Annotated in this window: 52 protein-coding genes, 4 tRNA genes and 1 pseudogene (2 of these 57 running past the window's edge); 33 read left to right on the top strand and 24 right to left on the bottom strand. The window is 62.6% G+C overall.

Going from position 1 to position 56,052, the window contains the following annotated elements; all coding sequences use genetic code 11:
- Positions 1-2,294 carry the 5' portion of a ribonucleoside-diphosphate reductase subunit alpha gene (locus CKW22_RS23030; RefSeq protein ID WP_033699885.1) on the bottom strand. Its footprint begins 586 nt before the window's first position, so 2,294 of the gene's 2,880 nt are visible here — the first part of the coding sequence; the start codon lies at positions 2,292-2,294; its stop codon lies beyond the left edge, outside the window.
- A 624-nt stretch (positions 2,295-2,918) separates the two neighbouring features.
- Here CKW22_RS23030 and CKW22_RS23025 point away from each other — a divergent pair.
- Both CKW22_RS23025 and CKW22_RS23020 read left to right on the top strand, forming a co-directional pair.
- Positions 2,919-3,617 (top strand): response regulator transcription factor, encoded by a 699-nt coding sequence (locus CKW22_RS23025; protein WP_033699884.1) that lies wholly within the window; start codon positions 2,919-2,921, stop codon positions 3,615-3,617.
- Positions 3,614-5,221 carry an ATP-binding protein gene (locus CKW22_RS23020; protein WP_033699883.1) on the top strand — a complete coding sequence of 536 codons (1,608 nt, stop codon included), beginning with the start codon at positions 3,614-3,616 and terminating at the stop codon, positions 5,219-5,221. Before CKW22_RS23025 ends, CKW22_RS23020 begins: the two co-directional genes overlap by 4 nt.
- A gap of 3 nt (positions 5,222-5,224) precedes the next feature.
- On the opposite strand, the gene CKW22_RS23015 is transcribed toward CKW22_RS23020, so the two are convergent.
- On the bottom strand, positions 5,225-5,926 hold the full coding sequence (locus CKW22_RS23015; RefSeq protein ID WP_033699882.1) for a 4'-phosphopantetheinyl transferase: 702 nt from the start codon (positions 5,924-5,926) through the stop codon (positions 5,225-5,227).
- A 74-nt stretch (positions 5,927-6,000) separates the two neighbouring features.
- Positions 6,001-6,792, bottom strand: a complete 792-nt coding sequence (locus tag CKW22_RS23010; RefSeq protein WP_033699881.1) for a dienelactone hydrolase family protein — start codon at positions 6,790-6,792, stop codon at positions 6,001-6,003.
- A gap of 131 nt (positions 6,793-6,923) precedes the next feature.
- Between CKW22_RS23010 and CKW22_RS23005 the strand changes: the two genes are divergently transcribed.
- From CKW22_RS23005 to CKW22_RS22990, 4 genes are all read left to right on the top strand, one after another.
- On the top strand, positions 6,924-7,529 hold the full coding sequence (locus CKW22_RS23005; protein ID WP_033699880.1) for an outer membrane protein: 606 nt from the start codon (positions 6,924-6,926) through the stop codon (positions 7,527-7,529).
- 80 nt (positions 7,530-7,609) lie between these two features.
- Complete coding sequence (locus tag CKW22_RS23000; protein ID WP_033699878.1) at positions 7,610-8,287, top strand: response regulator; 678 nt, start codon at positions 7,610-7,612, stop codon at positions 8,285-8,287.
- Positions 8,284-9,630, top strand: coding sequence for an ATP-binding protein (locus CKW22_RS22995; RefSeq protein WP_033699876.1), 1,347 nt, complete (start codon positions 8,284-8,286; stop codon positions 9,628-9,630). Before CKW22_RS23000 ends, CKW22_RS22995 begins: the two co-directional genes overlap by 4 nt.
- A 324-nt stretch (positions 9,631-9,954) precedes the next feature.
- A complete protein-coding gene (locus CKW22_RS22990; protein WP_033699874.1) occupies positions 9,955-11,277 on the top strand; it encodes a dicarboxylate/amino acid:cation symporter in 1,323 nt (440 codons plus the stop codon).
- Positions 11,278-11,334: 57 nt separating this feature from the next.
- On the opposite strand, the gene tsaA is transcribed toward CKW22_RS22990, so the two are convergent.
- From tsaA to rimO, 5 genes are all read right to left on the bottom strand, one after another.
- Positions 11,335-12,030 (bottom strand): tRNA (N6-threonylcarbamoyladenosine(37)-N6)-methyltransferase TrmO, encoded by a 696-nt coding sequence (gene tsaA, locus CKW22_RS22985; protein ID WP_047583258.1) that lies wholly within the window; start codon positions 12,028-12,030, stop codon positions 11,335-11,337.
- A 6-nt stretch (positions 12,031-12,036) separates the two neighbouring features.
- Complete coding sequence (locus tag CKW22_RS22980; protein WP_033699871.1) at positions 12,037-12,498, bottom strand: DUF1456 family protein; 462 nt, start codon at positions 12,496-12,498, stop codon at positions 12,037-12,039.
- Between the two features lie 49 nt (positions 12,499-12,547).
- Positions 12,548-13,258 (bottom strand): rRNA pseudouridine synthase, encoded by a 711-nt coding sequence (locus tag CKW22_RS22975; protein ID WP_033699870.1) that lies wholly within the window; start codon positions 13,256-13,258, stop codon positions 12,548-12,550.
- A 112-nt stretch (positions 13,259-13,370) separates the two neighbouring features.
- The gene (locus CKW22_RS22970; RefSeq protein ID WP_033699869.1) at positions 13,371-13,829 is read right to left on the bottom strand and encodes a GNAT family N-acetyltransferase; all 459 of its coding nucleotides are present in this window, start codon (positions 13,827-13,829) and stop codon (positions 13,371-13,373) included.
- A gap of 110 nt (positions 13,830-13,939) precedes the next feature.
- Positions 13,940-15,271 carry a 30S ribosomal protein S12 methylthiotransferase RimO gene (rimO, locus tag CKW22_RS22965; RefSeq protein ID WP_095065187.1) on the bottom strand — a complete coding sequence of 444 codons (1,332 nt, stop codon included), beginning with the start codon at positions 15,269-15,271 and terminating at the stop codon, positions 13,940-13,942.
- A gap of 236 nt (positions 15,272-15,507) precedes the next feature.
- Between rimO and CKW22_RS22960 the strand changes: the two genes are divergently transcribed.
- Complete coding sequence (locus CKW22_RS22960) at positions 15,508-17,418, top strand: potassium transporter Kup (protein ID WP_033699865.1); 1,911 nt, start codon at positions 15,508-15,510, stop codon at positions 17,416-17,418.
- Between the two features lie 36 nt (positions 17,419-17,454).
- On the opposite strand, the gene CKW22_RS22955 is transcribed toward CKW22_RS22960, so the two are convergent.
- The 5 genes from CKW22_RS22955 to CKW22_RS22935 all read right to left on the bottom strand — a co-directional run bounded on the left by CKW22_RS22955 (position 17,455) and on the right by CKW22_RS22935 (position 22,151).
- A complete protein-coding gene (locus tag CKW22_RS22955) occupies positions 17,455-18,747 on the bottom strand; it encodes a virulence factor family protein (protein ID WP_033699864.1) in 1,293 nt (430 codons plus the stop codon).
- On the bottom strand, positions 18,747-21,389 hold the full coding sequence (gene mprF, locus CKW22_RS22950; RefSeq protein ID WP_033699863.1) for a bifunctional lysylphosphatidylglycerol flippase/synthetase MprF: 2,643 nt from the start codon (positions 21,387-21,389) through the stop codon (positions 18,747-18,749). The genes CKW22_RS22955 and mprF overlap by 1 nt, the downstream gene beginning before the upstream one ends.
- Positions 21,390-21,652: 263 nt before the next feature.
- A tRNA-Met gene (locus tag CKW22_RS22945) sits at positions 21,653-21,729 on the bottom strand.
- A gap of 134 nt (positions 21,730-21,863) precedes the next feature.
- Positions 21,864-21,940 (bottom strand) — tRNA-Met (locus tag CKW22_RS22940).
- Positions 21,941-22,074: 134 nt separating this feature from the next.
- Positions 22,075-22,151 (bottom strand) — tRNA-Met (locus CKW22_RS22935).
- A gap of 220 nt (positions 22,152-22,371) precedes the next feature.
- Here CKW22_RS22935 and dinB point away from each other — a divergent pair.
- On the top strand, positions 22,372-23,430 hold the full coding sequence (gene dinB, locus CKW22_RS22930) for a DNA polymerase IV (protein WP_162181149.1): 1,059 nt from the start codon (positions 22,372-22,374) through the stop codon (positions 23,428-23,430).
- 30 nt (positions 23,431-23,460) lie between these two features.
- Here the strand turns inward: dinB and CKW22_RS22925 are convergent, their stop codons facing one another.
- The 3 genes from CKW22_RS22925 to CKW22_RS22915 all read right to left on the bottom strand — a co-directional run bounded on the left by CKW22_RS22925 (position 23,461) and on the right by CKW22_RS22915 (position 27,594).
- Entirely contained in the window at positions 23,461-24,414 is a 954-nt protein-coding gene (locus CKW22_RS22925) for a lipoprotein (RefSeq protein WP_033699859.1), read from the bottom strand.
- Between the two features lie 20 nt (positions 24,415-24,434).
- Positions 24,435-26,150 (bottom strand): proline--tRNA ligase, encoded by a 1,716-nt coding sequence (locus tag CKW22_RS22920; protein ID WP_033699858.1) that lies wholly within the window; start codon positions 26,148-26,150, stop codon positions 24,435-24,437.
- Positions 26,151-26,310: 160 nt separating this feature from the next.
- The gene (locus CKW22_RS22915) at positions 26,311-27,594 is read right to left on the bottom strand and encodes an OprD family porin (protein WP_033699857.1); all 1,284 of its coding nucleotides are present in this window, start codon (positions 27,592-27,594) and stop codon (positions 26,311-26,313) included.
- Between the two features lie 764 nt (positions 27,595-28,358).
- Here CKW22_RS22915 and CKW22_RS22910 point away from each other — a divergent pair.
- Both CKW22_RS22910 and CKW22_RS22905 read left to right on the top strand, forming a co-directional pair.
- Complete coding sequence (locus tag CKW22_RS22910) at positions 28,359-28,778, top strand: HIT domain-containing protein (protein WP_033699855.1); 420 nt, start codon at positions 28,359-28,361, stop codon at positions 28,776-28,778.
- Position 28,779: 1 nt separating this feature from the next.
- Positions 28,780-28,986 (top strand): SlyX family protein, encoded by a 207-nt coding sequence (locus CKW22_RS22905; RefSeq protein WP_033699854.1) that lies wholly within the window; start codon positions 28,780-28,782, stop codon positions 28,984-28,986.
- A gap of 38 nt (positions 28,987-29,024) precedes the next feature.
- Here CKW22_RS22905 and CKW22_RS28040 read toward each other — a convergent pair whose 3' ends face one another.
- On the bottom strand, positions 29,025-29,618 hold the full coding sequence (locus tag CKW22_RS28040) for a cold-shock protein (protein WP_033699853.1): 594 nt from the start codon (positions 29,616-29,618) through the stop codon (positions 29,025-29,027).
- 278 nt (positions 29,619-29,896) lie between these two features.
- Between CKW22_RS28040 and CKW22_RS22895 the strand changes: the two genes are divergently transcribed.
- The 18 genes from CKW22_RS22895 to CKW22_RS22810 all read left to right on the top strand — a co-directional run bounded on the left by CKW22_RS22895 (position 29,897) and on the right by CKW22_RS22810 (position 43,571).
- Positions 29,897-30,370, top strand: coding sequence for a Dps family protein (locus CKW22_RS22895; protein WP_033699851.1), 474 nt, complete (start codon positions 29,897-29,899; stop codon positions 30,368-30,370).
- A gap of 178 nt (positions 30,371-30,548) precedes the next feature.
- Positions 30,549-30,878 (top strand): ribbon-helix-helix domain-containing protein, encoded by a 330-nt coding sequence (locus CKW22_RS22890; protein ID WP_033700215.1) that lies wholly within the window; start codon positions 30,549-30,551, stop codon positions 30,876-30,878.
- Positions 30,879-30,970: 92 nt separating this feature from the next.
- Positions 30,971-31,192 (top strand): FmdB family zinc ribbon protein, encoded by a 222-nt coding sequence (locus CKW22_RS22885; protein WP_033699849.1) that lies wholly within the window; start codon positions 30,971-30,973, stop codon positions 31,190-31,192.
- Positions 31,193-31,285: 93 nt separating this feature from the next.
- Positions 31,286-33,061 carry an aspartate--tRNA ligase gene (aspS, locus tag CKW22_RS22880; protein WP_033699848.1) on the top strand — a complete coding sequence of 592 codons (1,776 nt, stop codon included), beginning with the start codon at positions 31,286-31,288 and terminating at the stop codon, positions 33,059-33,061.
- A 113-nt stretch (positions 33,062-33,174) separates the two neighbouring features.
- A complete protein-coding gene (locus CKW22_RS22875; protein ID WP_033699847.1) occupies positions 33,175-33,921 on the top strand; it encodes a YebC/PmpR family DNA-binding transcriptional regulator in 747 nt (248 codons plus the stop codon).
- 187 nt (positions 33,922-34,108) lie between these two features.
- Positions 34,109-34,633, top strand: coding sequence for a crossover junction endodeoxyribonuclease RuvC (ruvC, locus tag CKW22_RS22870; RefSeq protein ID WP_033699846.1), 525 nt, complete (start codon positions 34,109-34,111; stop codon positions 34,631-34,633).
- A gap of 109 nt (positions 34,634-34,742) precedes the next feature.
- On the top strand, positions 34,743-35,360 hold the full coding sequence (ruvA, locus tag CKW22_RS22865; RefSeq protein ID WP_033699845.1) for a Holliday junction branch migration protein RuvA: 618 nt from the start codon (positions 34,743-34,745) through the stop codon (positions 35,358-35,360).
- The gene (gene ruvB, locus CKW22_RS22860; RefSeq protein WP_033699844.1) at positions 35,357-36,403 is read left to right on the top strand and encodes a Holliday junction branch migration DNA helicase RuvB; all 1,047 of its coding nucleotides are present in this window, start codon (positions 35,357-35,359) and stop codon (positions 36,401-36,403) included. The genes ruvA and ruvB overlap by 4 nt, the downstream gene beginning before the upstream one ends.
- Before the next feature lie 125 nt (positions 36,404-36,528).
- Positions 36,529-36,981: a tol-pal system-associated acyl-CoA thioesterase gene (gene ybgC, locus CKW22_RS22855; protein WP_033699843.1), complete on the top strand. Its 453-nt coding sequence runs from the start codon at positions 36,529-36,531 to the stop codon at positions 36,979-36,981.
- A 2-nt stretch (positions 36,982-36,983) separates the two neighbouring features.
- On the top strand, positions 36,984-37,679 hold the full coding sequence (gene tolQ / locus CKW22_RS22850) for a protein TolQ (protein ID WP_008090219.1): 696 nt from the start codon (positions 36,984-36,986) through the stop codon (positions 37,677-37,679).
- A 14-nt stretch (positions 37,680-37,693) separates the two neighbouring features.
- Positions 37,694-38,146, top strand: coding sequence for a protein TolR (gene tolR, locus CKW22_RS22845; protein WP_012273765.1), 453 nt, complete (start codon positions 37,694-37,696; stop codon positions 38,144-38,146).
- Positions 38,146-39,264: a cell envelope integrity protein TolA gene (gene tolA / locus CKW22_RS22840; protein ID WP_095065185.1), complete on the top strand. Its 1,119-nt coding sequence runs from the start codon at positions 38,146-38,148 to the stop codon at positions 39,262-39,264. The genes tolR and tolA overlap by 1 nt, the downstream gene beginning before the upstream one ends.
- 26 nt (positions 39,265-39,290) lie before the next feature.
- A complete protein-coding gene (tolB, locus tag CKW22_RS22835) occupies positions 39,291-40,562 on the top strand; it encodes a Tol-Pal system beta propeller repeat protein TolB (protein ID WP_033699839.1) in 1,272 nt (423 codons plus the stop codon).
- Positions 40,563-40,616: 54 nt separating this feature from the next.
- On the top strand, positions 40,617-41,114 hold the full coding sequence (gene pal / locus CKW22_RS22830; RefSeq protein WP_008090230.1) for a peptidoglycan-associated lipoprotein Pal: 498 nt from the start codon (positions 40,617-40,619) through the stop codon (positions 41,112-41,114).
- A gap of 6 nt (positions 41,115-41,120) precedes the next feature.
- Positions 41,121-41,936, top strand: a complete 816-nt coding sequence (gene ybgF / locus CKW22_RS22825) for a tol-pal system protein YbgF (RefSeq protein ID WP_033699838.1) — start codon at positions 41,121-41,123, stop codon at positions 41,934-41,936.
- A gap of 159 nt (positions 41,937-42,095) precedes the next feature.
- The gene (gene queE, locus CKW22_RS22820; protein WP_033700214.1) at positions 42,096-42,743 is read left to right on the top strand and encodes a 7-carboxy-7-deazaguanine synthase QueE; all 648 of its coding nucleotides are present in this window, start codon (positions 42,096-42,098) and stop codon (positions 42,741-42,743) included.
- 17 nt (positions 42,744-42,760) lie between these two features.
- Complete coding sequence (gene queC, locus CKW22_RS22815) at positions 42,761-43,435, top strand: 7-cyano-7-deazaguanine synthase QueC (protein WP_033699837.1); 675 nt, start codon at positions 42,761-42,763, stop codon at positions 43,433-43,435.
- A gap of 60 nt (positions 43,436-43,495) precedes the next feature.
- Positions 43,496-43,571, top strand: a tRNA-Lys gene (locus CKW22_RS22810).
- 117 nt (positions 43,572-43,688) lie between these two features.
- Here the strand turns inward: CKW22_RS22810 and CKW22_RS22805 are convergent.
- The 4 genes and pseudogenes from CKW22_RS22805 to CKW22_RS22795 form a co-directional block, all read right to left on the bottom strand.
- Positions 43,689-44,648, bottom strand: a complete 960-nt coding sequence (locus CKW22_RS22805) for a cation diffusion facilitator family transporter (RefSeq protein WP_095065183.1) — start codon at positions 44,646-44,648, stop codon at positions 43,689-43,691.
- 139 nt (positions 44,649-44,787) lie between these two features.
- Positions 44,788-45,543: a methyl-accepting chemotaxis protein gene (locus CKW22_RS28210; RefSeq protein WP_371856443.1), complete on the bottom strand. Its 756-nt coding sequence runs from the start codon at positions 45,541-45,543 to the stop codon at positions 44,788-44,790.
- A gap of 102 nt (positions 45,544-45,645) precedes the next feature.
- Positions 45,646-46,635, bottom strand: a pseudogene (locus CKW22_RS28205) (HAMP domain-containing protein); the annotation flags it as partial.
- Between the two features lie 285 nt (positions 46,636-46,920).
- Positions 46,921-48,273 (bottom strand): APC family permease, encoded by a 1,353-nt coding sequence (locus CKW22_RS22795; protein WP_033699834.1) that lies wholly within the window; start codon positions 48,271-48,273, stop codon positions 46,921-46,923.
- A gap of 472 nt (positions 48,274-48,745) precedes the next feature.
- On the opposite strand from CKW22_RS22795, the gene CKW22_RS22790 reads away from it, so the two are divergent.
- Together CKW22_RS22790 and nadA are read left to right on the top strand one after the other, a co-directional pair.
- Positions 48,746-50,254, top strand: a complete 1,509-nt coding sequence (locus CKW22_RS22790; protein WP_095065179.1) for a YdgA family protein — start codon at positions 48,746-48,748, stop codon at positions 50,252-50,254.
- A 230-nt stretch (positions 50,255-50,484) separates the two neighbouring features.
- On the top strand, positions 50,485-51,543 hold the full coding sequence (gene nadA, locus CKW22_RS22785; RefSeq protein ID WP_095065177.1) for a quinolinate synthase NadA: 1,059 nt from the start codon (positions 50,485-50,487) through the stop codon (positions 51,541-51,543).
- A 127-nt stretch (positions 51,544-51,670) separates the two neighbouring features.
- On the opposite strand, the gene CKW22_RS22780 is transcribed toward nadA, so the two are convergent.
- Positions 51,671-53,107, bottom strand: a complete 1,437-nt coding sequence (locus tag CKW22_RS22780) for a M48 family metalloprotease (protein WP_033699831.1) — start codon at positions 53,105-53,107, stop codon at positions 51,671-51,673.
- Positions 53,108-53,227: 120 nt separating this feature from the next.
- On the opposite strand from CKW22_RS22780, the gene CKW22_RS22775 reads away from it, so the two are divergent.
- Together CKW22_RS22775 and CKW22_RS22770 are read left to right on the top strand one after the other, a co-directional pair.
- Entirely contained in the window at positions 53,228-53,467 is a 240-nt protein-coding gene (locus tag CKW22_RS22775; protein WP_027594652.1) for a sulfurtransferase TusA family protein, read from the top strand.
- A 20-nt stretch (positions 53,468-53,487) separates the two neighbouring features.
- The gene (locus CKW22_RS22770; protein ID WP_033699830.1) at positions 53,488-54,558 is read left to right on the top strand and encodes an AI-2E family transporter; all 1,071 of its coding nucleotides are present in this window, start codon (positions 53,488-53,490) and stop codon (positions 54,556-54,558) included.
- A gap of 31 nt (positions 54,559-54,589) precedes the next feature.
- Here the strand turns inward: CKW22_RS22770 and CKW22_RS22765 are convergent, their stop codons facing one another.
- The gene (locus tag CKW22_RS22765; RefSeq protein WP_033699829.1) at positions 54,590-55,063 is read right to left on the bottom strand and encodes a peroxiredoxin; all 474 of its coding nucleotides are present in this window, start codon (positions 55,061-55,063) and stop codon (positions 54,590-54,592) included.
- A gap of 10 nt (positions 55,064-55,073) precedes the next feature.
- Complete coding sequence (locus CKW22_RS22760) at positions 55,074-55,634, bottom strand: glycine cleavage system protein R (RefSeq protein ID WP_033699827.1); 561 nt, start codon at positions 55,632-55,634, stop codon at positions 55,074-55,076.
- Between the two features lie 259 nt (positions 55,635-55,893).
- Here CKW22_RS22760 and dapA point away from each other — a divergent pair, with 259 nt between their 5' ends.
- A protein-coding gene (gene dapA, locus CKW22_RS22755) for a 4-hydroxy-tetrahydrodipicolinate synthase (RefSeq protein ID WP_033699825.1) crosses the window boundary here: on the top strand, positions 55,894-56,052 show its 5' portion. The gene runs 720 nt beyond the window's last position; only the first 159 of its 879 coding nucleotides appear in the window; it begins with the start codon at positions 55,894-55,896; the stop codon falls past the right edge of the window.

The following is a 56,052-nucleotide window of genomic DNA, read 5'->3' as shown; positions in this document are numbered from 1 at the left end:
TTCGAGTTACGAATACCTTTTTGTACGCGAGCACGCACCGGTGCCCAGTCCAGGGTCTCGTTCAGGTCGACATCGATGTACTTCTGGCCACGGGCTTCGATCAGGATCTGTTGCGAATCCAGCGGCAGGATGCCCTTGGACCACAGCGAACCTTGGAAGGTCTCGTAGGCGCCACGCTCGTCGGCCAGGTCGCAGGAAGCCTGGATCGCATAGTAGCTGACCGCTTCCATCGACTTGTCGGCGAACTCGACGGCAGCGTCGGAGCCGTAGGCGATGTGCTGCAGGTACAGTGCGTCCTGGAAGCCCATGATGCCCAGGCCGACCGGGCGGTGCTTGAGGTTCGAGTTACGCGCTTGCGGCACCGAGTAGTAGTTGATGTCGATCACGTTGTCGAGCATGCGCACGGCGGTGTTCACGGTGCGTTGCAGCTTGGCGGTGTCCAGCTTGCCATCGACAATGTGGTTCGGCAGGTTGATCGAGCCCAGGTTGCAGACCGCGATCTCGTCCTTGTTGGTGTTCAGGGTGATCTCGGTGCACAGGTTCGAGCTGTGGACCACGCCCACGTGCTGCTGCGGCGAACGCAGGTTGCACGGGTCCTTGAAGGTCAGCCATGGGTGGCCGGTCTCGAACAGCATCGACAGCATCTTGCGCCACAGGTCTTTGGCCTGGATGGTCTTGAACACCTTGATCTTGTTGTACTCGGTCAGGGCTTCGTAGTACTCGTAGCGCTCTTCGAAGGCCTTGCCGGTCAGGTCGTGCAGGTCTGGCACTTCCGACGGCGAGAACAGGGTCCACTTGCCGTCATCGAAGACGCGCTTCATGAACAGGTCAGGGATCCAGTTGGCGGTGTTCATGTCGTGGGTACGACGACGGTCATCACCGGTGTTCTTGCGCAGCTCGATGAATTCTTCGATGTCCAGGTGCCAGGTTTCCAGGTAGGCACAGACAGCGCCCTTGCGCTTGCCGCCCTGGTTGACCGCAACGGCGGTGTCGTTGACCACTTTCAGGAAGGGTACGACGCCCTGGGATTTACCGTTGGTGCCCTTGATGTAGGAGCCCAGTGCACGCACAGGGGTCCAGTCGTTGCCCAGGCCACCGGCGAATTTCGACAGCATGGCGTTGTCGTGGATCGCGTGGTAGATGCCCGACAGGTCGTCCGGCACGGTGGTCAGGTAGCAGCTGGACAGCTGCGGGCGCAGGGTACCGGCGTTGAACAGGGTCGGGGTCGAGGCCATGTAGTCGAAGGACGACAACAGGTTGTAGAACTCGATCGCACGGGCTTCTTTTTCTTTCTCTTCCAGCGCCAGGCCCATGGCCACGCGCATGAAGAACACCTGTGGCAGCTCGAAGCGCACGCCATCCTTGTGGATGAAGTAGCGGTCGTACAGGGTCTGCAGGCCCAGGTAGGTGAATTGCTGGTCGCGCTCGTGGTTGATCGCCTTGCCCAGTTTTTCCAGGTCAAAGTCGGCCAGGGCCGGGTTCAGCAGTTCGAACTCGATACCTTTGGCGATGTAGGCGGGCAGGGCCTTGGCGTACAGCTCGGCCATCTCGTGGTGGGTGGCGCTGTCGGCAACGCTGAGGAAGCCCAGGCCTTCGGCACGCAGGGTGTCCATCAGCAGGCGGGCGGTGACGAACGAGTAGTTCGGCTCACGCTCGACCAGGGTACGGGCGGTCATCACCAGGGCGGTGTTGACGTCCTTGATGGCCACGCCGTCGTACAGGTTCTTCAGGGTTTCGCGCTGGATCAGGTCGCCATCGACTTCGGCCAGGCCTTCGCAGGCTTCGCTGATGATGGTGTTCAGGCGCGCCATGTCGAGCGGCGCCATGCTGCCGTCGGCCAGGGTGATGCGGATGCTTGGGTGCGGCTCGACCACAGCGTCGGTGTTGGCGCGGGTGGCGCGCTCTTTCGCGCGCTGGTCGCGGTAGATCACGTAGTCGCGGGCGACTTTCTGCTCACCGGCACGCATCAGGGCCAGTTCGACCTGGTCCTGGATTTCTTCGATGTGGATGGTGCCACCCGATGGCATGCGACGCTTGAACGTGGCTGTGACCTGCTCGGTCAGGCGCGCGACGGTGTCGTGGATGCGCGACGAAGCGGCGGCGGTGCCGCCTTCAACTGCGAGGAACGCCTTGGTGATGGCCACGGTGATCTTGTCGTCGGTGTAGGGGACGACAGTGCCGTTACGCTTGATCACGCGCAGTTGGCCGGGCGCGGTGGCAGCCAGATCCTGGTTGGCATCGGCGGCCTGCGGCACCTGGGCCTGCGGGTTCTCGCGAGTTGTGTCGGTTTGCATGGGTGGGTGTCTCCACAGTTTCTATATTGTACAGGCGCCTTTTGAGCGCCCACCGTTCCGTCCACTTGCTCGATCACCTGGCGGGGGATGCGTCATGCGCGCGCATCCGCCCGCTCGGGTGTACCGACTTCGGGACAGACTCAGGAATAAGGGGCAATAGCTTGCCGCTCCCTGGCCGAAGTCAAAGGCTTTGGGCTGAGCCCAAAAGCTGTTGCAGTTCAGTACTCCGCTGGAGCGGTATGGCTGGTCAGATCACCTGAAGTTCAACCGTAAAATCGAATAATTTGCCGGGTTGACTTTTGTGTGTGATTTTGCACGAACCCCAACATCTAGTGGTTCGCTGCGATCGGGATACAAGATAATGCGGTATTGGGGTCTTTGCAAGGCGAGCGCCTGTGGATAAGTTGTGCGTACTTTGTGGGTATGGCCTGTAGGCCTTGTGCCAAGTGGTTTGCAGTATTTTTCTTTCGCTCGCTGCCCCAAGGCAGAATTTTGAGGGCGCGAACCCTACCACAAAAAACGGTTCAGTCCAGTGGCTTGTGCGGCACCGCTGGCCGGTTGGCAGTACCCGGGGCGGCACGTAGTATCGGCCACAGAACAACAACAATTGCAAAGGCACAGGCCATGGACCAACCCGCACCGCGCATCCTCATCGTTGAAGACGACCAGCGCCTGGCCGAGCTCACGGCCGAATACCTCCAGGCCAACGGCTTCGATGTGGCCGTCGAGGGCGATGGTGGCCGCGCCGTGCGGCGAATCGTCGACAGCCAGCCCGACCTGGTGGTGCTCGACCTCATGCTGCCCGGTGAAGACGGCCTGAGCATCTGCCGCCGGGTACGCAGCCAGTACGCGGGCGCGATCCTCATGCTCACCGCCCGCAGCGACGAGCTCGACCAGGTGCAGGGGCTGGACCTGGGCGCCGACGACTATGTCTGCAAACCTGTGCGCCCGCGCTTGCTGCTGGCCCGTATCCAGGCCCTGCTGCGGCGCAGCGAGGCGCCGGAAAGCAAGCGCCAGGCCCTGGCCTTTGGTGCGCTGCGCATCGACAACCGCCTGCGCGAAGCCCGGCTGGGCGAGCAGCTGATAGACCTGACCGGCGCCGAATTCGACCTGCTCTGGTTGCTGGCCAGCAACGCCGGCCGGGTGCTGTCGCGCGAGCAACTGTTCACCGCCCTGCGCGGTGTCGGCTACGACGGCCAGGACCGCTCCATCGATGTGCGCATCTCCAAGATCCGCCCCAAGATCGGTGACGACCCGATCCACCCACGCCTGATCAAGACCCTGCGCAGCAAGGGCTACCTGTTCGTCGGCGAGGCGCCATGAACAACTCGATCTTTCTGCGCATCTATGGCGGCATGCTCGCCGTGCTGGTGCTGGTGGCGCTGCTCGGCGTGCTCAGCCTGCACCTGGTCAACGAAGTGCGCGCCGCCCAGCACCGCGAGGGCCTGGCCCAGGGTACCTTCAGCCTGATGGCTGACAACCTGGCCGGGCAGAACGAAACCGAACGCAAGCGTTCGCTGCTGATGTGGGAGCGCCTGCTCGGGGTGCCGCTGGCGCTGCAGCCGATGTCGGCGCGTACCCTCGATGGCGGCCAGCGTGCCCGCCTGTACCGTGGCCTGGTGGTGGTCGAGAAGACCGGCCCGCACGCCGCCCAGGTGCTGCGCAAGGTCGGCCGCGAGGAGGTGCTGCTGGTGGCCCAGGTGAAGCAGGTCAGCGAGCAACTGGCGCGGGCCACCCTTTATCTGTTGGCCGACGAACTGGTGCGTTACCCGGTTACCGAGCAGCAGCAACGCCTGGCGCAACTCAAGCAGAGCAAGGGCTTTGGTTTTGACATTGCCTTGCAGCGCCTGGAGCGGGTTGGCCTGGATGACGACCAGCGGCGCCGGGTCGAGGAGGGCGACACGGTCATGGCCCTGGGCAAGGATGGCGATTCGATCCGGGTATTCGCCGGGCTGTCGGGCTCGCCCTGGGTGCTGGAAATCGGCCCGTTGCATCAGTTGAACCCCTATCCGCCGCAACTGCTGATCTTGATCGCCTTCCTTGGGCTGTGCCTGATCGGGCTGGTGGTGTACCTGCTGGTGCGTCAGCTGGAGCGGCGTGTGTCGGGGTTGGAGGTCGCCGCCACGCGTATTGCCCAGGGCAGCCTCGACACGCGGGTACCGGCTGGCGATGCCGATTCGGTCGGGCGCCTGGCTGCGGCATTCAACGGCATGGCCGAACATTTGCAGCGCTCGCTGACCATGCAGCGCGAGCTGGTGCGGGCGGTGTCCCACGAGCTGCGCACGCCGGTGGCGCGGCTGCGTTTTGGCCTGGAGATGATAGAGACCGCGAGCACTGAGCAGGCCCGTGCCAAACACTTGGCTGGCATGGATGGCGACATCCAGGACCTGGACAAACTGGTCGACGAAATGCTGACTTACGCACGGCTTGAGCAAGGCGCACCGGCCCTGAAGTTCCAGCGGGTCGACCTGGATGCGTTGCTGGACCGGGTGATCGAGGAGCTGGCGCCGCTGCGCGCTGAAATCAAGGTGGTGCGCGGCGCATGCCAAGGGGGTGAGAGCGAAGGCGCCTGGGTCGAAGCCGAGCCGCGCTACCTGCACCGGGCCCTGCAGAACCTGGTGAGCAACGCCATGCGCCATGCCGAGGCCGAGGTGCGCCTGAGCTACCAGTTGGGTCAGCAACGCTGCCGGGTCGACGTGGAAGACGACGGCCCGGGTATCCCGGAAGGGTTCTGGGACCGCATCTTCACGCCCTTCACCCGGCTCGACGACAGCCGCACCCGTGCGTCGGGCGGGCATGGCCTGGGCCTGTCGATCGTTCGGCGGATCATCTACTGGCACGCAGGCCGGGCCACGGTAGGGCGCAGCGAAACCCTCGGCGGTGCCTGCTTCAGCCTGAGCTGGCCGCGGGCACAGGCGCCGCTGTAGGGCTCAGACGCTGATCAGGCTGAGCAGGTGGCCGTCCTGAAGGCAGAACTGGCCTTGCAGCTCGGTGCCCTGCTGCCACTCGGCCGATAGGTCGGTGAGCAGGCGCAGGCGGGCCAGGCCCTCGGCCGACCATTCCAGCACCTCGGCGTGCTCGAAATAGAAACGCTGGCGGGTCAGCGGGTAGAGGGTCTTGAACAGGCTTTCCTTGAGCGAGAAGGTCAGGGTCACTGCCAGGCCGAGCTGGCGGCGGTCCAGGCGCTCTATTTCGGCGGGCGTGAGGATTTCGGCCAGCAGGCGCTCGGCGCGTTCGTCGTCCAGCAGCGCTTCCTGGTCCAGGCCCAGGCCGCGGCAACTGCCCTGGCCGGCGACCACGGCGGCGGCCCAGCCTTGGCCGTGGGTGATCGAGCCGTGAATGCCGGCGGGCCAGATGGGCGAGCGGTCTTCATGGCTGGCTGGCACGTAGTTGCGGCCGTCCAGGCGTTGCAGCGCGGCACGGGCGCAGACACGGCCGGCCAGGTACTCGGCCTGGCGCTTGGCCACCGAGCGTTGCAGGCTGGCGCTGGGGACGATGCCGGCACGCTGGAAGTCGTCGGCAGCCAGGCGGGCGGGGTCGAAGGCGCAACTGACCAGCACCGCACCTGGCAGCGGGCGGGGCAGGGGCCAGTGGTGCTGAAGCGGGGCGCAGCAGGTGGGGAGTGTGTTCATGGGGGGTATTGTGCCAGCCGTAGCGGCTGTAGGGGAGGTGGGCGCGTCGGGGGCGCTTGCGCCCCCAGCGATCATTACTGGAACGCCTTCTTGAAGAACGCCTGCATATCCTTCCACGAGCTTTCATCAGCCGCTTTGTTGTAACCAATGTCTGGCCCGCCATGCTCGCCATGGCTCAAGCGGTCGGCATCCGGGTTGGTAAACCCATGCTTGGCCTCAGGAATACTGACGAACTGGTAATTGACCTTGGCCGCGTCCATTTCCGCCTTGAACGCTGCAACCTGCTCCTCGGTCACCATGCTGTCTGCCGCGCCGTGCTCGACCAGTATGTCGGCCCTGACCACGCCGGGCTTGGCCGGGGTCTGTGTGGCCAATGCCCCATGGAAACTCACCACGCCGTCCAGCTTCTCACCCCGGCGCGCCGCATCGAGCACCACCTTGCCGCCAAAGCAGTAACCCACGGCGCCCAATTGGTGCTTGTTCACGTTGGGCTGCTTTTTCAGCAACTCAAGGCCTGCGTCGAAGCGCGCGGCCGCCGCTGCCGGGTCTTTCATTGCCTCGGCCATGAATGCCTGGGCATCCTGCGGATGCTCGGTGTGCTTGCCATCGCCGTACATGTCGATGGCCAGCGCTTTATAGCCCAGGGCCGCCAGGTCGCGGGCGCGGCGCTTGGCATAGTCGTTCAGGCCCCACCATTCATGCACCACGACGATGCCCGGGCGCTTGTCGTCCAGCGCATCGTCATAGGCGTAGTAGCCGACAAAGCGCTTGCCTTCGTCGTCCTGGTAGGGGATATCGCGGGTCACCACTTGCGCCTGGGCAAGGGCGGCGCTGCACATCAGGGTCAAGGCCAGCAGGGCACGCATGTTCACTACTCCTTGTTCATCGCAAACGGTTCGTTCAGCCGCGGTTCAGCCAGGGTTCAGTCACGGTTCAGGGTGCCCTCCTTACTCTAGCTTCCAGACCGAAACAGCGCATCCAACTGGAGTACGAAGCCATGAAATCCTTCAACACCCTGCTCGCTGCCATGGCCGTTTGCGCCGCTGGCATCACCACCGTCCAGGCCGCCGATGACAATTTCGCCAGCCTGACCTACGGCCAGACCAGCGACAAAGTCCGCAAGTCCGGCCTGCTGCAGCGCAACACCGACAACCTGAACGCCGACGGCATCATCGGCAAGGACGACACCTGGGGTGTGCGTCTGGGCAAAATCAATGACCAGGGTCGCTACTACATGACCTACGACAACGTCTCGGGCGACCACAGCGGCCTCAAGCTGCGCCAGGAAAACCTGCTGGGCAGCTATGACCTGTTCCTGCCGGTGGGCGACACCACCAAGCTGTTCGGCGGTGGCAGCCTGGGCATGACCAAGCTGACCCAGGATTCGCCAGGTGCCAGCCGTGATACCGACTACGGCTACGCGGTCGGCCTGCAGGCCGGTGTGATCCAGGAGATTACCGACAAGGCGTCGGTGGAACTGGGCTACCGTTACCTGCGCACCAATGCCGCGACCGAAGTCGGCCAAAGCGGTGGGCCCAAGGACGGCACCCTGCGCCTGACCAGCAGTGCACAGACGTATCTGTCGGCCAACTACAAGTTCTGAGGTAGTTGTTATCCTGTACTGCCCTGTGCGCGGGTAAACCCGCGTACAGGGCAGTACAGGCCATAAAAAAGGAGCTGCACATGAAACTGCTGGTGGTCGAGGACGAAGCCCTGCTTCGCCATCACCTCTACACGCGCCTGGGCGAAAGCGGCCATGTGGTCGAGGCGGTGGCCGATGCCGAAGAAGCGCTGTACCAGGCCGAGCAGTACCACTTTGACCTGGCCGTGATCGACCTGGGGCTGCCGGGCATGAGCGGCCTCGAACTCATTGGTCGCCTGCGCAGCCAGGACAAGACCTTCCCCATTCTCATCCTCACCGCCCGTGGCAACTGGCAGGACAAGGTCGAAGGCCTGGCCGCCGGTGCCGACGACTACCTGGTCAAGCCCTTTCAGTTCGAAGAGCTCGAAGCGCGCCTCAACGCCCTGCTGCGCCGCTCCAGCGGTTTCACCCAGTCGACCATCGCCGCCGGGCCACTGGTACTCGACCTCAACCGCAAGCAGGCGACGCTGGACGATCAGCCCCTGGCCCTGACCGCCTACGAATACCGCATCCTCGAATACCTCATGCGCCATCACCAGCAGGTGGTGGCCAAGGACCGCCTGATGGAGCAGCTGTACCCGGGCGATGAGGAGCGTGACCCCAATGTCATCGAAGTGCTGGTCGGGCGCCTGCGTCGCAAGCTCGAGGGCGAACGAGGCTTCAAGCCCATCGATACGGTACGTGGCCTGGGTTACCTGTTCACCGAGCGCTGCCGATGATCCGTTCCCTGCGGGTGCGCCTGATGCTGGCGGCCGCAGTGCTGGCGCTGCTGTTCATGCTGGCGCTGCTGCCTGCCTTGCAGAAGGCCTTCAGCCTTGCCCTGCAGGAATCCATCGAGCAACGCCTGGCCTCGGACGTGACCACGTTGATCTCCGCAGCACGCATCGAACACGGCCAGTTGCAGATGCCGACACTGTTGCCGGACGAGCGCTACAACCTGCCGTACACCGGCCTGCTTGGCTATATCTTCGACCGTGAAGGCCACCTGGTGTGGCAGTCGCGGGCCACCGCAGACCAGAACGTCAACTACCGGCCGCGCTACGACGGGCGTGGCAACGAGTTCGCCCGCATCCACCAAGGCGATGGCGAAGAGTTCTTCGTCTATGACGTCGAAATAAAACTGCTCGGCGGCCAGAGTGCGGCCTACAGCATCGTTGCGCTGCAACCGGTGCGCGAGTACCAGCACACCCTCGATGGCCTGCGTGAAAAGCTCTACCTGGGCTTTGGCGCAGCGCTGCTGGCGCTGCTGGTACTGCTGTGGGCCGGCCTGACCTGGGGCCTGCGTTCGCTGCGGCGGCTGAGCCGGGAGCTGGACGAGGTCGAGGCTGGCGCGCGGGACGGGTTGAGCCGCGAGCACCCGCGTGAACTGCTGCGCCTGACCGGTTCGTTGAACCGCCTGCTGCACAGCGAGCGTGAACAACGCCAGCGCTACCGAGATTCCCTGGATGACCTGGCGCATAGCCTCAAGACACCGCTGGCGGTGTTGCAGGGGGTGGGCGAGAGCCTGCGCCAGCGCAGTGGTGAGCGCGAGCAGGCGCGGGTGCTGCAAAGCCAGATCGAGCGCATGAGCCAGCAGATCGACTATCAACTGCAGCGCGCCAGTTTGCGCAAGAGCGGCCTGGTGCGCCACAGCGTGCACCTCAAGCCGTTGCTCGACAGCTTGTGCAGCACGCTGGACAAGGTCTATCGGGACAAGCGCGTCAGCGTGCTGCTGGAAATACCCGAGGCCGCGCAGGTGCCGATGGAGCAGGGCGCCTTATTGGAACTGCTCGGCAACCTGCTGGAGAACGCCTACCGGTTGAGCTTGGGCCAGGTGCGGGTGAGCCTGGAACAAGCGCCAGGCCAACTGACCCTGTGCATCGAGGACGATGGGCCCGGGGTGCCGGCCGATCAGCGCGAGCGCATTCTTGAGCGCGGCGAGCGGCTGGACAGCCAACACCCGGGGCAGGGCATCGGCCTGGCGGTGGTCAAGGATATCGTCGACAGCTATGACGCCAGCTTGAGCCTGGGGGATTCGCCACTGGGCGGCGCGGCGTTCCGGGTCACCTTCAGGCTGGATTGATGTGCGGCCAGGGGCAGCCCTTTTGCGGGGGAACCCATAGCGGGCGGATTCCCGCCATCATCCCCTGTACAAATTCCGCCACCGGGCGGATATCCGCCAGCCTTCCTCAGCATTTTCGCCCTGTCGTTGGGCAGTGACCCCTAGCAAACAGTGCCTTTGCACCCTTCATGGGCATTTTGGCATTGCCCTTGCTATTGATCCTGGCAGAGGCCTGCAAAGGCAACTCGAACACAACGACAAATCCCTCCAAGTGCAGGAGGGTTAGCGATTCAGGTGCCCTCACCCTGGGAAGGGTGAAAACCGGCACACTTGAGGAAATTAGCCATGACGACACGTCAGCCGCTGTACAAATCCCTGTATATCCAGGTGTTGGTCGCCATCACCATCGGCATCCTGCTCGGCCACTTCTATCCTGAAACCGGTGTCGCCCTCAAACCGCTGGGTGACGGGTTCGTCAAACTGATCAAGATGGTCATCGCCCCCATCATCTTCTGCACCGTGGTCAGTGGCATCGCTGGCATGCAGAGCATGAAGTCGGTAGGCAAGACCGGCGGCTACGCGCTCCTGTACTTTGAAATCGTCTCCACCATCGCCCTGATCATCGGCCTCGTCGTCGTCAACGTGGTCAAGCCGGGCGCTGGCATGCACATCGACGTCACCACCCTGAACGCCAGCAGCGTGGCCGCTTACGCCGCCGCCGGCGCGCAGCAGACCACCGTTGGCTTCCTGCTCAATATCATCCCCAACACCGTGGTCGGTGCCTTCGCCAACGGCGACATCCTGCAAGTGCTGATGTTCTCGGTGATCTTCGGCTTCGCCCTGCATCGCCTGGGCAGCTACGGCAAGCCGGTGCTGGACCTGATCGACCGCTTCGCCCATGTCATGTTCAACATCATCAACATGATCATGAAGCTGGCCCCGATCGGTGCCTTCGGTGCCATGGCCTTCACCATCGGCCAGTACGGCGTGGGTTCGCTGGTGCAGCTGGGCTACCTGATGGCCTGCTTCTACGTGACCTGCCTGCTGTTCGTCCTGGTGGTGCTCGGTGGTATCTGCCGCGCCCACGGCTTCAGCGTCATCAAGCTGATCCGCTACATCCGTGAAGAGCTGATGATCGTGCTGGGCACGTCCTCCTCCGAGTCCGCCTTGCCCCGCATGCTGGCCAAGATGGAGCGCCTGGGTGCCAAGAAATCCGTGGTTGGCCTGGTTATCCCGACCGGTTACTCGTTCAACCTCGACGGTACTTCGATCTACCTGACCATGGCCGCTGTGTTCATCGCCCAGGCGACTGACACCACCATGGACATCACCCACCAGATCACCCTGCTGCTGGTGCTGCTGGTGGCCTCCAAAGGCGCTGCTGGCGTAACCGGTTCGGGCTTCATCGTACTGGCCGCTACGTTGTCTGCTGTTGGCCACCTGCCGGTTGCCGGCCTGGCGCTGATCCTCGGCATCGACCGCTTCATGTCCGAAGCCCGCGCCCTGACCAACCTGGTTGGCAACGCTGTCGCTACCGTGGTCGTGGCCAAGTGGGTCAACGAAATGGACAACGACAAGCTGGCCTCGGAACTGGCTTCCGGTGGCGCCCCGCTGGAAGATACCCGCCCGACCGACGACCTCGGCGTGGCCGAAGGCCCGGCTCGCTGATCGCGCAACTGAAATGAAAAAGGCGACCTTCGGGTCGCCTTTTTCGTGGTGGGTCGATCAACAGTCCTGGACCACTTCCAGCACCCGGATCAGTGTGGGCTGCGGATAATGCCAGCGCACCTGCACATCCCAGAACTTCACCCCGTACACCCGCTCCGCAGGTGGCACCTGATACGCCGGCCGCGGGTCTTGCCCCAGGCACTGCTCGATCAGTTCCACCAGTGGCTCACCCAGGCGCAGTGCATGCGCGCGGGCCTGGGGCAGGGCATTGTCGTGCCACTGCACGGCGATTGCGTCAGGCGCTTCGCTGGCCATCAGGTTGCTGGCGCCGGCAACACTGTCGGCGTACGGTACGTAGGGCTTGATATCCAGCACTGGGGTGCCATCGAGCAAGTCGATCCCGGACAGCAGCAGGCGCCCAGGCTCAACGCCCTCCAGGCGTACCACCGACTGGCCGATACCGTTGGGCCTGTGGGTGGCGCGGGTGGCGAACACCCCCATGCTCTTGTTGCCGCCGAGGCGGGGTGGCCGCACTTTCAGGCGTGGTTTGTCTTCCAGGGCCTGGTGAAACAGAAACAGCAGCCACACATGGCTGACCTGTTCCAGCCCCGCCACTGCATCACCCTGGTCGAACGGCGGCAGCAACTCCAGCACACCACGCGCCGCCGGTGCCAACTGCGGCTGGCGCGGGATGGCGAACTTTTCCTTGAAGCACGAGCGGACGATGCCGACCGGTGAAACCGTATGCTGCATGGCCACTCAGCCGCGCACGCGCAGGGTCAGGCCCTTGAGGAAGTTGCGCAGCAACTGGTCGCCGCACGGGCGGTAGTTGTCATGGCCGACTTTGCGGAACAAGGCGCTGAGTTCGGGTTTGGAGACCGGGAACTTGACCGAATTGAGGATGACATGCAGGTCTTCTTCCTTGAGTTCGAACGCTACCCGCAGTTTTTTCAGGATGGTGTTGTTGGTCACCGGCAGCTCCACCGGCTGGGCCGGGCGGCTGTCGTCCTTGCCGCGACGGTGAATCACCAGGCCATCCAGAAAGTGCGCCATGACCGGGTCAGGGCAGCGCACGAAGCCGGGCTCTTCTTCTTTCTTGACGTAGCTGGCCAAGGCCTCGGCGCTGACCTCCAGGCCAGACAGCTTGATGATGCCCACCATCTTGGCATCATTGAACTTGAGCATGTAGCGCAGGCTGCGCAGTACATCGTTGTGGTTCATTTGACTCGAATCCTGTTCTGAGCCGTGCCATCTGGCGCGGCGGTATTGCTTAGAAACGTTCGCTGGCGGCCATGTAACGCCACTGTGCCAGTGGCAGCTTGCCCATGGACACACCGCCCAGCCGAATGCGGCGCATGCTGATGATCTGCAGGCGCAGGCTGGCGCACAGCTCGGAGATCTGCCCCGGTTGCGGGTTTTTCAAGGCCAGGCGCAGGTGGGTTTCGTTCTGCCAGCTGGCTTTGGCCTTGGGCAGTTCACGGTCGTTGCGCATGATGCCGCGGGCCAGGCGCTCCAGCGCCTGTGGCGTGGCTTCGCCGCTTACTTCGATGATGTATTCCTGCTCCAGGCGCCGCAGGTCTGCGTCGATCTTGCGGGCAACCCGCCAATCCTGGGTGAACACCTGCAGGCCGCTGGCGCCGCGCTCCAGCGGGGCAATGCAGGACAACTTGGTGAAATGCCCATGCAATGGCCGTACGCCTTCACGGTGCGCCTCGCTGAGGCTGTCCATGGTCATGCTGATACGCGCCGACTCGGTGTCCAGGCCAGCAGGCTGGTTGAGCAGCAGGGTGACGGGCTCAAGGCTGTCGGCACGCGCGCCAGGTAGCAGCGCGACCTGCTGGCCGTCGACCTTGAACTGCGGCTGCTCGACCACCACGCCATCGACCGTGACCCAGCCGCCTTCGATATACAGCTCGGCTTCGCGGCGGGAGCAGCCGAACTGCTCGATAAGGCGTTTGGACAGGCGGACGGGCTCAGACATGACGGTGATTCGCAAAGGCAGGGAAAGGCCGCCATTGTACCTGCCTGAGCGGTCGAGGGGCTGGGAATCTGTGTCATTTACGCCGTTTAGGCGAGACAACACGGCAGGCGGCTCAGGCCCCTGTGCGGATCAGTCGCAGGTGCAGCAAGGGGTAGGGCTGCCCCAGCCCATCGGTTTGCGAGCGGCCGACCACCTCGAAGCCTTCGTGCAGATAGAACCCCAGCGCCTGCGGGTTCTGCTCGTTGACATCCAGGCGTTCGGCATTGAGTTCGTCGATGGCGTAGCGCAGCAGCCGCTTGCCAATGCCCATGCCACGGCAGGCGGGCGCGACGAACAGCATGTCGACCTGCCTGTTGGACACGCCGGCAAAGCCCTGTATGCGTTGCTGGCTGTCCTTGCTGCAGATCAGCATCACTGCGTCCAGGTAATGGCGCAGTACATGCTCGCGAAGCAGGACGATATAGGCATCAGGCAGGAAGTCATGGGTCGCGCGCACCGAGTCCTCCCAGACCTGGGTCAGCTCGGGGTAGTCGCTAAGATGAGGGGTTTGTAGCGTCGATACCTGGCGCATCCGTGTATTCCTCAAGGGGATTGAGGAAAACATAGATGTAAAAACCAGAGGGGGCCTGGCGGATGTTGGGGCTGCAACGCAGCCCCGGGAATTTCAGACCTATACGCCGATCAGACAGGCTCAGCCCACATGTCGTATTCGTCGGCATCCACCACCCGGCAACGCACTTTGTCGCCTGGCTTGAAGCCGTGGTCGCCATCGATGAACACGCTGCCGTCGATTTCCGGCGCGTCGAAGAAGCTACGGCCCACCGAACCTTGCTCTTCGACTTCGTCGATCAGCACTTCGATCTCCTTGCCGATGCGCAGTTGCAGGCGGGCGCTGCTGATGGTCTGCTGATGGGCCATGAAGCGGTCCCAACGGTCCTGCTTGACCTCATCCGGTACTTCATCAAGGCCCAGGTCATTGGCCGGGGCACCTTCGACAGGCGAGTACTGGAAGCAGCCGACGCGGTCGAGCTGGGCTTCGGTCAGCCAGTCGAGCAGGTACTGGAAGTCTTCTTCGGTTTCGCCGGGGAAGCCGACGATGAAGGTCGAGCGGATCACCAGCTCAGGGCACTGTTCGCGCCAGTTCTTGATGCGCGCCAGGGTACGGTCTTCGAAGGCCGGGCGCTTCATCGCCTTGAGCACCTTGGGGCTGGCGTGCTGGAACGGGATGTCCAGGTACGGCAGGATCTTGCCGGCGGCCATCAGCGGGATCACGTCGTCGACGTTCGGGTACGGGTATACATAGTGCAGGCGCACCCAGGCGCCCAGGCTGCTCAGCGCTTCGCACAGCTCGAGCATGCGGGTCTTGACCGGGCGGCCGTTCCAGAAGTCGGTCTTGTACTTGACGTCGACCCCGTAGGCGCTGGTGTCCTGGGAAATCACCAGGATCTCCTTGACGCCGGCCTTGACCAGGCGCTCGGCCTCGCTCAGCACTTCGCCAACCGGGCGGCTGACCAGCTTGCCGCGCATCGACGGGATGATGCAGAAGCTGCAGCTGTGGTTGCAGCCTTCGGAAATCTTCAGGTAGGCATAGTGGCGCGGGGTCAGCTTGACGCCCTGCGGCGGCACCAGGTCGATCAGCGGGTTGTGGTCCTGGCGCGGTGGCACTACCTGGTGCACGGCGTTGACCACTTGCTCGTACTGCTGGGGGCCGGTCACCGACAACACGCTTGGGTGCACATCGCGGATGCTGCCTTCCTCGACACCCATGCAGCCGGTGACGATGACTTTGCCGTTTTCCTTGATGGCTTCACCGATCACTTCAAGCGACTCGGCCTTGGCGCTGTCGATGAAGCCGCAGGTGTTGACCACCACCACGTCGGCGTCCTCGTAGGTAGGCACGACTTCATAACCTTCCATGCGCAGCTGAGTCAGAATGCGCTCGGAATCGACCAGGGCTTTTGGGCAACCCAGGCTTACGAAACCTACCTTGGGAGTGGCGGGAGTGGTGGACATGACTAACCTCGGTATTGAATGCAGGTCGCCCGGCCGGAAACGGGGGCGATCTTGACGGGCGCTTATTGGCGCCTCTGATCAAAAAGTGCGCAATTCTAGCGAGCGCAAGGTCACTTGACTAGCAGAAATGCGACGAACGCTGCGCTATGCTTCGCGCCGTTGCGTCCGGGCATCTGCCATGCCCTGGCGTGGGGGTGAATTCTATCGGCCGAGAGGGCCGTCTGCGGGAGTGGTCGATGGTTCAGGCAAGCAGTCATGCCGAAGGCGGGCACGCGGGGAAGCAGGGCGCGACACGGTCGCTGGGCCTGCTCGTGGCGGCAGTCGGGGTGGTCTATGGCGATATCGGCACCAGCCCGTTGTATACGCTCAAAGAAGTCTTTACCGGTGGCTATGGCGTGCCGGTCAACCATGATGGCGTGCTGGGGATCCTGTCGCTGATCCTCTGGTCGCTGCTGTGGGTGGTCTCGTTCAAATACGTGATGTTCATCCTGCGCGCCGACAACCAGGGCGAGGGCGGCACCATGGCGCTAACCGCGCTGGCGCGGCGGGCGACTGCGGCCCACCCGCGGCTGCGTAGCTTGATGGTCATCTGCGGGTTGATCGGCGCTTCGCTGTTCTATGGCGACAGCATGATCACCCCGGCCGTGTCGGTGCTGTCGGCTGTCGAGGGCATGGGCCTGGCCTTCGACGGCATCGATCACTGGGTGGTACCTATTTCGCTGGTGGTGCTGGTGGCGCTGTTTCTGGTGCAGAAGCATGGCACCGAGAAGATCGGCAAGCTGTTTGGCCCGATCATGGTGGCCTGGTTCGTGGTGCTAGGGGCATTGGGGGTGCATGGCATCTCGCAGAGCCCGGAAGTGCTCAGGGCGTTCAACCCAGGCTGGGCGGTGAACTTCTTCATCGTCCACCCCGGCATGGGCGTGGCCATTCTCGGCGCCGTGGTGCTGGCGCTGACCGGTGCCGAGGCGCTGTACGCCGACATGGGCCACTTCGGCCGTAAACCCATCGCTCGCGCGTGGTTTGCCTTGGTGTTGCCGGCGCTGGTGCTCAACTATTTCGGCCAGGGCGCAATACTGCTGCAGAACCCGGAGGCGGCGCGCAACCCCTTCTACCTGCTGGCACCGTCCTGGGCGCTGTTGCCGCTGGTGGGGCTGGCGACCATGGCCACGGTGATCGCTTCGCAAGCCGTGATTTCCGGGGCGTTCTCCCTGACCCGCCAGGCCATCCAGCTGGGCTACATTCCGCGCATGCACATCCAGCACACGTCCAGCGATGAGCAGGGGCAGATCTACATCGGTGCGGTGAACTGGACGCTGATGGTTGGTGTGGTGTTGCTGGTCATCGGTTTCGAATCTTCCGGTGCCCTGGCGGCGGCCTACGGTGTGGCGGTCACCGGCACCATGTTGATGACCACGATTCTGGTGTCGGTGGTGATGTTGCTGCTATGGAAGTGGCCGCCGGTGCTGGCAGTGCCGATTCTGCTGGGCTTTCTCTTCGTCGACGGGCTGTTCTTCGCCGCCAACGTGCCCAAGATCGTGCAGGGCGGGGCGTTCCCGGTACTGGCAGGTGGTGTGCTGTATCTGCTGATGAGTACCTGGAAGCGCGGCAAGCAGATCCTCGTCGAGCGCATCGATGAAGGGGCGCTGCCGCTGCCGGTGTTCATCAGCAGCATCCGCATACAGCCGCCGCACCGGGTTGAAGGTACTGCTGTGTTCCTGACTGCACGGCCGGACGCCGTGCCCCATGCGCTGCTGCACAACATGTTGCACAACCAGGTGCTGCACAGCCAGGTGGTGCTGCTGACGGTGGTGAGCGAGGACCGGCCACGGGTGCCGGAGCAGGAGCGTTTCGAGGTGGAAGCCTATGGCGACGGGTTCTTCCGTGTGCTGTTGCATTTTGGCTTCATGGACGAGCCGGACGTGCCGGCGGCCCTGAAGTTGTGCCATCTGGAGGATCTGGACTTCAGCCCGATGCGCACCACCTACTTCCTCAGCCGCGAAACGGTGATTGCTTCGCGGCTGGAGGGTATGTCGCGCTGGCGTGGCAACCTGTTTGCGTTCTTGCTCAAGAATGCCAACGGTAACCTGCGGTTCTTCAATCTGCCGTTGAACCGGGTGATCGAGTTGGGCACCCAGGTCGAGATCTGAATGGGTGCCTGATCTGCGTAGTGGGTTGGGCGTGGCTCAATTCTGCTCGGCCACGCTCGACTTGCCCTGGCGCGTCTCGATCTCACCGATCAGGCGCTTGGCCAGGGCCGGGTAGTTCTCGTCGAAGTGGTGCCCGCCCGGCAGCTTCAGGCGCTCGCCCACCGCCGTCTTTTCGGTGCAACCGCTCTCGTCGGTCTCTTCCACGCCATACACACACACCACTTTGGACGCCGGCAGCCGGGCCATTTCCGGCCCGGTTGGCGCCTCCTGGCCTTCCTTGCCCAGCCAGCCTTCCACCTCGATCTCGAAGCTGCCGCTACGGGCGAAGGCCAGTAGCATCACCGCGTCGATACGCTGCTGGTCCTCGGCCGGCAAGCGGTTGTAAATCGCTGGCAGCACGTCGGCGCCAAACGAGTAGCCGGTCAATACAAAGCGCTTGGTGCCCCATTTCTGGCGATAGTGCTGCATCAGTTCCGACAGGTCTGCGGCGCTCTGCTCGGGGGTCTTGTGTTGCCAGTAATAACGCAGCGTGTCGATGCCGACCACCGGGTAGCCCAGCTTGGCCATTTCTCCGGCCACGTCGCGGTCCAGGTCGCGCCAGCCGCCATCCCCGGAGAGGAACAGGGTGACGGTGTCGGTGGTTTGCCCTGCCGGCACCTCGACTACTGGAATGGCCAGGGCGTTGCCGTCGTGGCCGACCAGGGCTTGGGTCAGCTGTGACTTGAGCACCTGCGGCAAATGGATGTCGTAATCGCTGATGCTGGTTTCGGCGTTGGCCTGGTCGCGTACGAAGGCTGCGCTGGCGTCATCCGGGTTGTCGTTCCAGGCGACGTTCCAGTGGCCATGGGCCGCCGCTTTGGGTAGCGCGGCCTGGCAGCCGGGTTGCTCCAGGCTGAAGTCCACGGAAATGGCCCGCGCCTTGTCGTCGGTCTGTGCCGCCAGCCAGCGCCAGGCCTGCGCCGCGCCTGGGCCGATACCGGCTACCAGGGTCGGTTTTTCGGACAGCTGGGTCGCTGCCAGGTCCAGCGCTTGTTGCTGCTGGGTGCAGTCGTTGGGTGGCAGGATAACCTGCACCAGTTGCGCTTCCCCAGCCTGGCTCAGGTCCAGCAACTGCTTGTCGGTCAGAGCCTGGTCCTGAGGGACGCCGATGGCGACCCGGGCCTTGGCGTGCACGCCCGGGGTCACGCGGGTGATGCTGAGGTTGTTGAGTGACAGCTGTTCGAGGTGCGCCTCAGGCGCAGGGCGCGTCCATAGCCAGAAGGCCACGGCACCGCCCAGGGCGGCCAGCAGCAGGGGAATCGCCAGGTACAGCCAATAGCGTCGGATCATCAGCGTTTCACCAATCCAGTCAGGCCGCCAGCGATGAGGGCGGCAGTGTCGGCCAGTGCCACCAGCGGGTCGAGCCCCGCAGGCACGGCCATGTAACGGGGTTCCCAGTCCGGTTGGAATTTGTCCTTGAAGCGTCGAAGCCCCTGGAAGTTGTAGAGCTGTTCGCCACGGCGGAACACCATTGAACCCAGGCGCTGGGTCAAGGGCGCGCCGCGCCGTGGCTGCAGCCCGGACAGCGGGACCATGCCCAGGCTGAAGCGGGCATAGTCGTGGCTTTTGTAGTGCAGGATGAGCCCTATCATCATGAACTCCATGGTCAGCTTCGGAGCTTCAGGGTGGGCCCGCATCAGGTCGAGGCTGGCCAGCTCGCGACCGTGGGTTTCCAACAGGTTGGCAAAGGCCACCGGCCGGCCCTGGAAGCGAATCAGGGCGATGCGAAAGTGCTGCAGGTACTCGGGGCTGAAGCGCCCGAGCGAGAAGCCTTTCTCGCGCACGTTCTTGCCACCCAGCCAGGCATCGGAGATTTCCTTGAGCGCTATCAGTGGCGCGTGACCGGGTTCGTGGATTTCCAGGCTGAGGCCGTCACGGCCACCGCGGTTCCAGGTGTAGCGCAGGTCTTTCATCTCCTTGCCCTTGGCTTCGAGGTCGAAGCGGCGCAGGTCGACCCGGGCCTCCTCGCCAAGTTTGAGCGCGGTCAGGCCAATGTCCATGTAGAACGGCAGGTTTTCCGCGCGGACCTGATAAAACACCGGCCTGGCGTGGTGCAGGTCGCACAGGTCGCGGAACTGCCAGATCATCTCAGCGCGCTCCTGGGCCGGGCCGATCGGGTCATACAAGGCCACCAGGCTGCGACCGCGACGGGCGTACATAAGGAAGGCGTTGTCGCGCGGGTGGAACAGCAAAGCCTTGTCGCCGGTCAGGGCCAGGCCGCCATCGGGCTGGTCGGATGCCAGCAGGATGCGGTTGGCGCGTTGCAGTTCTGCGTCGTCAGGCAGGTGGATGACCGGCGGTGCGGTGCGCAGCAGCCAGGTCAGGGCGACAGCCACCAGCAGCACGGCGCTGCCCATGGCGGCGCGCAGGCCCCGCGGTGCATCGGCGTCCAGGGTGAACTGCCACCACAGCTGGTGGCTGTAGGGCACATCCTGGTAGGCGAACAGCAGCAGCCATACCGAGGCCCCGACCACGCACGCGCTGGCCACCAGAAACACCGGAGAGAAGGGCAGTTCCAGCAGGCGGCTGGGGCGGTAGAACGAACGGCGGAACAGGGCCAGCAGCGCGGCGGTGAACGTCAACAGGCAGGCTTCTTCCCAGTCGAAGCCCTTGAGCAATGACAACAATGCGCCGACCAGCAGCAAGGTGGTGGTCAGCAGCCAGGCTGCGGACAGGCGCCGGCGCAAGCCTTGGGCCAGCAGCAGGCACAGCACGCCGATCAGGCTGGCGCCGAAGTGCGAAGCATCGATCAGGCGGTGGGGGACCAGAAAGCCCATGTGTTCCAGGCGCGTGTCGATCTCGGGCGTGGCCCCCGAGAACAGCAGCACCACCCCGGACAGAAACACCAGAATTGACAGCACCGGCGCCGCCAGCCCGGAGGCCACCTTGATGGCCTGTTGCGCGAACAGCAGGCGCCGGGCTTCGTTGGCCAGCAGCAGCACACACGCCAGCAGCAGCGGCAACACCACATAGATCAGGCGATAGAGCAGCAGGGCCGCAGCCAGTGGGGCGGCGCCCAACTGGTCGGCAAAGGCTGCCAGCAAGATCGCCTCGAACACCCCGACGCCCCCTGGCACATGGCTGAGCACGCCTGCGGCCAGGGCCAGCAGGTACACCAGGATGAAAGCGCCAAATGGCGGGGCTTCTGGCAGCAGGAGATACAGTACGGTGGCGGCGGCGGCCACATCCAGGGCGGTGATCAGCAATTGCAGCGAGGCGAGGCGAGCGCTCGGCAGGCGCAGGGTGCGACGGCCCAGCTGTACCAGTAGGTTGTCGGCCAAGGGCTGTTCGGCCAGGCGCTTGCGGTAAAGCCCGAGCACCAGCACGGCAGCCAGCACCAGCACGGCTGCGGCGATGCCGGCCAGCAGCCCCGGCGAAAGGCCCAGTGCGGACGAGGCTGCTGGCAGGTCGCTCAAGGTCGCCAGAGCAGCCAGCGGTGGCAGCGCACACCCCAGGGACAGGCTGGCAAACACGGTCATCCGCGCGACTTCGCCAGCCCCCAGGCCTTGGCGGGCATACAGGCGGTAGCGCACCGAACCACCAGACAGCAACGACAGGCCGATGGCGTTACCAATGGCGAAGGCGCTGAAGCCGCCCAGTATCAAACTGCCTGCTGGCAGTTTTACCCCGGCATAGCGGCTGGCCGACCACTCGTACCCAAGCAGAATCACAAACCCGACAGCCGTGGCCAGCAAGGCCCCCAGCAGCGACTGCGTCGGCACGCTGAGCATGGCATCGTGCAAGGCGTAGATGTCCAGCTCGCTCAGCAGGTGGCGGCAGGCAACCAGCGCCATGGCGAACAGTATCAGCGTCACCGCCAGGCCGATGGGTTGACGATAGCGGCTCATTCGCTCGATCAGGGGCAGGCGCTGCGCGGCCGTGGGTAGCACCGAAGCAAGGGGCACCGGAGGTTCGGGGTTATGGGAGGTCATGAATCAATACCCCGAGCAGGCAGCGCGAGGTGAGGGCGAGGTGCGGCCAAGTGAAAGTCCCTTAGGAAAACGTATCCAATGTTACTCCGGGCACAGGCGCTTTCAGCTGCCTGGCAGGGTTAAAGATAGTTCATCCAAAGGGCGACATCTCAAGCCTGGGGGGTAGGCTGATGGCAAGGCATTTCCAGGCGACGAAATGCAGGGGGCGTAAAACAACAAACCCCGCGCTGCTGTTACACAGGCGGGGTTTGTTCTGACGAATATGGTTGCGGGAGCCGGATTTGAACCGACGACCTTCGGGTTATGAGCCCGACGAGCTACCAGACTGCTCCATCCCGCGTCAGAGGTGCGCATTCTACAGCTTGTTGAAGCTGTGTAAAGCGTTAATTGTTGATTTATCGATCTTTTTTCTTCGGCATCATTTTCGATGCAAAGAAAAAGGCCACTGCGCTAACAGTGGCCTTTTCTTAAAGCTGGTTGCGGGAGCCGGATTTGAACCGACGACCTTCGGGTTATGAGCCCGACGAGCTACCAGACTGCTCCATCCCGCGTCTGTGGGGCGCATTCTACAGTTTATCTAATCAGTGTCAAGCGCTACTAATTGATTTCTCGCCAGTTTTTGCCAATGGCTTTTCTACGGGCAAAGAAAAAGGCCACTGCGTTAACAGTGGCCTTTTCTCGAATCTGGTTGCGGGAGCCGGATTTGAACCGACGACCTTCGGGTTATGAGCCCGACGAGCTACCAGGCTGCTCCATCCCGCGCCTGTGAGATCGAATTCTACGGATTTACGCAACTATGTCAAGCGTTTTTCCTAAAAAACCTTTTTCGTTCAAACCCTTAGCACTCGCTCAAAGCACGCGGCTCAGGCGCGGCGGGGGTTTCAGGCCGATTGTCGAGGCAAGCGGCGTGCAATCTGTTGCAGCGTAGGAGGCATGCGATATTATCTGTATGAATCTACAGTACTGACGGTCATCCATGTCCTTGCGCAAGATCATCCATGTCGACTGCGATTGTTTCTACGCCGCAATCGAAATGCGTGATGACCCGCGCCTGGCCGGTCGGCCCATGGCCGTAGGCGGGTCGGCCGACCACCGCGGGGTGATCGCCACCTGTAATTATGAAGCGCGGGCCTATGGTGTGCGCTCGGCCATGTCATCGCGCCATGCGCTCAAGCTTTGCCCTGACTTGTTGATCGTCAAGCCTCGCTTTGAAGCCTATCGCGAGGCATCCCGTGAGATTCACGCCATTTTCCGTGACTACACCGAGCTGATCGAGCCACTGTCGCTGGATGAAGCCTACCTGGATGTGAGCGATAGCCAGTGGCATGCCGGCAGCGCCACGCGTATCGCCGAAGATATCCGCCGGCGCGTTGCCCGTACCTTGCATATCACCGTGTCGGCGGGTGTTGCACCCAACAAGTTCCTGGCCAAGATCGCCAGTGACTGGCGCAAGCCCAACGGGCTGTTCGTCATAACCCCGGGTGAAGTCGAAGCCTTTGTCGCGGCCTTGCCGGTGGCCAGGTTGCACGGCGTTGGCAAGGTCACGGCGGACAAACTGGCGCGGCTGGGTATCGATACCTGCCTGGACCTGCGTGACTGGTCGCGCTTGGCGCTGGTGCGCGAGTTCGGCAGCTTTGGTGAGCGGTTGTGGGGGCTAGCGCGGGGTATTGATGACCGCGCCGTGCACAACGACAGCCGCAGGCAGTCGGTCAGTGTGGAAAACACCTACGACACCGACCTGCCAGACCTGGCCAGTTGCCTGGAGCGTCTTCCTGCGTTGCTCGACAGCCTTAATGAACGCATTGCCCGCATGGACAGCAGTTACCGGCCAGACAAGCCTTTCGTCAAGGTCAAGTTCCATGACTTCAGCCAGACAACGATGGAACAGGCAGGGGCTGGCAGGGACCTGGAAAGTTATCGGCAGTTACTGCGGCAGGCGTTTGCCCGGGGTGGCAAGCCGGTGCGCTTGCTGGGGGTAGGGGTGAGGTTGAAGGACTTGCGCGGGGCGCATGAACAGTTGGAATTGTTCCCGCCTAAATGAAAGGGGCCGCAAAGCGGCCCCTGAATCAGTTCACTGCACGCCAGGGTCGGCGACCAATCGCCCGGTTGCCTTGGTCAGCGACTGCAGAAATTCCTGCTGCAGTTCCGGATCGTTGCGCGTCAGCTCGATCAGGCTCTGCTCCATTTCGCTGGCTTCCTCTTCCAGGCCCAGTTCGGACAGGCGTTTGACCCGGTGTACCCACTGGCCGACATCATCGTCTTCCAGGTCGTCGAAGATCAGTTCGTGGGCTTCGAGCAGCTTGTTGCGCAGGGTGGCGCTGACCAGCAGGCTGGCGTCACCGCGCACCGCGTTGTCCTCATCCACCACCTGCAAGTGCAGGGTACCAATGTGGTTGAGGTTCTGCTCGGAGAACGGGCTGTCGAGCAGGTTCAGGCGCAGTACGCCGTTTCTGTCGGTGGTCAGCTCGTGGGTCATCTTGCCGGCCTTGACCTCGACCAGGCGCTCGCTCCAGGGCAGGCTGGTGGATTCTTCGCGCTGGTCCTTCTGCACTTCGCTGATCCCGGCAAGGTTCTGCTGGGCGCGACCGTTGGACTGCACGTTCATGAACGGGTTGAGCCCCGCCACGCCATAGCTGAGCCAGTCGTGGGTCACGCTTTCGGGCAGGTTGCCCAAGGCGAACACATTGACCACGTTGGCGCCCACGCCGGCCACCACAGCCACCGCGCCCAGCGGGATCTCGTAGACCTCCCGCCAGGGCTGGTAGGGCGTGTAGCGGTCGTAGCGACGGGTGACTTCGAATTCGGTGACTTCGAAGCGCTTCTGCTCATGCACGCGCACACGTCGTTGCGGCAGCTCCATCACCTTCGGCTCGCCGACATCGATCTGCAGACTGTGTTCGAGCAACTTGCGCTCGACGCGCTCCTCATGCTCGCTGCGCTGGGACATCTGGTTGGCGCAGCCGCTGATGAGCAGGGCGCCGCTAAGTGCGGCGCCCCCCAGGGTAAAGGTACTTCGCTTGGACATGATCACTCGTGCATTGATTATCAGCGGCGAACGCGGGCCTGCAGGAACGACAGCACTTCATTGAGTGGCAGCGCTTGAGCATCCTGTTCGGTGCGGTGCTTGTATTCCAGGTTGCCTTCGGCCAGCCCGCGGTCGCTGACGACGATGCGGTGCGGGATGCCGATCAGCTCCATGTCGGCAAACTTGATGCCTGGGCTGGTCTTCTTGTCGCGGTCGTCCAGCAACACTTCAAAACCGGCGGCGGTCAGCTCGGCATACAGCTTGTCGGTAGCCTCGCGAACCACGTCGGTTTCGTAGCGCAGCGGCACCAGGGCGATCTGGAAGGGCGCCAGGGCATCGTTCCAGATGATGCCTTTGTCGTCGTAGCTCTGCTCGATCGCGGCGGCGACCACGCGGGAAACGCCGATGCCGTAGCAACCCATCGACAGCACCACCGGCTTGCCGTTCTCGCCCAGTACCTGGCACTTGAGCGCCTCGCTGTACTTGGTGCCGAGCTGGAAGATGTGCCCGACTTCGATGCCGCGCTTGATCACCAGGGTGCCCTGGCCGTCCGGGCTCGGGTCGCCTTCGACGACATTGCGCAGGTCGGCGACTTGCGGTACCGGCAGGTCGCGTTCCCAGTTGACGCCGAAGTAGTGCTTGTCGTCGATGTTGGCGCCAATGCCGAAGTCGCTCATCAGGGCAACCGAACGGTCGATGATGCATTCCAGCGGCAGGTTCAGCGGGCCGAGCGAACCTGCGCCGGCGCCAATGGCGTCGTGCAGTTCGGCTTCGGTGGCCATGACCAGCGGGTCGGCAACCTGTTCCAGTTTGGTGGCCTTGATTTCGTTGAGCTCGTGGTCACCACGGACGATCAGGGCGATCAGCTTGCCTTCTTCGGCGCCGCGCACGATCAAGGTCTTGACGGTTTTCTCGATCGGCAGGCCGAACTGCTCGACCAGTTGCGCGATGGTCTTGGCGTCCGGGGTGTCGACCAGGCGCAGCTCCTCGGCAGGGGCAGGGCGCACGGTTTCACGCGGGATGGCCTCGGCCTTCTCGATGTTGGCGGCGTAGTCGGAGCTGTCGCTGAAGATCACATCGTCTTCGCCGGACTCGGCTAACACGTGGAATTCGTGCGAATAGCTGCCACCGATGGAGCCGGTATCGGCCTGCACCGGGCGGAAGTCCAGGCCCAGGCGGGTAAAGATGTTGGTGTACGCCTGGTGCATGCGGTCGTAGGTTTCCTGAAGGGAAGCCTGGTCGGCATGGAAGGAGTAGGCGTCCTTCATGATGAACTCGCGGCCGCGCATCAGGCCGAAGCGCGGGCGGATCTCGTCACGGAATTTGGTCTGGATCTGGTACATGTTGAGCGGCAGCTGTTTATAGCTGGACAGCTCGTTACGGGCCAGGTCGGTGATGACTTCTTCGTGGGTCGGGCCAACGCAGAAATCACGGTTGTGGCGGTCTTTGAGGCGCAGCAGCTCGGGGCCATACTGCTCCCAGCGGCCGGATTCCTGCCACAGTTCGGCGGGCTGGATGCTTGGCATCAGCACTTCCAGGGCGCCGGCGGCGTTCATTTCTTCGCGGACCACGGCTTCGACCTTGCGCATTACTCGCAAGCCCATCGGCAGCCAGGTGTACAGGCCCGAGGCCAGTTTGCGGATCATGCCGGCGCGCAGCATGAGCTGGTGGCTGATGACCACTGCGTCGGCAGGGGTTTCTTTCTGGGTGGCGAGCAAATATTGACTGGTGCGCATGGTGGGCCGTGTCGATTGCCTAAGACGTTGAAATGACCCCGCATTGTACGGGGGCGAAACGAAGGCGTACAGGATGCCCCAGGGCGTGGCAAATGTCAGCCAAGAAAAAGCCCGGCAATCGTGCCGGGCTTTTTCAGGTGCGGGGCACTATAAGCGAGGCTTACAGGATGCTCAGCGGGTACTCGACGATCAGACGCAGTTCGTCGATCGAGCTCGAACCGTAGTACACACCGTCGCTGGAACGGTAAGTGGCCTGACGGACACGGAAGCTCAGGTCCTTCGCTGGGCCGCTCTGCATCACGTACTTGACGTCGATGTCGCGTTCCCATTCCTTGCCGTTGTCGGTGGTGCGGGTGGTTGCACCGCTACCGCGAGCATAACGGGTCATGAAGGTCAGGCCTGGTACGCCGAACTCGGCGAAGTTCAGGTCGTAGCGTGCCTGCCAGGACTTCTCGTCTTCGGCGTTGAAGTCGGAACGGGCGATGGAGTTGGCCAGGAACACTGTACCGCCGCCGTCTACGCCGTAGGCGTAGTCGCCGTCACCGCTGACCTTCTGGTAGGCCAGGGTAAAGGTGTGGGCGCCGATGTTGTAGGCGCCGGACAGGCTGGCTGCGATGTTGTCGAGTTCGTTGCTGCCGTCGGACTTGGTGACGAACGCGCCAGTGCGGTTGTCGCCGATGGACTTGGTGTCATAGATGTTGAAGTCGAACACCAGGCCTTGCTTGTCGCTGATCGGCAGCGCCCAGTTCACGTTGCCGTACCACTTGCGGAAGTGATCTTCGACGCGCGAGTAGTAGATGCTGGTGCTGAGGCTGTCGGTAAAGGCGTAGGTGCCACCGAAGATGTTGGCTTCGCTCAGATTCAGGCTGTCGTGGTAGGTCTGAGCCTGGGCATTCATCGCGGTGAAGTGACCGGCGTTCAGGGTCAGGCCGCTGATCTCGTTGCTGGTGATCAGGCCGCCTTCGGCAACTTCCGGCAGCAGTCGGCTGTCGTCGGTGGCGAATACAGGCATGGCGGTGAACTGGTCGCCGAACTTCAGCACGGTATTGGAGATGCGCATTTTTACAGCGCCACCGCCTTCGGAGTAATCATCTTGCGAGCGACCGTCGGAGCCTTGTGGGAACAGGCCGGTGCCGGCACGGCCACGGCCGCTGTCCAGCTTCAGACCGAGCATGCCGATGGCGTCGACGCCGAAGCCTACGGTGCCCTGGGTGAAGCCCGATTCGTAAGTGCCGAGGAAGCCAAGGCCGGTTTCTTCCACGCGGCTCTGGGTGCCGGCTGGGTTGTTGCGGAAGTCACGGCTGAAGTACAGCATGCGAGTTTTGACGTTCAGCTGGCTGTCTTCGATGAAACCCTTGGACTCGTCTTGTGCAGAGGCGAAGGCCAATTGCGAGGTCCCTGCCGAAACGGCCAGGGCGATCATGCTCCACTTCATCACGCGCATCGTGATTTGCTCCTTTGGTTTTTAGGAAGAGTACCGCTGCGCCCAAGTCTTTTAGTTATATGGGGCAGCTCTTTCTTGTTATGTCGGCGGAAATGTATAGCACGCTGACTGTTGTTGGCGATATGGGCATATAGAACCTTTCGGGAACTTTATGGTCATGTCGCTTGTAGGTAATTCCATGTCGCAAATCACGTCCCGGATTCCCGGGCCGTACAACGCCAGCGCCGTTCCTGTCACCGTAACGAATCTGTAACTACAGATTCCGGCTAGGGAAACTCCCTGGTGTATCCAAAGCGGCTGTTGTTATTTGTCGCGTACATCCCTTGATGCAGATGTCGTGCCGACTTGGTGTGGAGGGAATGCAACAAGCGTGCACAAAATTAACCCCGGTTCATGAAATTTTCACAAATGGGGGTGCCGAAGGTCGGAAAGTACCGGAAACACGGGCTGAAGCTTGTCTGATGGTGTGCCAGATAAGTTAGGCGTTTCAAACCCAAAAGCTGTCATAAAAGTCAATGTGTTACCGGCCACTGTTAATGCAGTGTCATTCGAGTGGGTAAAAGCGTAGTGGTGTGCTCGTTTGCGGCCTCATTTTGGTGCGAAAAGTAGCGCTGTGTTACCGCCGTTGTGCAGGCGGCGGGCATGGATGAACTTAAAGTGTGCAGCGCAGGGCAGCGCTTGCATGCCGGCGCCTGCGAAGCAAGGTATCCTTGCCTGATGCCCCGTGTAGGGCGGGCCCGTTTTTGTTTGTTGGAGGTTTTGCAGTGTTTGAGATGGATACGCGTTTGCAGCAGGATTGCCTGGTGCTTGGAGACTTCCCGTTGTGCCGTCTGCTGCTCAGCAAAGATGCCAATTACCCCTGGTTCATCCTGGTGCCCAGGCGCGCCGGCGTGAGCGAAGTGTTCGACTTGAGTCAGGAAGACCAGGCCCAGCTGTTCAAGGAAACCACGGACCTGGCGCAGGCGCTCAAGGGTGAGTTCAAGGCTGACAAGATGAACGTTGCCACACTGGGCAATGTGGTCAGCCAGTTGCACATGCATGTCATCGTTCGCCGCCATGGCGATGTGGCCTGGCCTGCGCCGGTGTGGGGCAGGGTGCCTGCGGGCGAGTATGCGCCTGGGCAGGTCGACGCCATTCGTCAACGCCTTCGCACGCTGCTCGACAACGATTACCAGGAGGCCTGATATGACACCTGAATCGCGAATTATCGAGCTTGAAACCCGCCAGGCGTTCCAGGACGACACGCTCCAGGCGTTGAATGATGTGGTGGTCGAGCAGGGGCGTGTGATCGACCGCTTGCAACTGCAGATGGCCGAACTGCTCAAGCGTTACGAAGAAATGGTAGGGCAGTACGGCAGCGAGGGAGAAGAGGCGCCGCCCCCTCATTATTGAGTTCAGGCAGCCCTGGCATTGCACCAGGGCTGGCAAGGTCAGCGCCGGGTTACTGCCACCACATCTTCGGCCTGCAGGCCTTTGTCACGGTGCATGACCGAAAACTCGACGCGCTGGCCTTCCACCAGAATACGGTGGCCTTCGCCGCGAATAGCGCGAAAGTGCACGAAGATGTCATCGCCCGAATCGCGGGAAATAAAGCCAAAGCCTTTGGAGGTATTGAACCACTTCACGGTGCCCGTATCGCGGTTGCCGGCCTCCAGTGGGGCGCTCTGGCTGTTGCGGGCCTTGCGGGGGGCACGGGCGAAACCTGCGGCCAGGTGCAGGGCCACGGCCAGCACCGCGCAGACCAGTGCAGCCAGGTTGCCCATCTCGGGGCGAGCCAGCAGGGTCAGTGTCTGCAGTACCACGGCGACCACCAGCAAGGCGCAAGCCAGGTGTTGCAGCTGTTGCCGTGCACCTCGGTAGTACAGCGGCACGACCGGGGCCAATACCAGGTTAAGCAGGCCGAGCAGTGCCAGGTAGACCGCATCGGGTTGCTGCAGGAAGGGTGTTGCATCGGTTTTCAGGCTGGGCATGAGCGATAGCAGCAAAGCCGCTACGCCCGTCACCAGGTGGACGATCTTGAACATGGGGTTGGCTCACAGTTGACAAGCTGATCACAGGAAGAGCTGGCGACACGGTGCGCATGAGGTGTAAAGCGCGAACACGTGATGGGCCAGCCTATGCACCCGGCAATGACAATCCGCACGGGTGGCACCCTGCCTATTTAACAGCAAAGGCGCAGGCTACTCAAACCGCAGGTCTGCGCAGCCGATGTGTTGCGCCATGTCACAGGCGGCTTTTGCCAAGTGTTGATACAGTGTCAAGGGCCCGCTTGATCATCAAGCCTTATGGAAAGGGGAACTTCATGGCAATCGATATCGGTATCAGTGAAGAGGATCGCAAGTCCATCGTCGACGGGCTGTCGCGCCTGTTGTCGGATACCTATGTGCTGTATCTGAAAACCCATAACTTTCATTGGAACGTCACCGGCCCTTCGTTTCGCACCCTGCACCTGATGTTCGAAGAGCAATACAACGAGCTGGCCCTGGCGGTCGACTCGATCGCCGAGCGGATTCGTGCCCTGGGCTTCCCGGCACCGGGGTCCTATGCATTTTATGCGCGGCATTCTTCGATCAAGGAGGAGGAGGGCGTGCCGGTGGCGGATGAGATGATCCGTCAGTTGGTGCAAGGCCAGGAAGCGGTCGTGCGCACGGCGCGCAGCATCTTCCCGGTGGTGGATAAGGTCAGCGATGAGCCGACCGCCGACTTGCTGACCCAGCGCATGCAGGTACACGAAAAGACTGCCTGGATGCTGCGCGTGTTGCTTGACGGTAAATAGCCGCCGTAGCGTCAGAAATGCCTGAAAAGCCCGGTTGCCGTCACGGCAACCGGGCTTTCTGCATTTCTGCGGGAAGGTTTTGCCGCTGCTGCGGATGCGCAGGCTGGCGCTTCATGGCTGCCGTAGCCCTGGGTGCAGGGCAATGACAGGCGATGGATGGAGTGGCCCGATGGCGAGTATGTGGCAGGTGGACAAGCGGGGCGCTGGTCAGGGGGGGTGGCCAGGCAAGCAATGCGTCGACCCCTTCAAGGCCGATTTCGACATGCTGCAGATCAGGCCGGTGTCACGCTCGGTCCGGCTCAATGGGTTTTCAACCTGCCTGCGGCTGGAAGCAGTCTACTGGGGCATTCTGGAGCGTATCGCCGAGGCCAACCGCTGTTCGGTCAGTGCGGTGCTGTCGTATGTGGACCGCGAGGTACATCTGCGCCAGGGTGGGGTACGCAACTTCAGCGGCCTGATCCGCGTGATCTGCGTCGCCTGGCTGCTCGACCCGCCGAGTGCACGCTGATCGCCAGGCGGGCTGCGCAGTGCTTGCTAACCATATATAATCCCGCTTTTTGCTGCCCCGGCAGCCAGCGTTATGGTTGACGAGAGACACCCATGCCCCTTTATGACTATCAATGTGCGTCCTGCGAGCACCGCATGGAAGCGCTGCAGAAGATCAGCGCCGCGCCGCTGACCGATTGCCCGGCCTGTCAGGCGCCGGCACTGAAGAAGCTGCTGTCTGTCCCAGGCTTTCGCCTGAGCGGCACCGGTTGGTACGAAACCGACTTCAAGACCGGGGCAAAAAAGAATCTGGCAGGCGGCGACAAGGCCGACTGAGTTGAATGCTGTGACCGGGTCTTGCAGTATTAGCCCTCTGGGCGGCCAAGGCCTCCACCGAATACACGAATCACGAGAAGCGAAACCACCATCATGATGCGCAGCCATTATTGCGGCCAACTGAACGAGAGCCTGGACGGCCAGGAAGTCACCCTTTGCGGCTGGGTCCATCGTCGCCGCGACCACGGCGGGGTGATCTTCCTCGACATCCGTGACCGCGAGGGCATGGCCCAGGTCGTATTCGACCCTGATCGCGCCGAAACCTTCGCTGCCGCCGACCGTGTGCGCAGCGAGTACGTCGTGCAGATCACCGGCAAGGTACGCCGCCGTCCGGAAGGCGCGGTCAACCCGAACATGGCCTCCGGTGGCATCGAAGTGCTGGGCTACGAACTGCAGGTGCTCAACGAGGCCGAAACGCCGCCGTTCCCGCTCAACGAATACTCCGACGTCGGCGAGGAAACCCGCCTGCGCTACCGCTTCATCGACCTGCGTCGTCCGGAAATGGCCGACAAGCTGCGTCTGCGTTCGCGCATCACCAGCAGCATCCGTCGCTTCCTCGACGAGAACGGCTTCCTTGACGTCGAGACGCCGATCCTCACCCGCGCCACCCCAGAAGGCGCGCGTGACTACCTGGTGCCGAGCCGCACCCACGCTGGCAGCTTCTTTGCCCTGCCGCAGTCGCCCCAGCTGTTCAAACAGTTGCTGATGGTTGCCGGTTTCGACCGTTACTACCAGATCGCCAAATGCTTCCGTGACGAAGACCTGCGTGCTGACCGCCAGCCGGAATTCACCCAGATCGACATCGAGACCAGCTTCCTCGATGAAGCCGAGATCATGGGCCTCACCGAGAGCATGATCCGCAAGCTGTTCAAGGAAGTCCTGGACCTGGAGTTCGGTGAATTCCCGCACATGACCTTCGAAGAAGCCATGCGCCGTTACGGTTCCGACAAGCCAGACCTGCGTAACCCGCTGGAACTGGTCGACGTTGCCGATCAGCTCAAGGACGTCGAGTTCAAGGTCTTCGCAGGCCCGGCCAACGATCCTAAGTGCCGCGTTACCGCCCTGCGTCTGCCAGGCGGCGCCAGCATGCCGCGCAGCAAGATCGACGAGTACACCAAGTTCGTCGGCATCTACGGTGCCAAGGGCCTGGCGTACATCAAGGTCAACGAGCGCGCCAAAGGCGTCGAAGGCCTGCAGTCGCCGATCGTCAAGAACATCCCTGAGGCCAACCTCAACGTGATCCTTGATCGCGTGGGCGCAGTCGACGGCGACATCGTGTTCTTCGGCGCCGACAAGGCCAAGATCGTCAGCGAAGCCCTGGGCGCGCTGCGGATCAAGGTGGGTAACGACTTCAACCTGCACACCTGCGAATGGGCGCCGATGTGGGTTGTCGACTTCCCGATGTTCGAAGAGAACGACGACGGCAGCTTCACTGCGCTGCACCACCCGTTCACTGCACCGAAGTGCTCCCCGCAAGAGCTGGAGGCCAACCCGGCCACCGCGCTGTCGCGTGCTTACGACATGGTGCTGAACGGCACCGAACTGGGTGGCGGCTCGATCCGTATCCACCGCAAAGAGATGCAACAGGCGGTGTTCCGTCTGCTGGGTATCGAAGCGGCAGAACAGGAAGAGAAGTTCGGCTTCCTGCTCGACGCCCTGAAGTTCGGCGCCCCGCCTCACGGTGGCCTGGCCTTCGGCCTGGATCGCCTGGTCATGCTGATGACCGGCGCCCAGTCGATCCGTGAAGTGATCGCCTTCCCGAAAACCCAGAGCGCTGCCTGCGTCATGACCCAGGCCCCAGGCATGGTCGACGCCAAGGCCTTGCGCGAGCTGCACATCCGCCTGCGCGAACAGACCAAGGTCGAGTAAGCGGGCCCCAGGCGCATCCACATGGATGCGCCTTTGCGTTACGGCGCAGGTTTTTTGTCGTTGCGCCCCGTCAGGGGCGCAATTGTTTGTGTTTCAAAGAATTTGGAGTCGTTATGGCTGGTCATTCCAAGTGGGCGAACATCAAGCACCGCAAAGAGCGCCAGGATGCCAAGAGAGGCAAGGTCTTTACCAAGTGGATCCGCGAGCTGACTGTTGCAGCCAAGCAGGGCGGCGGTGACCCGGCGTCCAACCCGCGCCTGCGTCTGGCGCTGGACAAGGCCCTTGGCGCCAACATGAGCCGCGATATCATCGACCGCGCTGTTGCCCGTGGTGCTGGCACCAACGAAAGCGACAACGTCGAAGAGCTCAGCTACGAGGGTTACGGCCCAGGTGGCGTGGCGATCATGGTCGAGGCCATGACCGACAACCGCAACCGTACTGCCGCGGCCGTGCGTCATGCCTTCACCAAGTGTGGTGGCAACCTCGGTACCGATGGCTCGGTGGCCTACCTGTTCGAGCGCAAGGGCCAGATCAGCTTCGCGCCGGGCGTGGATGAAGACGCCTTGATGGAAGCCGCGATGGAGGCCGATGCCGACGACGTGGTGAGCAATGACGATGGCTCGTTCGACGTCTTCACTTCCTTCAACAGCTTCTACGCTGTGCGTAATGCCCTGGAAGAGGCCGGCTTCAATGCCAATGACGCCGAAATCGTCATGCAGCCGACCACCAGCGCCGATCTCGACCTGGAAGGCGCAGAAAAGGTGCTCAAGCTGATCGACATGCTCGAGGACCTGGACGACGTGCAGAACGTCTATTCCAATGCGCAGATTTCTGACGAGATCATGGAAAAACTCGGCTAAGGTGTGCTGGCGGATCAAGCCCGGCATGTGAGTTTTTCAGCGTCTGTACCGGCCCTTTCGCGGGGCGAGCCCGCTCCCACAGGTCCCTGCCATCCTTAAGGCCAGCGGGGTACCTGTGGGGGCGGGCTTGCCCCGCGAAAGGGCCGGTGCAGTTTGCAAAAATGCATCCCTAAATACGACAGGCGTTATGACTCTGATTCTTGGTATCGACCCCGGCTCGCGGATCACCGGTTACGGCGTGGTTCGCCAAACGGCCCGTGGTTGCGAGTATGTGGCGTCGGGTTGTATCCGCACGGGCAGTGGCGAGTTGCATGAACGTCTGCAGATCGTCTTTCGCGGTGTCGGCGAGGTCATCAGGCTGCACGAACCGGTAACCATGGGCATCGAACGTGTGTTCATGGCCCGCAACCCCGACTCGGCGCTCAAGCTCGGCCAGGCCCGCGGTGCGGCGATCGTGGCGGCGGCCGAGGCGGGGCTGGAAATCGCCGAATACAGCGCCACCCAGGTCAAGCAGGCCGTCGCGGGCACGGGCGGTGCCAACAAGGAGCAAGTGATGATGATGGTCATGCACCTGCTCAAGCTGACGCAAAAGCCGCAGATCGACGCCTCCGACGCCCTCGCCATCGCCCTGTGCCATGCCCATACCCGCTCCAGCCTGGTGCCACATGGCTTGGCCACGGCACGCCGACGCGGTGGGCGCTTGCGTCTGTAAGCGCTTCATGCGCTGATACACATTTTGTTCGGGTGGCAAGCTCACCCGGCGCATTTGCTGATAGGGTTGAGCGGTCTTTGACCGGCTCCCCGAGAGGAAGGATCGGAACGTGATTGGACGTTTGCGCGGCACCCTGGCGGAAAAACAACCGCCGCACCTGATTATCGACGTCAATGGCGTGGGCTACGAGCTGGAAGTGCCCATGACCACCCTGTATCGCCTGCCCAAGGTTGGCGAAACGGTGACCGTGCACACCCACCTGGTGGTACGTGAAGACGCCCACTTGCTCTATGGCTTCCACGAAAAGCGCGAGCGCGAACTGTTCCGCGAACTCATTCGCCTCAATGGCGTCGGGCCGAAGCTGGCGCTGGCATTGATGTCGGGCCTGGAAGCCGACGAGTTGGTGCGCTGCGTGCAGGCCCAGGACACCTCGGCCCTGGTGCGCGTGCCGGGTGTTGGCAAGAAGACCGCCGAACGCCTGCTGGTCGAACTCAAGGACCGCTTCAAGGCCTGGGAGACCTCGCCGGCCATGTTCACCCTGGTGTCCGACGGGCCGGTACCGGCCAGCGGCGACTCCTCGGCCGAGGCCGATGCGGTCAGTGCATTGGTTTCCCTGGGCTACAAACCCCAGGAAGCCAGCAAGGCAGTGTCCGCCATCAAGGACAAGGCCGGCCTGAGCAGTGAAGAGCTGATCCGCCGCAGCCTCAAAGGGATGATTACCAAGTGATCGAAGCCGACCGTCTGATCGCCGCCAGTGGGCGTGACCGCGAAGAGGTCCAGGACCGCGCGATCCGCCCCTTGCGCCTGGATGACTACATCGGGCAGCCCGTGGTGCGCGAGCAGATGGCGCTGTTCATCCAGGCCGCGCGTGGCCGCAGCGAGTCGCTTGACCATACCTTGATCTTCGGCCCGCCAGGGCTGGGCAAGACCACCCTGGCCAACATCATCGCCCAGGAAATGGGCGTGTCGGTCAAGAGTACCTCGGGGCCAATTCTCGAGCGCCCGGGCGACCTGGCGGCGATGCTGACCAACCTTGAGCCCCATGACGTGCTGTTCATCGACGAAATTCACCGGCTTTCACCGGTCGTCGAAGAGGTGCTCTACCCGGCAATGGAAGACTTCCAGCTCGACATCATGATCGGCGAGGGGCCCGCCGCACGTTCGATCAAGCTCGACCTGCCGCCCTTCACCCTGGTGGGGGCCACCACCCGTGCCGGCATGCTGACCAACCCCTTGCGGGACCGTTTCGGCATTGTTCAGCGCCTGGAGTTCTACAGCGACAAGGACCTGGCGACCATTGTCAGCCGTTCCGCCGGTATCCTGGGCCTGGTCATCGAAGACCAGGGCGCCTTCGAGATCGCCCGGCGTGCCCGTGGCACGCCACGTATCGCCAACCGCTTGCTGCGCCGTGTGCGCGACTACGCCGAGGTGCGCGGCAAGGGCCAGATCACCAAGGCCGTGGCAGACCTTGCGCTGAACCTGCTTGACGTCGACGAGCGTGGTTTCGACCACTCCGACCGCCGCCTGCTGTTGACCATGATCGAGAAATTCGACGGTGGCCCGGTGGGGGTAGACAACCTTGCGGCAGCCATCAGCGAAGAGCGTCACACCATCGAGGACGTGCTCGAGCCCTACCTGATCCAGCAGGGTTACATCATGCGCACGCCGCGCGGCCGTGTGGTCACCCGGCATGCCTACCTGCACTTTGGCCTGAATGTTCCCGGGCGCCTGGGGGAGGGTAGTGATTTTTCCGAGCCAGGCGATGAATGACAGATCAAAACCGGCTTTTTGTGGTCCTACCGCTGGCATGCCACAGGCGCGCTGGCAATAAGACATTAATGAAGAAAAAACAGTTGCCGCAGCGGATTGGCAAGCTGAGGAGTAAGCACTAGAGTATGCGCGCGCAAAATCAGCTCGAACCGTTCGCCCACCGTTGTCGCGTCTATTACGAAGACACCGATGCGGGCGGCGTGGTGTATTACGTCAACTACCTGAAATTCATGGAGCGCGCGCGTACCGAGCGGTTGCGGCACCTGGGCTTTTCCCAGTCGCAGCTGGCCGGTGAAAACCTGTTGTTCGTGGTCCATTCCAGCGAGGCGCGCTATCACGCGCCGGCGCGGCTGGACGATGAGCTACGGGTCACCGCGCAAGTACTTGAACTCAATCGTGCCAGCCTGCGCTTCGTGCAGCAGGTCTGGCGGGAAAAGGATGAAACGCTGCTCTGCGAGGGGCAGTTCCTGGTGGCCGCCGTGCGCGCCGACACTTTCAAACCCCGAGCCATACCCCCCAAGCTGCGCGACGCCTTTATGGCGGACGGCTCGGGTACTCAATCGAATGCAGGAGAATAAGCGTGGAAGCTAACGTCGTCGACCATACCTCCATGTGGAGTCTGGTCAGCAATGCCAGCGTGGTGGTACAGCTGGTAATGCTGATCCTGGTGGCCGCCTCGGTCACCTCATGGATCATGATCTTTCAGCGCAGCACCATGCTGCGCGCCGGTCGTCGTGCGCTGGATGCCTTCGAGGAGCGCTTCTGGTCGGGTATCGACCTGTCCAAGCTGTACCGTCAGGCAGGCAGTAACCCGGACCCTGATTCGGGCGTGGAGCAAGTCTTCCGCGCAGGTTTCAAGGAGTTTTCGCGCCTGCGCCAGCAGCCTGGCGTAGACCCGGACGCGGTCATGGAAGGCGTTGGCCGGGCCATGCGCGTGGCCATCTCGCGTGAGGAAGAAAAGCTCGAGCAGAGCCTGCCGTTCCTCGCCACTGTTGGTTCGACCAGCCCGTACATCGGCTTGTTCGGTACCGTGTGGGGCATCATGAACTCCTTCCGCGGCCTGGCCAGCGCCCAGCAGGCCACTTTGGCCACGGTTGCCCCAGGTATCGCCGAAGCCCTGATCGCCACCGCAATCGGCCTGTTCGCGGCAATCCCTGCGGTTATCGCCTACAACCGTTTCGCCGCACGCAGCGAAGTGCTGATCGGCCGTTACTACACCTTCGCCGACGAGTTCCAGGCGATCCTGCACCGCAAAGTGCACACCAGCGAAGAGTAATCAGGTAGAAGCCCATGGCCCGAGTTCGCCACAAACGCAAGCCGGTCGCCGAGATGAACGTGGTGCCCTACATCGACGTGATGCTGGTGCTGCTGGTCATCTTCATGGTGACGGCCCCCATGCTCAACCAGGGCGTGAAGGTCGACCTGCCCAAGGTTTCCAGTGAAGCCTTGCCGCAAGACAACAACGTCCAGATTCTCACCATCTCCATCAAGGCCGACAAGACCTACTACTGGAACCTCGGCAGCGAAGTCGATACCGATAAACAGATGGACAAGGCCATGACCTTGCCCGACATGACCAACGCAGTGACCAAGATCATTGCTGCCGGTCGTGACCAGGGCAAGCAGACCCAGGTCTTCATTCGTGGCGACAAGGCTGTCGACTACGGCGCGGTCATGGGTGCCATGGGCGGGTTGCAGAAGGCCGGTGTCGGTAACGTTGGCCTGATTACCGAGGCGCCCTGATGCAACAGCGAGAGCCATCCGCCTCGGAAAGCTACTTCTGGCCCAGTGTCTGGGCCATCGGCCTGCATGTGCTGGTGTTCGCTATGCTGTTCGTCAGTTTTGCCATGACGCCTGAACTGCCGCTTTCCAAGCCGATCGTCCAGGCTACTCTGTATCAGCTCAAGTCCAAGAGCCAGGCGACTACCCAGACCAATCAGAAGATTGCCGGGGAAGCGAAGAAAACCGCCTCGCGCCAGACCGAAGTCGAGCAGCTGGAGCAGAAGAAGGTCGAGCAAGAGGCCGTGAAGGCCGCGGAACAAAAGAAAGCCGACGCCGCTCAAAAGGCCGAGGAGGCTCGCGAGGCCGCCGAAGCCAAGAAGGCCGAGGACGCCGCCAAGGCCGCCGAGGCGAAAGAGGCCACCGAGGCCAAGAAAGCCGCCGAAGCCAAGAAGGCCGATGAGGCGAAGAAAGCCGCCGAGAAACAGCAGGCCGACATCGCCAAGAAGAAGGCTGAGGAAGAGGCCAAGAAGAAAGCCGCCGAGGACGCCAAGAAAGAGGCCGCCGAGGAAGCGAAAAAACAAGCCACCGAGGATGCCAAGAAAAAGGCAGCCGAAGAGGCCAAGAAGAAAGCAGCCGAGGACGCCAAGAAGAAAGCGGCGGCCGAGGACGCGAAGAAGAAGGCAGCTGAAGAGGCCAAGAAAAAGGCCGCGGCAGACGCCCAGAAGAAAAAGGCACAGGAAGCGGCCCGCAAGTCGGCAGAAGACAAGAAAGCCCAGGCCCTGGCCGAGCTGTTGTCCGATACCACCGAGCGGCAGCAGGCGCTGGCTGACGAGCAAGGTGACCAGGTGGCCGGCGATTTCGACGACCTGATCCGCATGCGCGCAGCCGAGGGCTGGGCACGTCCGCCTTCCGCGCGCAAGGGCATGACGGTAGTCCTGCAGATCAACATGCTGCCAGATGGCACCATCACCAACGTCAGCGTGTTGCGCTCCAGTGGCGACGGCCCGTTTGACAGTTCGGCGGTGGCAGCGATGAAGAACATCGGTCGTCTGACCGAAATGCAGGGTATGAAGCCGAGCGATTTCAACAGGTATCGTTCGTTCAAGATGACATTTACTCCTGAGGATCTAGCGTTGTGATTAAACTCCTTCGAGGACTGCTGGTCATGCTGTGCTGCGTGGCAGGCATGGCCGTAGCAGAGGAAAAGAACATCCTGGTCACCAGCGGCAGCGACCGGGCCACGCCCATCGCGGTAGTGCCGTTCGGTCTGCAGGGCGGCAGCGTGCTGCCCGAAGACATGGCTGACATCATTGGCAACGACCTGCGCAACTCCGGCTACTACTCGCCGATCCCGCGGCAGAACATGATCAGCCAGCCTTCCCAGGCCAGCGAAGTCATCTTCCGCGACTGGAAGGCGTTGGGTGCGCAGTACGTGATGGTCGGCAGCATCGTGCCGTCCGGCGGCCGCCTGCAGGTGCAGTACGCCCTGTTCAACGTCGCCACCGAGCAGCAAGTGCTGACCGGCAGCGTGGCGGGCAGCGTCGACCAACTGCGTGACATGTCGCACTACATCGCCGACCAGTCGTTCGAAAAGCTCACCGGCATCAAGGGTGCGTTCTCTACCCGCATGCTGTACGTGACGGCCGAGCGTTTCTCCACCAACAACACCCGTTACACCCTGCAGCGCTCGGACTACGACGGTGCCCGGGCAGTGACCCTGCTGCAATCGCGTGAGCCGATCCTGTCGCCACGCTTTGCACCGGATGGCAAGCGTATTGCCTATGTGTCGTTCGAGCAGAAGCGCCCGCGCATCTTCGTGCAGCACATCGACACCGGCCGCCGTGAGCAGGTCACCAACTTCGAAGGCCTCAACGGTGCACCGGCCTGGTCGCCTGACGGTTCGCGCCTGGCGTTCGTGCTGTCGAAAGATGGCAACCCGGACATCTACGTGATGAACGTGGCTTCGCGTCAGATCAGCCGTGTCACTGCCGGCCCCGGTATCAATACCGAGCCGTTCTGGGGCAAGGATGGCAACACCCTGTACTTCACCTCCGACCGTGGCGGCAAGCCGCAGATCTACAAACAGTCGGTCAGTGGTGGTAGCGCCGAGCGCGTAACTTTCGTTGGTAACTACAACGCCAACCCGAAACTTTCGGCGGACGAAAAGACGCTGGTGATGATCCACCGTCAGCAGGGCTTCACCAACTTCAAAGTGGCGGCACAGGACTTGCAGCGCGGAAGTGTAAAGATTCTCTCAGAAACAAGTCTTGATGAGTCTCCCACTGTTGCGCCAAACGGCACCATGCTAATCTACGCCACCCGCCAGCAGGGCCGGGGAGTCTTGATGCTCGTGTCGCTTAATGGCCGCGTGAGGCTCCCACTTCCTACCGCTCAAGGCGAAGTCAGAGAACCGTCCTGGTCCCCTTACCTGAACTGATTGCGGCGTAATACGTTTTGCTTAACACACTGGGGTTTCATTAGGAGTTTCACGATGGAAATGCTGAAGTTTGGTAAATTCGCTGCGCTGGCTCTGGCCATGGCTGTAGCTGTAGGTTGCTCCTCGAAAGGCGGTGACAACGCTGGTGAAGGCGCTGTTGACCCGAACGCTGGCTACGGTGCCAACACTGGCGCTGTCGACGGCTCCCTGAGCGAAGAAGCCGCCCTGCGCGCAATCACCACCTTCTACTTCGAATACGACAGCTCGGACCTGAAGCCAGAAGCCATGCGCGCTCTGGACGTTCACGCCAAGGACCTGAAGTCCAACGGCAACCGCGTTGTTCTGGAAGGCAACACCGACGAGCGCGGCACCCGCGAGTACAACATGGCTCTGGGTGAGCGTCGTGCCAAGGCCGTTCAGCGTTACCTGGTTCTGCAGGGCGTTTCCCCTGCTCAGCTGGAACTGGTCTCCTACGGTGAAGAGCGTCCTGTTGCTACCGGCAACGACGAGCAATCCTGGGCTCAGAACCGTCGCGTAGAACTGCGTAAGTAAGTTCCCATGCGAATGTGCCGCCGTGTAGTAACCGTCCTCGCACTCAGCCTGCCGCTCGCGGCCTGGGCTGAGGTCCCTGTAGTAGATGACAACGCAGGCAGTTATCCGCCTGCGGGTTATGGCACGAGCGGCGCCTATGCCGGGGCAGGGGCTTCAACCCCTGCCTCGGCACAGGGCCAGCTGTTCATGCAGCTGCAACAGATGCAGGACCAGCTTTCCCGCCAGCAAGGCATCATCGAAGAGCTGCAAAACGATGTGTCGCGCATGAAGCAGGAAAACCTGGAGCGATACCAGGACCTGGACCGTCGCATCAACAGTGGTGCCGCGCCTGCCGCGACCCCTGACAATTCCTCTACCGGGGGCGCATCCAATGCCGCCGCCGGTGCAGCAGCAGGTGCCGCTGGCGCCGCTGCGCAACAACCGGCCGCCAGTGGCGAGCCCGGTGATCCGGCGAAAGAGAAGCTCTATTACGATGCTGCTTTCGACCTGATCAAGCAGAAGGACTTCGACAAGGCCAGCCAGGCGTTCAACGCCTTCCTGCGCAAGTACCCCAACAGCCAGTACGCCGGCAATGCCCAGTATTGGCTGGGTGAGGTGAACCTGGCCAAGGGTGACCTGCCAGGCGCCAGCCAGGCGTTCGCGCAGGTGAGCCAGAAGTACCCCAAGCACAGCAAGGTGCCTGATTCGCTGTACAAGCTGGCCGACGTCGAGCGCCGCATGGGCCACACCGACAAGGTCAAAGGCATTCTGCAACAGGTCATTACCCAGTACCCTGGCACATCCGCCGCGCAACTGGCGCAGCGTGACCTGCAAAAGCTCTAAGCAGCACCCTTCGCAAGAAACCCGCGCCAGTCGCGGGTTTTTTCGTTAGAATCACTGCCCTTTTTCTTAAACACGCTGCAGCGGATAACGCCATGTCGAGTCCGCGACAGTGCCTGACGGAGGCGGACAGCCTGTTTAGCTGTCACGCCCGTGGCGATCATGCAAGACACACTACGCATCACCGAAGTTTTTTACTCTTTGCAGGGTGAAACACGAACGGCTGGGCTGCCCACGGTTTTCGTGCGCCTGACCGGTTGCCCCCTGCGCTGTCAGTACTGCGACAGTGCCTACGCGTTCAGCGGCGGCACCCTGCGCACACTCGATTCGATCATGGAACAGGTGGCCGGTTTCAAGCCGCGTTACGTCTGCGTAACGGGCGGCGAGCCGTTGGCCCAGCCCAATGCCTTGCCGTTGCTTCAGCAACTGTGCGATGCCGGCTACGAGGTTTCGCTGGAGACCAGCGGCGCGCTGGATATTTCGGGTACCGACACCCGCGTCAGCCGTGTGGTCGACCTGAAGACGCCAGGCTCCGAGGAGTCGCACCGTAATCGCTATGAGAACATCGAGCACTTGACCCGCAACGACCAGGTCAAGTTCGTGATCTGCTCGCGCGAGGACTATGACTGGGCGGTGTCCAAGCTGATCCAGTACAACCTTGCCGAGCGTGCCGGCGAGGTATTGTTCTCGCCTAGCCATCACCAGGTGCGCGCGAGTGACCTGGCCGACTGGATCATTGCCGACAACCTGCCCGTACGCTTCCAGCTGCAGCTGCACAAGCTGCTGTGGAACGACGAACCCGGACGTTGATTGAGGAGTAGCAGTACATGACTGAAAAACGCGCGGTAATCCTGCTGTCTGGCGGCCTCGACTCGGCCACCGTTGTTGCCATGGCCAAGGCCGAGGGCTACAGCTGTTACACCATGAGTTTCGACTACGGCCAGCGTCATCGTGCAGAACTCGATGCCGCTGCCCGCGTGGCTCGCGACCTCGGGGTGGTCGAGCACAAGGTCATCGGCCTGAGCCTGGACGGTATCGGTGGCTCGGCCCTGACCGACAGCAGCATCGATGTACCGGAAACCCCCGGTGAGGGGATTCCAGTCACCTACGTGCCAGCGCGCAACACTGTGTTTCTGTCCCTGGCCCTGGGTTGGGCGGAAGTGCTCGAAGCGCGTGACATCTTCATTGGCGTCAATGCCGTGGACTACTCCGGTTACCCGGACTGCCGCCCCGAATTCGTTGAAGCCTTCGAGCGCATGGCCAACCTGGCGACCAAGGCGGGCGTCGAAGGGCAGGGCTTCCGTATCCAGGCGCCGTTGCAGAACCTGAGCAAGGCACAGATCGTTCAGGAGGGCATCGCCCGCGGTGTGGACTACAGCTTGACGGTGTCCTGCTACCAGGCCGATGAGCAGGGCCGTGCCTGCGGCAAGTGCGACAGCTGCCGCCTGCGTGCCGATGGCTTCAAAGCTGCCGGTGTGAGCGACCCGACGCGTTATTTTTGATTTTTTTGCCGTAGGGTGTTGATTTCCCGTTAGAAATCAGTATTATACGCGCCATCCAACGGGTCGTTAGCTCAGTTGGTAGAGCAGTTGGCTTTTAACCAATTGGTCGTAGGTTCGAATCCTACACGACCCACCATACGCAGTAAGTCAAAGCCCGCTACCGGCAACGGTCGCGGGCTTTGACGTTTCTGGCTCGTGTTGCTTGCCTTGGCCCATCGCCGGCGAGCCGGCGATGGGCTGCAAAGCGGCCCCGTTACTCGGCCCACTCCGGGTCGCCGGTAAACACCACGGTCAGCCAGCGGTCCGGCCCTTCGCCGCCCACGGCATCACCGATCTCGTTGCGCAGTGCATCCCACTCATCGATGGTTTTCGCGCCCATGCCGGTCGGCACGATGAAGTACAGCTCGATCTCCCGCGAGCGCCCCACCTTGGCCACATAAGCGCGGTAAGACTGCAGGCCGTGGCGCGCGACGAATGCCTTGGCTACCTCGTCGACATGCAGTTTGAGGTCGCCCGGTGTCACCAGGAAAATCTCCGAAAATGCCTGGCGTACCACCGACAACGGCAACGGAATGATCACCAGGCAGACCAGTGCCAGTACCGCCGGGTCGATGTACGGTGACATCCACTCCCACTGCGTGCCTTGCACGGCATAACCAAAGCAGAAGGCGATCAGCAACGCGGCGGTAATGCTGGCCGACATCACCCAGCCCTTGACGTCCATGCGCACGAAGTCCGAACCCAGCTTGCGGTTGGCCCGGGCTTCGATCACCGCGATGGTCACGCAGGCAATCACGGTGAGTACCGCGTAGACCATGGCAATGCCGAATTCCAGGTGGCGCCCGCCTTGCAGCACGCTGCTGACGGCGTTGATCAGCGCATAGATGGCCACGCCGCTGAGCAGGATGCCATTGAGCGCCAGCACCATCGGCTCCAGGTGCCAGAAGCCCATGGTGAAGCGCTCGCGCAGTTTGCGTGACATGTGCGCGGTGGTGGTGTGCGAGGTGATCAGCTTGACCACCACCAGCGACAGCCCGCTCATGCTGGCGTCGACCAGTGAATAGACGCCGTCGAAGATGATCGAGAACGAGCCGGAGGCCAGGCCGAAGGCGATGCCGATGGTGGCGATGAACAGGGTGACGGCGATCGAGGTGCGTAGCAGGCCTTGTTCGCTGGTGATGTCGAAGAATGGGGGTTTGTGTGCTGCTTCCATGGGTAAAGCTCTTTCAAAAGGTGGGTTGCCTGTACCGGCCTCTTCGCGGGGCAAGCCCGCTCCACAGGTGCGGCACCGCTCTCAAGGCTGGTGATAATCCTGTGGGAGCGGGCTTGCCCCGCGAAGCGGCCAGTACAGACTAGACGCGAAACTGCTCCATCAAGGCTTGCTGCTGGTTGGCCAGCCGGTTCAGTGCCTGGCTGATCCGCGCCGACTCCTCGGCCTGGCCAGACAGCGATTCTGTCACATCGCGGATGCCGGCCACGTTGCGGTTCACTTCCTCGGCCACCGCACTTTGCTCTTCCGCTGCCGAGGCGATCTGCAGGTTCATGTCGCTGATCACCGCCACCGCCTCGCCGATTCGCTGCAGGGCCGGCAGTGCCTGCTCCATGCGCGTTGCGCTGGCTTGGGCCTGGCGTTGGCCTTCATGCATGGCGCCCACCACATCCTCGGTGCCTTGCTGCAAGCCTTCGATGACCTGGCGGATTTCCTCGACCGATACCTGGGTGCGTTGGGCCAGGCTGCGCACTTCATCGGCGACCACGGCAAAACCGCGTCCGGCTTCGCCAGCCCGGGCGGCTTCGATGGCGGCATTGAGCGCCAGCAGGTTGGTCTGCTCGGCAATGGCGCGGATCACATCCAGCACCGAGCCAATTTGCTCGCTGCGGCTTTCCAGGGCGCGTGCTTCGTCCATCGCGGTGGTCATGTCGGCGGCCAGGCGGTCGATGGCCTGGCGGGTACTGGCGATCAGTTGCAGGCCCTCGCGGCTCGCCTGGTCGGCGCCACGAGCCGCCTGAGCTGCCTGGGCGGCATTGTGGGCGACATCCAGTGCGGTAGCGCTCATTTCGTTGGCGGCGGTGGCCACCTGCTCGATTTCCCGGTACTGTTGCTGCATGCCGTTGCTGGTTTGGCTGGCGATGGCAGTGGACTGGTCGGCGGTGCCGCGGGCTTCCTGCAGCGAGCCCTTGACCTGGGCAATTACGGGTTGGAGTTTGTCGAGGAAGCGGTTGAACCAGCCAGTCAGCCGGCCCAGTTCGTCCTCGCGGGCGTAGTCCAGACGGCGGGTCAGGTCCCCTTCACCGCTGGCGATGTCCTCCAGGCGCGCCGCTACGGCAAGGATCGGCCGGGTTACCCCGCGTGCGGTCAGCCAGACCAGCAGCAGGCCCAGCACGGCAGCGGCGAGGCCAATCATCAGGCTGGTGAGGTTGGCGCGCTGGTTGTTCGCGTCCAGCCGTTGGTTGAGGGCGACTGCCGGCGCTTGCAGGACGCTTTGTGGCACTTCAAGCAGTACCTGCCAGGGGGCCGCTTCGGGGATCGGTGCGAAGGGGTGGGCAACCCGCAGCAGGCCGCTCGCCACGCTCGTGCTCAGCGCCTTGCCGAGCTGAGAGCTGTCGCGGCTGTGGCCTGCCAGCAGGCCGGCCGGGCTGACGATGCTGACCTGGCCCTGGCCATCGAACAGCTCCTGACGGCCGTCCAGGCTCAGCTGCTGCAGGTTGTCCAGGCCAATGTCCAGGCCGATCACGCCGATGACCTTGCCGTTTTCCAGCAGGGGCAGGGCGATGCTGGTCATCAGCACCTCGCGGCCATTGACCTGGTCGAGGTACGGTTCGAGCATGCAGGTCTGGGCCGTCTCTTGCGGGCAGGTCAGCCAGCGGTTCTGCGGGCTGCCGCTGGTGCTGGTGCGGGTGTCGGCCAGCATCGATTCCGGCATGGCTTCTGCTTCGAGGGTGCCAGGGCGCGGTTGCGACCAGTACAGCGAGAACCGCCCGCTGTCGTTGCTGCCCAGGGCATCCTGGCCGATGTACTGGCTGTCCTGGTGGTCCAGAGCATTGGGCTGGAACACTAGGTAAAGGCCGATCACATCCGGGTTGCCGGCCAGGCTGGCACGCGCTTCGCGGGTCAGGTCGCCGCGCAGGTCGCTGCCGCCGCGGGCCTTCAATACCTGCACCAAGCGGCGCAAGCCATTGCCATACTGATAAGCGTCCATGAAATAGCGCTGGATGCGCAATGCCTGGGTCTGGGCGTGCGCTTGCAGGCGCAGGTGCGCGCTCTGGTCGAGCATTTTGGTGTTGGCCTGGTTGACCAGTGCCGCGCTGCGCCGGGCCTGGGTCAGCGAGGTGGCGACCAGCAGGGCGACGATGGCCAGCAGGCACAAGCCGGCAAGCAGGGTGATCTTCCACTGGATGGAGAGGCGGCGCAGCGGCATAGGGGCTTTCCTTTTCGATCAAGCGCAACGCCCGCTATCAGGCGCGGGCGTTGTCGGCAGCGTGGGTCATTCAGCGATGCAGTTCGGTGGGGCAACCCTGAAGGCCTTGGTCAGCCAGGCCAGGTAGCACAAGCCGAACAATGCCCAGATGCCGCCAAACATCAGCGAGTGCGCGTTCAAGTCCAGCCACAGCGAAACAATGATGCAGAAGCCGATGGTCGGCAGCACCAAGTACTTGAGCTTGTTGGCCAGCCCCTGGCGATTGCCCTCGCGCAGGTAGCAGTGGTTGATCACCGACAGGTTGACGAAGCTGAAGGCCACCAGGGCGCCGAAGTTGATGATTGAAGTGGCCGTGACCAGGTCGAAGAAGATGGCCGACAGCGAAATCAACCCCACCACCGCGATGTTCATGACCGGCGTCTTGTAGCGCGAATGCAGGCGGGCAAAGATGCTGGCCGGGATCACGTTGTCGCGGCCCATCACGTACAGCAAGCGTGACACGCTGGTCTGCGAGGCCAGGCCCGAGGCGATGGTATTGATCACGGTGCAGGCGATGAACACCGACTGGAACAGCTTGCCGCCCACGTACAGGGCGATTTCCGGCAAGGCAGCTTCCTGGTCATGGAAGCGCGCCATGGTCGGGAAGTAGGCCTGGATGAAGTACGACACCAGGATGAACACCATCCCGCCGATCAGCGCGGTGAGGAAGATCGCCCGTGGGATGGTCTTGCCCGGGTCGCGGGTTTCTTCCGACAGGCAGGTGACTGCGTCGAAGCCCAGGAACGAGAAGCACAGAATGGTCGCGCCAGCGGCCAGGGCGCTGAGCTGGGTCTGGTTGTCGGCGAAGGGCAGCAGGCTCCAGGTGGTACCCATCCCTTCGCCATGGTGCAGGCCGCGCACGCAGAGGTAGATGAACACGCCGATGATTGCCACCTGCACCGCCACGAACAGCAGGTTGAAGTGCGCCACCAGGTTGATGCTGCGCATATTGATCAGGCTGATCAGGCTGACAAACCCGACCACCCACACCCACGCCGGCACTTCGGGGAACATGGCCGACAGGTAGAGCTTGGCCAGCAGCGCATTCACCATAGGCAGGAGCAGGTAGTCCAGCAGCGATGACCAGCCCACCAGGAAGCCAACGTGCGGGTTGATGGCGCGCTGGGTGTAGGTGTAAGCCGACCCCGATTGCGGGAAGCGTCGTACCAGAGTGCCATAGCTCACGGCGGTGAACAGAATGCCGGCCAGCGCCAGGATGTAGGCGCTGGGCACATGCCCGGCGGTGATGCCGGAAACAATCCCGAACGTGTCGAACACGGTCATCGGTGTCAGGTAGGCCAGGCCGATGATTACCACGTGCCAGAGGCGCAGGGATTTGTGGAATTGGCCGCTGCCGGTAGCGCTCTGGTCAGGCTGCATGCTGGCATGGCTCCTGCGGCTGGGCGTGAACGGCGGGCACAGTGATTGGCGCATGCGGCAAGTGCGAGCGGGTGGGCTCCATGTTGTTCACCTTTATTGTTCGGAGCAGAGGGAGGCGCGTGCGAGACGCCGGTTGTTCTTTGTGAGGTGGGCGCGGTGCAAGTGGTTAAAATAAAAAACGATGGGTAGGTTGGTGTCAAGTTAAACATGACAAGATGTTACGAAACTGAAATATTTATCGATTTGAACTAGGTTTTGTTCGGTTTTTGCGCGATTTTGTGCGCTTTTGCTCGATTTAGATGTCCGTAAAATTGAACAATCCCGCAGCGCTTCCTGCGCCTTTCAGGCGCTTCCTAAAAGCGGGATTTCTCTGCTTCGGCCGCCACGTGCCTCTGGCTGCAGTGATATTCTTCAGGCCCTGCGTGGCACCTGGCCGCGTGCAAGCCCTTATGGACAGCAATCGGTTTTATTCATGAAGAAATCAGTAGGCATCCTTTCCGGCCTGGCCCTTGCCATTGCCGTCGCAACCACCGCTGGCGCCTGGTACACCGGCGAGCGCCTGCCTGCGGAGCTGGAATATTCCGTCAACCGCAGCAACGCTGAACTGAAGAAAGCCCTGGTAGGCGTCGGCGGCAGCATGACCGTCGAACTGGTCTCGCTGGAGCGGCACTTCTTCAGCAGTACCGCCCAATACCGGCTCACCGCCAAGGACATCAACCTTGGCGACGGCGAGGCGGTCAATTTCGAGGTGGGCATGACCGACCAGATCGAGCATGGCCCGTTCCCTTGGTCGCGGGTCAAGGCGCTGAAGCTGATGCCAGTGCTGGCTGTCAGCAACAGCACGCTGGTCAAAGACGCATTCACCGCCCCCTGGTTCGCCGCAGCGGGCGAGCAGTCGCCGGTCAGCGCGCAGACCAGCCTGGGTTACGGCGGCAGCGTCGACAGCACGGTATTGCTGGCCCCGGCCAAGGTCACCGAAACCGATGGCAACAGCCTCGACTTCTCGGGCATGCAGCTGCACGTCAGCGGCGACCGCGAAGGTAAGGCGACCCAGTTCCAGGGCAGTGCCGAGCGCTTCGAGATGAAGGTGGTCCGCGATGATCAGCCGCCTGCCACGTTCGAGCTGAAAGGCCTGAAGGTCGGCGGCGACCTGGCGGCCACCAAGCATGATGCGATCTATGTCGGCAACGTCGACCTGTCGCTGGCTGAAACCAAGGTCACCTTGGGGCCCAAGCAGCAGGTGCTGTTGATTAAAGGTTTCGAGCAGAATGCCGTGCAAACCCTCGACGGCCCGGACACCGTGGGTGGGCGCGTGGCTTACACGCTGGCGGATATCACCTGGGACGGCCGCGCGGTCGGTAATGCTCAGTTGGCCGTGAGCATCAAGTCGCTCAACGCGCCGGCGCTGCAAGCGCTGTCGCACTGGTACCAGGCGCACGTTCCGGAGTTCGAGACAGCGGCCGCAGCCGGCCAGCCGGTGCCACAGATCCAGATGGACGAGGCCGAGAAGGCCAAGTTCCAGGGCGACCTGCAACAGCTGTTGGCGTCCAAGCCCAAGCTGGCCGTGGAAAACTTCTCGTTCAAGACGGCCAATGGCGAAAGCCGCTTCAACCTGGCCATGGACTTCGCCAGCCCGACCTCCTTCGACCTGCCGCCTGACCAGTTGAGCAAACAACTGATCAGCGAGGTGAAGAGCAAGCTGTCGCTGTCCAAGCCGATGATTGGCGACCTGGCAACCTTGCAGGCATTGCTGGAAGGGCAGACCGATGCCCAGGCGATCGCCATGCAGTCCAGCCAGGCGGGTGAAATGGTCGGCATGATGGCGCTGCAAAGCGGCATGGCCACGGTGCAGGGCAATGATGTGGTGAGCAGCCTGCACTACGCCGATGGCATGGTCGACTTCAATGGCCAGAAAATGACCGTGGAAGCGTTCGCGATGCTGATGTCCTCGCGTCTTGCAGCCTTGCAGCCGCAAGGTTGATTGGCTGAGCGGTACAGCCCTGTCGCCGGCAACCCGGTTACAGGGCTGTACAGGCTGCATAAAACCCTTTTGAATTGCCTCGATTGTCTGTAGCCTTCGGCGTCCGATAATAATCCGCGCCCGCAGAGGGCCGTGATGGCCTGCGCGCCGTCCGGCGCCCCTAGCCGATCTGCCAGGGCCGGGTGATACACTCGATTTGATGCGCACACGCGCCTGCAGGTCCAGCGATCATGACCCAGATTTCCGAACGCCTGTTGGTTCAGGCCCACCTCGACGCCAAACAGCCCAACCCGCTGACAGCCGAGCAGGAGGCCGAATACCGTGCGGCCATCGCTGCCGAGCTCAAGGCGCAGAACGCCGTGCTGGTCGCCCATTACTACTGCGATCCGGTGATCCAGGCGCTGGCCGAAGAGACCGGCGGTTGCGTATCCGACTCGTTGGAAATGGCCCGTTTCGGCAAGAACCACCCCGCCGAGACCGTGATCGTTGCCGGTGTGCGCTTCATGGGCGAAACGGCAAAAATTCTTACCCCCGAAAAACGCGTGCTGATGCCGACCCTCGAGGCCACCTGCTCCCTCGACCTGGGGTGCCCGGTTGAAGAGTTTTCGGCATTCTGCGACCAACACCCGGAACGTACCGTGGTGGTCTATGCCAATACCTCGGCGGCCGTGAAGGCGCGTGCCGACTGGGTGGTAACCTCCAGCTGCGCGCTGGAGATCGTCGAAAGCCTGATGGACAACGGCGAGACCATCATCTGGGGCCCGGACCAGCACCTGGGGCGCTACATTCAGAAGCAGACCGGCGCCGACATGCTGCTGTGGGACGGCGCGTGCATCGTTCACGAAGAATTCAAGTCGCGCCAACTGGCCGACATGAAGGCGCTTTACCCGGACGCAGCCATTCTGGTTCACCCTGAATCGCCCGAAGCGGTGATCGACCTGGCCGACGCGGTAGGTTCGACCAGCCAGTTGATCAAGGCCGCCCAGACCCTGCCGAACAAGACCTTCATCGTCGCCACCGACCGCGGCATCTTCTACAAGATGCAGCAGCTGTGCCCGGACAAGGAATTTATCGAGGCGCCGACGGCCGGTAACGGTGCAGCCTGCCGCAGTTGTGCGCACTGCCCGTGGATGGCGATGAATACCCTGGAGCGGGTGCTGGGTTGCCTGCGCACGGGCAGCAACGAGATTTTCGTTGACCCGGCGCTGGTGCCCAAGGCGATCAAGCCGCTGAACAGGATGCTCGATTTTACTCAGGCGGCGCGCTTGAAGTTGTCGGGTAACGCCTGATATTGCTGGGGCCGCTTTGCGGCCCATTCGCGGGGCAAGCCCGCTCCCACAACCCCGCTAACCTCAAGGGCAGCGGGGTACTTGTGGGGGCGGGCTTGCCCCGCGAATAGGGCGGTCCAGATGTGCCCTAGCGGCCCATCATGTCCTTGACCATCCGCTGCTGCTCCATGATCTCGCGCTGGCGCTGATCGATCTGCGACGCCAGCGGGAAGTTGCTGCCCGCACGGCGTTTGGCGTAATCCAGCTGCTGGATGGCCTGGTCGAAATCCCCCACCAAGGTGAAGTACTCGGCCCGTGCCCGGTGCAAGCCGATGGTATTGCCCGACAACCCCCGCACTTCGGCAACCTCGTACCACACATCCGGGTCATCCGGCCGGCTCTTGAGCAGGTCGTTAAGTACCTTTTCTGCCTCGGCCGGCTTGTTCTGCTTGACCAGCAGGTCGGCGCGCACCTGTTTCAGCGGGTAATTGCCTGGGTACAGCCCCTGCATCCGTTCGGCGCGCTGCTGTGCATCGGCCAGGCGGTTGTTGGTGATGTCCAGGTCGATCTGCGCCAGGTTGTAGGTAATGTCGTTGGGGGCCTTGGCCAGCAGCGGCTTGAGCAGCTCGCGGGCCTCGTTCAGCTGGCCACCCTTGATCTGCGCCAAGGCCAGGCCATAGCGCGCGGCGTCAAGCTTCGGGTCTTCGTCAAGCTGGGCGCGGAAGCGCTTGGCGGCAAGGCCCGGGGTGCCTTCGTAGGTGAGTGCCACGCGGGCGCGGATCAACTGGTAGCGCTGGGTGTCCTCGATGCCGCCCTTGGGCGCCTGCTCGGCGCGGTTGCGCGTGTCGGCAACCCGCGACTCGGTCACCGGGTGAGTCAGCAGAAATTCTGGCGGCTTGGCATCGTAGCGGTACTGGCGCGCCAGGCGCTCGAACATGCTGGGCATGTTGCGCGGATCGTAACCGGCTTTTTCCAGGTTCTGGATGCCGATGCGGTCGGCTTCCTGTTCATTTTGCCGCGAGAAGCGCCGCTGCTCCTGAATAGCGGCGGCCTGGGTGCCTGCGATCACGCCGATACCGGCGTCGCCGCCACCACCCGCGGCCAGCACGATGCCTGCCAGCAGGGCGGCCATCATCGGCAGTTGCATGCGTTGCTGGGCTTCGACGCCACGGGCGAAGTGGCGCTGCGACAAGTGCGCCAGTTCGTGAGCCAGTACCGAGGCGTATTCGCCCTCGGTCTGGGCATTGAGGAACAGCCCGCCGTTGACCCCGACGATGCCGCCAGGGGCGGCGAAGGCGTTGAGCTCGCGGCTGTCGATCAGGATGAACTCCAGGCGCCGGTCCTGCAACTGGCTGGTTTCCGCCAGGCGGTACACGCTGGTTTCGACGTAGTCCTTGAGCTGCGGGTCGTTCAACTGGTTGACCTGGCCACGCAATAGGCTCAGCCAGGCGCGGCCGAGCTGGTGCTCCTGTTGCGGCGAGACGATCGCAGAGCTGGCATCACCCAGTGATGGCAGGTCGTCAGCATGGCCGGGAAGGGCCATCAGGCAGGCCAGCGTCAACAGGGTAGGGCGCAGTAGATTCATGCACGAAGCTCGCGTCGGGTCAAAGGCCTCTACTGTAGCCCGCTCACACGTTGGCGACCAGTGGCGGTATCCTAGCGGGCCTGTTACCAAAGACGTCTGCCCCGCACGTGGAGAACCCCGATGAGTGACACCCTGACCTGCGACGCCGAACTCGACGCCAGCGGGCTGAACTGCCCGCTGCCACTGCTGAAGGCAAAGATGGAACTCAACCGCCTGGCCAGTGGCGCGGTGCTCAAGGTGATTGCTACCGATGCTGGCTCGCAGCGCGACTTCCGCACTTTTGCCAAGCTGGCCGGTCATACGCTGCTGCATGAAACGGCCGAGGCCGGCACCTACACCTACTGGCTGCGCAAGGCCTGAGTCTCAACCAAGGATCGTCAATGTTCAAAGTGCTTCGCGACTGGATGCAGCGCTATTTCTCCGATGAGGAGGCGGTGGTGCTGGCGGTCCTGCTGGTTCTGGCGTTTACCGCGGTACTGACCCTGGGCGGCATGTTGGCGCCGGTGCTGGCGGGGATGGTGCTGGCGTTTCTGCTGCAAGGCCTGGTCAACGCCCTGGAGCGCCTGCGGGTGCCCACCCGGCTGGCGGTGGCCGTGGTGTTTGCGTTGTTCATGGGGGCACTGGCGGTCATCCTGCTGGTGCTGGTGCCGTTGCTCTGGCATCAGCTGATCACCCTGTTCAACGAGCTGCCCGGCATGCTCGGCAAATGGCAGTCGCTGTTGCTGCTGCTGCCCGAGCGCTACCCGCACCTGGTGTCGGATGAGCAGGTATTGCATGCCATCGAGTCGGTGCGCGGTGAAATCGGCAAGTTCGGCCAGTGGGCACTGACCTTTTCGTTGTCGAGCCTGCCGCTGCTGGTCAACGCGATGATCTACCTGGTGCTGGTGCCGATCCTGGTGTTCTTCTTCCTCAAGGACCGCGAGGTGATCGGGCGTTGGGTGGTGGGTTATCTGCCCCGTGAGCGCACCTTACTCAACCGCGTGGGCAACGAGATGAACCGGCAGATCGCCAACTACATTCGCGGCAAGGGCATCGAGATTCTGATCTGCGGGGTTGCCACCTATATCGCGTTCATCAGCCTGGGGCTGAACTATGCGGCCTTGCTGGCGTTGCTGGTGGGCTTGTCGGTGGTGGTGCCCTATGTGGGCGCCGTGGTGGTGACCGTGCCGGTGACGTTGATTGCATTGTTCCAGTGGGGCTGGGGCGATCAGTTCATCTACCTGATGACGGTGTACGCGATCATTCAGGCGCTGGATGGCAACGTGCTGGTGCCGTTGCTGTTTTCCGAGGCGGTGAGCCTGCACCCGGTGGCGATCATCTGCGCGGTGCTGCTGTTTGGCGGGTTGTGGGGCTTCTGGGGGATCTTCTTTGCGATCCCGCTGGCAACGCTGTTCAAGGCGGTGCTGGATGCCTGGCCGCGGCAAGAGCCGACAGTGGCGCCGCTGTTGTGATTTTTGGGGCTGCAAAGCAGCCCCGACAATCTCAAGCCTTGTTCAACGCCTGAGCCGCCGCCAAGACGGCATCCACATGCCCGGGTACCTTCACCCCACGCCATTCCTGGCGCAGCACACCGTCCTTGTCGATCAGGAAGGTGCTGCGGTCCACGCCCATGTACTCCTTGCCATACAGCTTCTTCAGTTTGATCACGTCGAACAGCTGGCACAGGGCCTCGTCCTTGTCGCTGATCAGCTCGAACGGGAAGCCTTGCTTGGCCTTGAAGTTCTCATGCGACTTGAGGCCATCGCGCGATACGCCGAACACCACGGTATTGGCGGCGGCAAAGGCTTCATGCTGGTCACGGAAGCCCTGGCCCTGGGTGGTGCAGCCCGGGGTGCTGTCCTTGGGGTAGAAGTACACCACCACCTGGCGGCCCTTGAGCTCGGCAAGGCTGACCGCCTGGCCGCTGGTGGCCTGGGCCTGGAAATTGGCAACGGGTTGGTCGAGTGCTACGGCCATGGGGGCTTCCTTACATGGGGTTCTGTGGGCGCCAAGGCTCGATCAGCGCATCCAGGTTCAAGGCATCGGCAAAGTCCAGGAACTGGTCACGCAGCCAGCTGATCTGGGTGCCGGCCGGCAAAATCACGGTGAACTGGGCGTTGAGCATGCTGCTGCCGGTCTGTGGCGCCAGGTAGGTGTCGCAGGTCATGGCTTCGAGCTCGACACGGTGGTCGAGGAAGAACTGGCACAGCTCGTTGATGATGTCGGGGCGGTAGGCCGCGCTGACATAGGCCACGTAAGGCAGCGCCTGCGGGCGTACCTCCTGGTCGGCGCTGCGCACCACATCGAGGGTCAGGCCGTGCTTTTTGCCCAGGCCAGGCAGGGAGGCTTCAAGACGCGCCAGGGCGTCCCAGCTGCCACCGACCTGCAGCACCAGGGCGCTGGTCTCGCCATGGCGGCTCAGGCGCGAGGTGACTACCGCGCAGCGGTTCTCGACGGCAGCGCGGCTGAGGACGTTGGCCAGTTCCATGGGGTTTGGGCCCAGGGCACTGATGACAAGGAATTGTTCGCGGACGGTGGGGGTGGACATGCAGCATTCCTAAAGCGATGAGCGGTCGGTGCAGGACAGGCAAAAGCCTCCAGTCGGCAGTGCCCGGGGCTCGCATGCGAGGTCGTGGACGCCGGCGGGGAGCAAGGTCGACGGCCCGGCGGGCCGCGCTGCACCGATCAAAGGATCAAGGGTAGCGAATTAAGCCGCCGAGGGGAATGCTCCGCCCGCCTGCTTCGCTTGTGCAAGGCCGATGCCCCCAGTACCATTACCGCTCTCTTTTTCCGGCAGGAGCAGTTACATGATTGCGGGCAGTATGGTGGCATTGGTCACTCCCATGGATGCACAAGGGCGTCTTGACTGGGACAGCCTCGGCAAACTTGTAGACTTCCACCTGGAAAACGGCACTCACGCCATCGTCGCCGTCGGTACTACCGGCGAGTCGGCCACCCTGACCGTC

The organism is Pseudomonas sp. Irchel s3f19, assembly GCF_900187555.1.
Classification (GTDB): Bacteria; Pseudomonadota; Gammaproteobacteria; order Pseudomonadales; family Pseudomonadaceae; genus Aquipseudomonas; species Aquipseudomonas capeferrum.
This window is presented reverse-complemented; position numbering and strand designations above follow the sequence as displayed.

Coding starts and splice junctions, on each gene's coding strand:
- CKW22_RS23010 (WP_033699881.1), bottom strand. CDS start 6,792: ATGCGTGCCCTGCTGGCCTTGACCCTGATGTGCAGCGCCGCCCTTGCC.
- CKW22_RS23000 (WP_033699878.1), top strand. CDS start 7,610: ATGAAACTGCTGGTGGTCGAGGACGAAGCCCTGCTTCGCCATCACCTC.
- tolB (WP_033699839.1), top strand. CDS start 39,291: ATGCTGTGCTGCGTGGCAGGCATGGCCGTAGCAGAGGAAAAGAACATC.
- CKW22_RS22795 (WP_033699834.1), bottom strand. CDS start 48,273: ATGCAGCCTGACCAGAGCGCTACCGGCAGCGGCCAATTCCACAAATCC.
- CKW22_RS22925 (WP_033699859.1), bottom strand. CDS start 24,414: ATGTCCAAGCGAAGTACCTTTACCCTGGGGGGCGCCGCACTTAGCGGC.
- tsaA (WP_047583258.1), bottom strand. CDS start 12,030: ATGCAGCATACGGTTTCACCGGTCGGCATCGTCCGCTCGTGCTTCAAG.
- CKW22_RS22955 (WP_033699864.1), bottom strand. CDS start 18,747: ATGATCCGACGCTATTGGCTGTACCTGGCGATTCCCCTGCTGCTGGCC.
- CKW22_RS22975 (WP_033699870.1), bottom strand. CDS start 13,258: ATGTCTGAGCCCGTCCGCCTGTCCAAACGCCTTATCGAGCAGTTCGGC.
- CKW22_RS22990 (WP_033699874.1), top strand. CDS start 9,955: ATGACGACACGTCAGCCGCTGTACAAATCCCTGTATATCCAGGTGTTG.
- CKW22_RS22760 (WP_033699827.1), bottom strand. CDS start 55,634: ATGTCCACCCCCACCGTCCGCGAACAATTCCTTGTCATCAGTGCCCTG.
- tolR (WP_012273765.1), top strand. CDS start 37,694: ATGGCCCGAGTTCGCCACAAACGCAAGCCGGTCGCCGAGATGAACGTG.
- ybgF (WP_033699838.1), top strand. CDS start 41,121: ATGCGAATGTGCCGCCGTGTAGTAACCGTCCTCGCACTCAGCCTGCCG.
- CKW22_RS22905 (WP_033699854.1), top strand. CDS start 28,780: ATGACACCTGAATCGCGAATTATCGAGCTTGAAACCCGCCAGGCGTTC.
- CKW22_RS22885 (WP_033699849.1), top strand. CDS start 30,971: ATGCCCCTTTATGACTATCAATGTGCGTCCTGCGAGCACCGCATGGAA.
- ybgC (WP_033699843.1), top strand. CDS start 36,529: ATGCGCGCGCAAAATCAGCTCGAACCGTTCGCCCACCGTTGTCGCGTC.
- CKW22_RS22775 (WP_027594652.1), top strand. CDS start 53,228: ATGAGTGACACCCTGACCTGCGACGCCGAACTCGACGCCAGCGGGCTG.
- CKW22_RS23020 (WP_033699883.1), top strand. CDS start 3,614: ATGAACAACTCGATCTTTCTGCGCATCTATGGCGGCATGCTCGCCGTG.
- CKW22_RS28040 (WP_033699853.1), bottom strand. CDS start 29,618: ATGTTCAAGATCGTCCACCTGGTGACGGGCGTAGCGGCTTTGCTGCTA.
- CKW22_RS22780 (WP_033699831.1), bottom strand. CDS start 53,107: ATGAATCTACTGCGCCCTACCCTGTTGACGCTGGCCTGCCTGATGGCC.
- ruvC (WP_033699846.1), top strand. CDS start 34,109: ATGACTCTGATTCTTGGTATCGACCCCGGCTCGCGGATCACCGGTTAC.
- CKW22_RS22920 (WP_033699858.1), bottom strand. CDS start 26,150: ATGCGCACCAGTCAATATTTGCTCGCCACCCAGAAAGAAACCCCTGCC.
- tolA (WP_095065185.1), top strand. CDS start 38,146: ATGCAACAGCGAGAGCCATCCGCCTCGGAAAGCTACTTCTGGCCCAGT.
- mprF (WP_033699863.1), bottom strand. CDS start 21,389: ATGACCTCCCATAACCCCGAACCTCCGGTGCCCCTTGCTTCGGTGCTA.
- queC (WP_033699837.1), top strand. CDS start 42,761: ATGACTGAAAAACGCGCGGTAATCCTGCTGTCTGGCGGCCTCGACTCG.
- CKW22_RS22915 (WP_033699857.1), bottom strand. CDS start 27,594: ATGCGCGTGATGAAGTGGAGCATGATCGCCCTGGCCGTTTCGGCAGGG.
- queE (WP_033700214.1), top strand. CDS start 42,096: ATGCAAGACACACTACGCATCACCGAAGTTTTTTACTCTTTGCAGGGT.
- CKW22_RS22875 (WP_033699847.1), top strand. CDS start 33,175: ATGGCTGGTCATTCCAAGTGGGCGAACATCAAGCACCGCAAAGAGCGC.
- CKW22_RS22770 (WP_033699830.1), top strand. CDS start 53,488: ATGTTCAAAGTGCTTCGCGACTGGATGCAGCGCTATTTCTCCGATGAG.
- CKW22_RS23015 (WP_033699882.1), bottom strand. CDS start 5,926: ATGAACACACTCCCCACCTGCTGCGCCCCGCTTCAGCACCACTGGCCC.
- CKW22_RS22970 (WP_033699869.1), bottom strand. CDS start 13,829: ATGCGCCAGGTATCGACGCTACAAACCCCTCATCTTAGCGACTACCCC.
- CKW22_RS22960 (WP_033699865.1), top strand. CDS start 15,508: ATGGTTCAGGCAAGCAGTCATGCCGAAGGCGGGCACGCGGGGAAGCAG.
- CKW22_RS23025 (WP_033699884.1), top strand. CDS start 2,919: ATGGACCAACCCGCACCGCGCATCCTCATCGTTGAAGACGACCAGCGC.
- rimO (WP_095065187.1), bottom strand. CDS start 15,271: ATGTCCACCACTCCCGCCACTCCCAAGGTAGGTTTCGTAAGCCTGGGT.
- pal (WP_008090230.1), top strand. CDS start 40,617: ATGGAAATGCTGAAGTTTGGTAAATTCGCTGCGCTGGCTCTGGCCATG.
- CKW22_RS23005 (WP_033699880.1), top strand. CDS start 6,924: ATGAAATCCTTCAACACCCTGCTCGCTGCCATGGCCGTTTGCGCCGCT.
- CKW22_RS28210 (WP_371856443.1), bottom strand. CDS start 45,543: ATGCAGCAACAGTACCGGGAAATCGAGCAGGTGGCCACCGCCGCCAAC.
- nadA (WP_095065177.1), top strand. CDS start 50,485: ATGACCCAGATTTCCGAACGCCTGTTGGTTCAGGCCCACCTCGACGCC.
- CKW22_RS22980 (WP_033699871.1), bottom strand. CDS start 12,498: ATGAACCACAACGATGTACTGCGCAGCCTGCGCTACATGCTCAAGTTC.
- CKW22_RS22890 (WP_033700215.1), top strand. CDS start 30,549: ATGTGGCAGGTGGACAAGCGGGGCGCTGGTCAGGGGGGGTGGCCAGGC.
- CKW22_RS22790 (WP_095065179.1), top strand. CDS start 48,746: ATGAAGAAATCAGTAGGCATCCTTTCCGGCCTGGCCCTTGCCATTGCC.
- CKW22_RS22895 (WP_033699851.1), top strand. CDS start 29,897: ATGGCAATCGATATCGGTATCAGTGAAGAGGATCGCAAGTCCATCGTC.
- aspS (WP_033699848.1), top strand. CDS start 31,286: ATGATGCGCAGCCATTATTGCGGCCAACTGAACGAGAGCCTGGACGGC.
- CKW22_RS22995 (WP_033699876.1), top strand. CDS start 8,284: ATGATCCGTTCCCTGCGGGTGCGCCTGATGCTGGCGGCCGCAGTGCTG.
- CKW22_RS22765 (WP_033699829.1), bottom strand. CDS start 55,063: ATGGCCGTAGCACTCGACCAACCCGTTGCCAATTTCCAGGCCCAGGCC.
- CKW22_RS22805 (WP_095065183.1), bottom strand. CDS start 44,648: ATGGAAGCAGCACACAAACCCCCATTCTTCGACATCACCAGCGAACAA.